The organism is Aeromonas sp. R1-2, assembly GCF_040908505.1.
Classification (GTDB): Bacteria; Pseudomonadota; Gammaproteobacteria; order Enterobacterales; family Aeromonadaceae; genus Aeromonas; species Aeromonas veronii.
Genome location: NZ_JBFODU010000027.1, coordinates 109905 through 153131, shown reverse-complemented (window position 1 = coordinate 153131; position 43227 = coordinate 109905). Strand labels below are relative to the sequence as shown.

General features: G+C 56.6%; 38 protein-coding genes, 1 rRNA gene and 1 pseudogene (1 of these 40 cut by a window edge). 25 read left to right on the top strand and 15 right to left on the bottom strand.

What is annotated here, in order from left to right; all coding sequences use genetic code 11:
- Positions 1 to 113 precede the first annotated feature (113 nt).
- Together rrf and tcdA are read left to right on the top strand one after the other, a co-directional pair.
- Positions 114 to 228: ribosomal RNA gene (gene rrf, locus AB5Y76_RS11105) — 5S ribosomal RNA — on the top strand.
- Between the two features lie 194 nt (positions 229 to 422).
- Positions 423 to 1259 carry a tRNA cyclic N6-threonylcarbamoyladenosine(37) synthase TcdA gene (tcdA, locus tag AB5Y76_RS11100; RefSeq protein ID WP_263717952.1) on the top strand — a complete coding sequence of 279 codons (837 nt, stop codon included), beginning with the start codon at positions 423 to 425 and terminating at the stop codon, positions 1257 to 1259.
- Positions 1260 to 1280: 21 nt separating this feature from the next.
- On the opposite strand, the gene AB5Y76_RS11095 is transcribed toward tcdA, so the two are convergent.
- Positions 1281 to 1715, bottom strand: a complete 435-nt coding sequence (locus tag AB5Y76_RS11095; protein ID WP_263717953.1) for a SufE family protein — start codon at positions 1713 to 1715, stop codon at positions 1281 to 1283.
- Positions 1716 to 1728: 13 nt separating this feature from the next.
- Positions 1729 to 2949: an aminotransferase class V-fold PLP-dependent enzyme gene (locus tag AB5Y76_RS11090; RefSeq protein ID WP_263717954.1), complete on the bottom strand. Its 1221-nt coding sequence runs from the start codon at positions 2947 to 2949 to the stop codon at positions 1729 to 1731.
- A 181-nt stretch (positions 2950 to 3130) separates the two neighbouring features.
- On the opposite strand from AB5Y76_RS11090, the gene rep reads away from it, so the two are divergent.
- Positions 3131 to 5143 carry a DNA helicase Rep gene (rep, locus tag AB5Y76_RS11085; protein WP_069529784.1) on the top strand — a complete coding sequence of 671 codons (2013 nt, stop codon included), beginning with the start codon at positions 3131 to 3133 and terminating at the stop codon, positions 5141 to 5143.
- A 2-nt stretch (positions 5144 to 5145) separates the two neighbouring features.
- Here rep and AB5Y76_RS11080 read toward each other — a convergent pair whose 3' ends face one another.
- From AB5Y76_RS11080 to AB5Y76_RS11060, 5 genes are all read right to left on the bottom strand, one after another.
- The gene (locus tag AB5Y76_RS11080; protein WP_263717956.1) at positions 5146 to 7422 is read right to left on the bottom strand and encodes a bifunctional diguanylate cyclase/phosphodiesterase; all 2277 of its coding nucleotides are present in this window, start codon (positions 7420 to 7422) and stop codon (positions 5146 to 5148) included.
- Positions 7423 to 7506: 84 nt separating this feature from the next.
- Complete coding sequence (locus AB5Y76_RS11075; protein ID WP_041234042.1) at positions 7507 to 7962, bottom strand: cytochrome c5 family protein; 456 nt, start codon at positions 7960 to 7962, stop codon at positions 7507 to 7509.
- A gap of 197 nt (positions 7963 to 8159) precedes the next feature.
- Positions 8160 to 9188 (bottom strand): L-threonine 3-dehydrogenase, encoded by a 1029-nt coding sequence (gene tdh / locus AB5Y76_RS11070; protein WP_005340852.1) that lies wholly within the window; start codon positions 9186 to 9188, stop codon positions 8160 to 8162.
- Positions 9189 to 9243: 55 nt separating this feature from the next.
- Positions 9244 to 10434 carry a glycine C-acetyltransferase gene (locus AB5Y76_RS11065; protein ID WP_005342487.1) on the bottom strand — a complete coding sequence of 397 codons (1191 nt, stop codon included), beginning with the start codon at positions 10432 to 10434 and terminating at the stop codon, positions 9244 to 9246.
- A gap of 115 nt (positions 10435 to 10549) precedes the next feature.
- Positions 10550 to 11194, bottom strand: coding sequence for a TetR/AcrR family transcriptional regulator (locus AB5Y76_RS11060; protein ID WP_005340848.1), 645 nt, complete (start codon positions 11192 to 11194; stop codon positions 10550 to 10552).
- Between the two features lie 158 nt (positions 11195 to 11352).
- On the opposite strand from AB5Y76_RS11060, the gene rfaD reads away from it, so the two are divergent.
- The 6 genes from rfaD (at position 11353) to AB5Y76_RS11030 (ending at position 18668) form a co-directional block, all read left to right on the top strand.
- The gene (gene rfaD / locus AB5Y76_RS11055; protein WP_005340846.1) at positions 11353 to 12309 is read left to right on the top strand and encodes an ADP-glyceromanno-heptose 6-epimerase; all 957 of its coding nucleotides are present in this window, start codon (positions 11353 to 11355) and stop codon (positions 12307 to 12309) included.
- 118 nt (positions 12310 to 12427) lie between these two features.
- Entirely contained in the window at positions 12428 to 14188 is a 1761-nt protein-coding gene (locus AB5Y76_RS11050) for a polysaccharide deacetylase family protein (RefSeq protein ID WP_263717958.1), read from the top strand.
- Between the two features lie 11 nt (positions 14189 to 14199).
- The gene (locus AB5Y76_RS11045) at positions 14200 to 15429 is read left to right on the top strand and encodes an O-antigen ligase (protein WP_236325018.1); all 1230 of its coding nucleotides are present in this window, start codon (positions 14200 to 14202) and stop codon (positions 15427 to 15429) included.
- Complete coding sequence (locus tag AB5Y76_RS11040) at positions 15426 to 16244, top strand: glycosyltransferase (RefSeq protein ID WP_263717959.1); 819 nt, start codon at positions 15426 to 15428, stop codon at positions 16242 to 16244. Before AB5Y76_RS11045 ends, AB5Y76_RS11040 begins: the two co-directional genes overlap by 4 nt.
- Position 16245: 1 nt before the next feature.
- Positions 16246 to 17370, top strand: a complete 1125-nt coding sequence (locus AB5Y76_RS11035; protein WP_113740202.1) for a glycosyltransferase family 9 protein — start codon at positions 16246 to 16248, stop codon at positions 17368 to 17370.
- Positions 17371 to 17468: 98 nt separating this feature from the next.
- Complete coding sequence (locus AB5Y76_RS11030; protein WP_318528159.1) at positions 17469 to 18668, top strand: 3-deoxy-D-manno-octulosonic acid transferase; 1200 nt, start codon at positions 17469 to 17471, stop codon at positions 18666 to 18668.
- A gap of 43 nt (positions 18669 to 18711) precedes the next feature.
- On the opposite strand, the gene AB5Y76_RS11025 is transcribed toward AB5Y76_RS11030, so the two are convergent.
- Entirely contained in the window at positions 18712 to 19251 is a 540-nt protein-coding gene (locus tag AB5Y76_RS11025) for a hypothetical protein (protein WP_019444996.1), read from the bottom strand.
- A gap of 317 nt (positions 19252 to 19568) precedes the next feature.
- Between AB5Y76_RS11025 and AB5Y76_RS11020 the strand changes: the two genes are divergently transcribed.
- From AB5Y76_RS11020 to AB5Y76_RS10995, 6 genes are all read left to right on the top strand, one after another.
- Entirely contained in the window at positions 19569 to 20267 is a 699-nt protein-coding gene (locus AB5Y76_RS11020; RefSeq protein WP_263717961.1) for an ABC transporter substrate-binding protein, read from the top strand.
- A 60-nt stretch (positions 20268 to 20327) separates the two neighbouring features.
- The gene (locus tag AB5Y76_RS11015) at positions 20328 to 21149 is read left to right on the top strand and encodes an AraC family transcriptional regulator (protein WP_005357044.1); all 822 of its coding nucleotides are present in this window, start codon (positions 20328 to 20330) and stop codon (positions 21147 to 21149) included.
- Positions 21150 to 21189: 40 nt separating this feature from the next.
- Entirely contained in the window at positions 21190 to 21825 is a 636-nt protein-coding gene (locus AB5Y76_RS11010) for a LysE family translocator (RefSeq protein ID WP_100652235.1), read from the top strand.
- A gap of 57 nt (positions 21826 to 21882) precedes the next feature.
- Positions 21883 to 23013 (top strand): PotD/PotF family extracellular solute-binding protein, encoded by a 1131-nt coding sequence (locus AB5Y76_RS11005; protein ID WP_263717962.1) that lies wholly within the window; start codon positions 21883 to 21885, stop codon positions 23011 to 23013.
- Between the two features lie 390 nt (positions 23014 to 23403).
- A complete protein-coding gene (locus AB5Y76_RS11000) occupies positions 23404 to 24060 on the top strand; it encodes a DUF3313 domain-containing protein (protein WP_263717963.1) in 657 nt (218 codons plus the stop codon).
- A gap of 264 nt (positions 24061 to 24324) precedes the next feature.
- Positions 24325 to 24837, top strand: a complete 513-nt coding sequence (locus AB5Y76_RS10995) for a cupin domain-containing protein (RefSeq protein WP_263717964.1) — start codon at positions 24325 to 24327, stop codon at positions 24835 to 24837.
- A 101-nt stretch (positions 24838 to 24938) separates the two neighbouring features.
- Here AB5Y76_RS10995 and AB5Y76_RS10990 read toward each other — a convergent pair whose 3' ends face one another.
- Complete coding sequence (locus tag AB5Y76_RS10990; protein WP_263717965.1) at positions 24939 to 25439, bottom strand: DUF1993 domain-containing protein; 501 nt, start codon at positions 25437 to 25439, stop codon at positions 24939 to 24941.
- A gap of 311 nt (positions 25440 to 25750) precedes the next feature.
- Here AB5Y76_RS10990 and ydfZ point away from each other — a divergent pair, with 311 nt between their 5' ends.
- The 6 genes and pseudogenes from ydfZ (at position 25751) to AB5Y76_RS10960 (ending at position 30847) form a co-directional block, all read left to right on the top strand.
- Positions 25751 to 25948, top strand: a complete 198-nt coding sequence (gene ydfZ, locus AB5Y76_RS10985) for a putative selenium delivery protein YdfZ (RefSeq protein ID WP_005342516.1) — start codon at positions 25751 to 25753, stop codon at positions 25946 to 25948.
- A 205-nt stretch (positions 25949 to 26153) separates the two neighbouring features.
- Positions 26154 to 26591 carry a DUF2846 domain-containing protein gene (locus AB5Y76_RS10980; RefSeq protein WP_139442354.1) on the top strand — a complete coding sequence of 146 codons (438 nt, stop codon included), beginning with the start codon at positions 26154 to 26156 and terminating at the stop codon, positions 26589 to 26591.
- A 209-nt stretch (positions 26592 to 26800) separates the two neighbouring features.
- On the top strand, positions 26801 to 27328 hold the full coding sequence (locus AB5Y76_RS10975; RefSeq protein ID WP_263717966.1) for a transposase: 528 nt from the start codon (positions 26801 to 26803) through the stop codon (positions 27326 to 27328).
- 183 nt (positions 27329 to 27511) lie between these two features.
- Positions 27512 to 28445, top strand: a pseudogene (locus AB5Y76_RS10970) (IS5 family transposase).
- Between the two features lie 237 nt (positions 28446 to 28682).
- On the top strand, positions 28683 to 29477 hold the full coding sequence (locus tag AB5Y76_RS10965; protein ID WP_263717968.1) for an AAC(3) family N-acetyltransferase: 795 nt from the start codon (positions 28683 to 28685) through the stop codon (positions 29475 to 29477).
- Between the two features lie 2 nt (positions 29478 to 29479).
- On the top strand, positions 29480 to 30847 hold the full coding sequence (locus tag AB5Y76_RS10960) for a DUF4910 domain-containing protein (RefSeq protein ID WP_081990725.1): 1368 nt from the start codon (positions 29480 to 29482) through the stop codon (positions 30845 to 30847).
- A 341-nt stretch (positions 30848 to 31188) separates the two neighbouring features.
- Here AB5Y76_RS10960 and uvrD read toward each other — a convergent pair whose 3' ends face one another.
- The gene (gene uvrD, locus AB5Y76_RS10955; RefSeq protein ID WP_263717969.1) at positions 31189 to 33360 is read right to left on the bottom strand and encodes a DNA helicase II; all 2172 of its coding nucleotides are present in this window, start codon (positions 33358 to 33360) and stop codon (positions 31189 to 31191) included.
- Positions 33361 to 33866: 506 nt separating this feature from the next.
- Here uvrD and AB5Y76_RS10950 point away from each other — a divergent pair.
- The 4 genes from AB5Y76_RS10950 to AB5Y76_RS10935 all read left to right on the top strand — a co-directional run bounded on the left by AB5Y76_RS10950 (position 33867) and on the right by AB5Y76_RS10935 (position 38620).
- On the top strand, positions 33867 to 34865 hold the full coding sequence (locus AB5Y76_RS10950; RefSeq protein ID WP_005340803.1) for a BMP family protein: 999 nt from the start codon (positions 33867 to 33869) through the stop codon (positions 34863 to 34865).
- 85 nt (positions 34866 to 34950) lie between these two features.
- The gene (locus AB5Y76_RS10945; RefSeq protein ID WP_139746971.1) at positions 34951 to 36534 is read left to right on the top strand and encodes an ABC transporter ATP-binding protein; all 1584 of its coding nucleotides are present in this window, start codon (positions 34951 to 34953) and stop codon (positions 36532 to 36534) included.
- Positions 36534 to 37652 carry an ABC transporter permease gene (locus AB5Y76_RS10940; protein WP_263717970.1) on the top strand — a complete coding sequence of 373 codons (1119 nt, stop codon included), beginning with the start codon at positions 36534 to 36536 and terminating at the stop codon, positions 37650 to 37652. The genes AB5Y76_RS10945 and AB5Y76_RS10940 overlap by 1 nt, the downstream gene beginning before the upstream one ends.
- 2 nt (positions 37653 to 37654) lie before the next feature.
- Positions 37655 to 38620, top strand: coding sequence for an ABC transporter permease (locus tag AB5Y76_RS10935; protein ID WP_021230728.1), 966 nt, complete (start codon positions 37655 to 37657; stop codon positions 38618 to 38620).
- Positions 38621 to 38704: 84 nt separating this feature from the next.
- On the opposite strand, the gene mgtE is transcribed toward AB5Y76_RS10935, so the two are convergent.
- The 5 genes from mgtE to nirB form a co-directional block, all read right to left on the bottom strand.
- The gene (mgtE, locus tag AB5Y76_RS10930; RefSeq protein ID WP_263717972.1) at positions 38705 to 40129 is read right to left on the bottom strand and encodes a magnesium transporter; all 1425 of its coding nucleotides are present in this window, start codon (positions 40127 to 40129) and stop codon (positions 38705 to 38707) included.
- 146 nt (positions 40130 to 40275) lie between these two features.
- Complete coding sequence (gene cysG, locus AB5Y76_RS10925) at positions 40276 to 41676, bottom strand: siroheme synthase CysG (RefSeq protein ID WP_263717973.1); 1401 nt, start codon at positions 41674 to 41676, stop codon at positions 40276 to 40278.
- Between the two features lie 12 nt (positions 41677 to 41688).
- On the bottom strand, positions 41689 to 42501 hold the full coding sequence (gene nirC, locus AB5Y76_RS10920) for a nitrite transporter NirC (protein WP_263717974.1): 813 nt from the start codon (positions 42499 to 42501) through the stop codon (positions 41689 to 41691).
- Positions 42502 to 42558: 57 nt separating this feature from the next.
- Complete coding sequence (nirD, locus tag AB5Y76_RS10915) at positions 42559 to 42876, bottom strand: nitrite reductase small subunit NirD (protein WP_258721979.1); 318 nt, start codon at positions 42874 to 42876, stop codon at positions 42559 to 42561.
- Positions 42876 to 43227 carry the 3' end of a nitrite reductase large subunit NirB gene (gene nirB, locus AB5Y76_RS10910; protein ID WP_263717975.1) on the bottom strand. It continues 2195 nt past the right edge of the window, so 352 of the gene's 2547 nt are visible here — the last part of the coding sequence; the start codon falls outside the window, past its right edge; its stop codon occupies positions 42876 to 42878. The genes nirD and nirB overlap by 1 nt, the downstream gene beginning before the upstream one ends.

Genomic DNA, 43227 nt, shown 5'->3' with positions numbered 1-43227 from the left:
AAGTGTTCTAAGGCTTGTAACAGATACCAAGCGAACTACTCAAATTCAGTGATAGCGACAAGCCAATAGGCAACCTCGTTACTCACGTCAGCTTTCTCAGATTGAAGAATTTGCCTGGCGGCAATAGCGCCGTGGAACCACCTGATCCCATGCCGAACTCAGAAGTGAAACGCGGTAGCGCCGATGGTAGTGTGGCATTCGCCATGCGAGAGTAGGACACTGCCAGGCACCCAATACAAGAAACCCCGCTCATCGAGCGGGGTTTTTTATTGCCTACAATTCAGTAAATCGCCTTAATATTGACCTTTTATTCCCTCTTCCCTGCCGTTTTCCCTGTTTTTCCTCCCCTATTTTCTCCGGTTCTGTCATCGCCGCTGGCGTTGGTTGTCGTTATAATGGCCGCCCTCAAGCAAGGTGGTGGTATGAAAGCAGAATATCTACAGCGATTCGGGGGCATTGCCCGTCTTTATGGTCAGAGCGCACTGCGTTCCTTTAGCCAGGCCAAGGTCTGTGTGGTGGGGATCGGTGGCGTCGGTTCCTGGGCGGCAGAGGCGCTGGCCCGCGCCGGTATCAACCAGATCACCCTGATCGACATGGATGATATCTGCATCACCAACACCAATCGCCAGATCCACGCCATGCAGGGGACGGTTGGTCGCCTCAAGACCGAGGTGATGGCCGAGCGCATTCGCGCCATCAATCCGGATTGCGACGTGATCGAGGTGGACGATTTCGTCACCGCCGACAACCTGGCCGAGCATATCAAGCGAGAGTTTGACTATGTGGTGGACGCCATCGATTCGGTCAAGGCCAAGGTGGCGCTGATTGCCTTCTGCAAGCGTAACAAGATCCCGGTGATTGTAGCGGGTGGTGCCGGCGGGCAGATGGATCCGACCCAAATCACCGTGGCCGATTTGGCCAAGACCATTCAGGATCCGCTCGCTGCTAAGGTTCGCTCCGACCTGCGCCGGTTGCACAACTTCAGCAAGAATCCGGCGCGCAAATTCGGAGTGGAGTGTGTCTTCTCAACCGAGCAGTTGAGTTATCCGGATGGTAATGGTGGCACCTGTCAGGCCAAGGCGGCCAGCGATGGCACCATGAAGATGGATTGCGCCTCCGGTTTTGGCGCCGTGACGCCGGTGACGGCAACCTTCGGGCTGGTTGCCGCGTCCCGGGTATTGAAGAAGATTGCCGAGCGGGGCACCCGAGCCGAGAAAGAGGCAGGGAATGAAGATGCTGGGTCGATTAGCGAAGCCTAATCGACCACTGAACAAGGCGGGTTAGACCGCTTGTTCCCGGATCGCCAGTACGATCGCTCTGAGCCCGTTACCTCGTGACGGGCTCAAGTGTTTTTCAAGTCCCAGTTCGCTGAAATAGTCTTCCATATCAAAAGCCTGGATCGCCGCAGACGATTGGTGGTTGAGTGCTGCCAGCACGACGACGATTAGGCCCCGCACGATGCGAGCATCGGAATCACAGGCAAAGTGCCAGCAGCCATCCTCGCTTTGTTCTCCCTTCAGCCAAGCCTGGCTTTCACACCCCTTGAGGCGGAACTCCTCCTGCTGCCATTCGGCGGGTAGCGCTGGCAGCTGCTTGCCGAGCTGGATGATGAGCCGGTACTGGTTCTCCCAGCCGTGGGCGGCGGCAAACAGTTGGCGGATTTTGTCGGCGTTGGGCTCAAGGCCAATCTGGGTATAGATTGCGAGGTCACTCATTCGGTTGTCTGCCTTAGAAGAAGTCACTGAGTTTGTGCAGGGCGGCCAGCAGGGCGTCGACATCATCCCGATTGTTGTAGCAAGCCAGCGAGGCACGCATGGTGCCGCCGATCCCGAGCGATTCCATCAGCGGCATAGCGCAGTGATGGCCGACTCGCAGGGCGATCCCCTGCATATCGAGCAGGGTGGCAGCATCTTGCGGGTGGATGTCGTCGAGCAAGAAAGAGACCGCACCGGCGCGTTGGCCAGGTTCGCCGACCAGACGCAGCCCCGGCACCTGTTGCAGGCCAGCGACCAGATAGTCGGTCAGTGCCTGCTCATGTTGGGCGAGCCATTCCCTATCTTGCGCCATCACAAAGTCGATGGCGGCGGCGAGGCCAATAGCGCCAGCGATATGGGGGGTGCCCGCCTCGAATTTGAAGGGCAGGGTATTGAAGGTGGTGCCGCTGAAACTGACCCGATCGATCATCTCGCCACCGGCTTGCCAGGGCGGCATCCGCTCCAACAGCTCGGTGCGGCCCCACAACACACCGATGCCGGTCGGGCCATAGAGTTTGTGGCCGGAGAAGGCGTAGAAGTCGCAACCGATGGCTTGCACATCCACCTCGAGATGAGCCACCGCCTGGGCGCCGTCGATCAGGGTCAGAGCGCCGACTGCCTTGGCCGCTGCCACCATCTCTTTGACTGGATTGACGGTGCCAAGGGCATTGGATACGTGGGCCACGCTCACCAGCCGGGTGCGTGGCCCTAGCATGGCGTGATAGGCGGCCAGATCGAGATCGCCCCGCTCATCGAGGGGGATAACCCGGATGACTGCGCCTGTGCGCTGGGCGACCAGTTGCCACGGGACGATATTGGCGTGGTGCTCCAGCGTACTGAGGATGATTTCATCCCCCGCCTTGAGCTCGCTCATCCCCCAGCTCTGGGCTACCAGATTGATCGCTTCCGTGGTGCCGCGGGTCCAGATCACTTCGTGGCTGCGGGGCGCATTGATAAAGCAGGCGACCGTCTCGCGGGCAGTTTCGAAGGCGCGGGTCGCGCGGCCACTCAGGGCGTGGGCGGCACGGTGCACGTTGGCGTTGTCGACCCGATAGTAGTGAGCGATGGCATCCAGTACCGCTTGTGGTTTCTGGGTGGTGGCGGCGTTGTCCAGATAGACCAGAGGGTGGCCGTTTACCTCCTGCGCCAAGGCCGGAAACTGGCTGCGCAGCTGGTCGTGCTGTTGCTGATTCATGCTCCCCTCATCATCTGGAAAAAGTCATCATCTCGAAAGGTCGGTCATGATCCTGAAAATAGCGCCCGAACACAAGGTGCGATAAGTCGGAATGGCGGTTGCTTGCCGTGCAGTAGGTACGGCTCATCGGGTGATTTCTGGTACAATGCCGCCCCTCATCATAAGCCAAGAGATCCGGCCCATGAAGCTCAACCCCAATCAGAACGAAGCGGTCAAGTATGTCTCCGGCCCTTGCCTGGTGCTGGCGGGTGCCGGATCGGGCAAGACCCGCGTCATCACCAACAAGATTGCCTATCTGGTGCAGCAGTGCGGCTACAGTGCGCGCAACATCGCTGCGGTCACCTTTACCAACAAGGCGGCGCGGGAGATGAAGGAGCGGGTCGGCCAGACCCTGGGACGTAAGGAGGCGCGGGGTCTGATGGTCTCCACCTTCCATACCCTGGGTCTCGATATCATTCGTCGTGAGCACAAGAGCCTGAATCTCAAGGCCAACTTCTCCCTGTTCGATGACACCGACCAGCTGGCGCTGCTGAAAGAGTTGACTGAAGACGAGCTCGACAACGACAAGGACAAGCTCTCGGCCCTTATCAGCCAAATCTCCAACTGGAAGAACGACCTTATCTTGCCCGCCCGTGCCATGCGCATCGCCCGCGGGCCGGAAGAGGTGCTGATGGCCCAGCTCTACGAACGTTATCACCGCCAGATGGTGGCCTATAACGCGCTGGATTTTGACGACCTCATCGTGATGCCCACCCTGCTGCTCAAGAGCAATCAGGAGGTGCGCGAGCGCTGGCAGAACAAGATCCGCTATCTGCTGGTCGATGAGTATCAGGACACCAACACCAGCCAGTACGAGCTGGTGAAGCAGATCGTCGGCGAGCGGGCCCGTTTTACCGTGGTAGGGGATGATGACCAGTCCATCTACTCCTGGCGCGGTGCCAAGCCGCAGAATCTGGTGCTGCTGAGCGAGGATTTCCCCAGCCTCAAGCTGATCAAGCTGGAGCAGAACTACCGCTCCAAGCGGCGGATCCTCAAATGCGCCAACATCCTGATCGCCAACAACCCCCACGTCTATGACAAGGCGCTCTTCTCCGAGTTGGATGAAGGGGTGAAGCTCAAGGTGCTGTTCGCCAAGAACGAGGAGCACGAAGCGGAGCGGATCGCTGCCGAGATGATGGGACACAAGTTTATGAACCGCACCCGGTTCAAGGATTACGCCATCCTCTATCGGGGCAACCATCAGTCGCGCATCTTCGAGAAGGCACTGATGACCAACCGGATTCCTTACCGTATCTCCGGCGGCACCTCGTTTTTCTCCCGCACCGAGATCAAGGACATCATGGCCTACCTCAAGCTGCTGGTGAATCCGGATGAGGACACCGCCTTCCTGAGGGTGGTCAACCTGCCGCGTCGCGAGATCGGCCCCACCACCCTTGAAAAGCTTGGCCAATACGCCAACCAGCGCGGCAAGAGCCTGTTTGCTGCCAGCTTCGAACTGGGGCTGGAACAGCATCTCTCCGGGCGGGGCCTGACTGCTTTGCAGGCCTTCACCAACTGGTTGGTTCGCCTTGGCGATCAGGCGTTGCGCGGCAATCCGGTGGAGGCGGTGCGGGACATGATCAAGGAGATCCATTACGAAGAGTGGCTCTACGAGACCTCGCCCAGCCCGAAAGCGGCCGAGATGCGGATGCAGAACGTCTCCACCCTCTATCGCTGGATCACCGAGATGCTGGAAGGGGATGAGCTGGAGGAGTCGATGACGCTGGCTCAGGTGGTCACTCGCCTCACCCTACGCGACATGATGGAACGCAACGAGGGGGAGGATGACGCGGATCAGGTGCAACTGATGACGCTGCACGCCTCCAAGGGGTTGGAGTTCCCCTATGTCTATATGGTGGGGATGGAGGAGGGCTTGCTGCCCCACCAGACCAGCATAGATGAAGACAACGTCGAGGAGGAGCGGCGTCTCGCCTACGTGGGGATCACCCGGGCTCAGACCGAACTGACCTTCACCCTCTGCAAGGAGCGGCGCCAGTTTGGCGAGTCGGTACGTCCGGAGCCAAGCCGCTTCCTGCTGGAGCTGCCGCAGGATGATCTTGAATGGGAAAACCAGAAGAAGGTGACTGCCGAGGAGCGCCAGCAGAAGGGGCAGGTCGGTGTTGCCAACCTGCGGGCGTTGTTCAAGAAGGATTAACCCTAAGGATTGGCCGGGGTCAGTAGCGGTACTATGTCTGCTCCCGGCATGGGCGGTGAGATATAGCGCCCTTGCCCCATCCGGCAGCCGATATCAATCAGCTTCTGCAATTGCTGCTGGTTCTCGATCCCCTCGACCACCAGGGTGTAATCGAGATCCTGACAGATATCCCGCATGGCGCGGATTAGTGCGAGGTCTTTGGGGGACTGCAACATGCGCTGAGTAAAGCTGTCATCCACCTTGATGTAGTCCACCGGGAAGTGGAACAGGGCGTTGAGGGAGGAGAAGCCGGTACCGAAATCATCGAGGCTGATCTGGATACCCTTGGCGCGCAGCTCGTGCAGCGACGCCAGTGCATCGGAATCTTGTCGCGACAGCTCCCGCTCGTTGAATTCAAAAATCAGATAGCCGGGGGCGACCCCTTCCTCTTCGATAATTCCCATCAGCCGCATGATGTGGTCATGGTTGACCAGATGCTTGCCCGACAGATTGATGGCGATCTTGAACTTGCCCTGCCCGGAGATTGGCTGCCAGTTCTTCAGCTGTTGGCAGGTGTGGCGCAGGATCTGGTAATCCAGCTCCAGAATCAGGCCGCACTGCTCCGCCAGCGGAATAAAGTCGAACGCATCCTTTAGAATACCCTCCTCGGTCAGCCAGCGCGCCATCACCTCCAGTCCGGTCAGGCGGCTATCCTGCAGCCGGATCACCGGCTGGAAGTAGGGGACGATACGCCCCTCCCGCAGGGCTCTGGCCAGCATCTCTTCCGGCGAATTCCAGTTCTGGTTGATGCAATCATCCGAGTAGCTGACGATGCGACTGCGACCATTGCGTTTGGCCTGATACATGGCCAGATCGGCCTGATGGAGCAGCTGGCTGATATCTGAGGTTTGCTCGGAGACGCTCGATACCCCAAGGCTGACCGTAATGCTCAACTCGTTGCCGAGTAGCCGGAACGGGTAGGAGAGACGGCTGATAATGCGGTTGAGCACCGGGCTGATGTCATCGTCGCTCTTGCTGCTGTCCAGATAGATGACAAATTCGTCGCCCCCCAGTCTGGCCACCAGATCGTTTTGCCGGATGCAGGTCTGCAGGCGGCGGCTCACCTCCTTGAGCAGCTGATCGCCAGCGCTGTGGCCCAGGGTGTCATTGATCTGCTTGAAGTGATCCACATCGATAAAAATCACCGCGAATCCCGGCGATTTGTAGCGGTTGTAGTGGGTCATGGCGTGGTTGAGGTGGTTCATCAACAGCGCGCGGTTGGGCAGCTGGGTCAGTGGGTCGTGAAGCGCATCGAATTGCAGCCGCCGTTCCAGCTCCTGATGCTGCTTGAGCTGCTTTTGCAGCCTGAGGTTGGTCTGACGCAGCTGTTGCAGCCGCTGGTTGATGGAGTCTTCGGTATTGATGTCGTTGAGCTGCTGGCGGATCCGTCTCAGCTCCAGCAGCAGGGTAAGCTGGCCACGCAGGAAGTCGAGAAACAGCTTGTCGTCGGTCTCCAGCGGTTGAGCCGTGCTGATGATGAAGTGGGCGAAGTACTGTTGTTGCAGCCGCAGCGGCATGCTGTGCCAGTAGCGTGACTCCCTGCTCACCTCGATATTGCTGGTGCTGTGGCACAAGCCGCTGATGAACTCGTCCCCTTGATGGGGATGGGCAGGGTAGATCTTTTCCAGCTTCTGACTGGTTAACCTGACCAGCAGCATGTCCTCGATGGTGAGCATCTGGCGCAGTACCGCTTCCAGTTGGGAGAAGAGCGCCTGAGCCGGCAGGGTATTGGCGAGCCGCATGATGCGGCTGATGCTCTCGATTTTCTTTTTCCAGTTCGGGTCTTTGCGGATCAGCGGAGAAGGCAGCTCGGTGAGATGGGATCCCGCCTGGGTTTCGGTCAGCCGTTTGGCCAGACACTCCAGCAGCAGACGCAGGGTCGGCAGGTCGGCTGGGGTGCCACGCGCCAGCAACCACTGTATCTGGCCATGCTCGATGGGGAAGACGCACCATCCTTCGGCCTCATCCAGCTGGGTGAGCTGATCGGTGATGCGGGACTGCTCCCGGCCCAGCTGTTGCTTGAAGATATCGCTGACCTTGTAGGCGTAAAGCCAGTTTAGACCGGTATCGGAGAGGCCCAGCATGCCGAAATGTTGCAGCGGGCAGAGTTGGTCAATCTGCTGGATCAGGGCATCGTAATCGTCAGACGTGGCGGTTTGTGGCGCCGGGAAGTCCATAATGGCAGAGACCAACGCCAACAGAGGAGTTGAGTAGTGGGGTTCGATGGATTGGGCCGACATGTGCAACTCCCGATATGTCTACCTTACAAGAGTAGTCGGAAGCCGATAGATTGAAAGGGCCGCAATTGCGGCCCTTTCAAATACTTACAGCTTGTCGATCATGTAGTGGATGGCGTTTTCAATCTCTTCATCACTACAGTTCGCACAGGTGCCGCGCGGAGGCATCATGCCGGACTTGCCGGTAAAGCCTTCAATGGCATGTTTCTTGAGAGTATCAATGCCCTGGGCGATGCGAGGATCCCAGGCGGCCTTGTCACCCCGTTTGGGGGCACCAGCGGCGCCGGTGTCGTGACAGGCAAAGCAGGCGCCCTTGTATACCGTTTCGCCATCGCGGGGACCGGAAGAGGCGGCCGCCGTCGGTGCAGCACTCGCGCCGGCAATACCTTCCAGATCCTTGGCGGTATAGACCTGACCGATTGGTTTGATCCGCTCGGCAATGGCTTCCGGTGACATTTCATCGGCAGCAAGCACTGCCCCAGACAAGCTGGCGGCCGTCATCCCGACAGCCAGCAAATAGCTCAGTTTTTTCAACACGCTCATATACTCCCAGCAGTCTTTTATTATCCATGTAAACGACGGGATTATAACCGAATAGTTACAGCCATTTAAACGCTTGTGTGTGAAGTGTTAAACACTCTGCGTGCAAAGTTTTGGGCGATATCACGGCAATTCGGGTGGTGGAGATAAAAAGAAACCCGGCATTCGCCGGGTTTCGAGTAACCAAGGGGTGAAAAGGGTTATTTATCCCAGCTCAGGATCACCTTGCCGGAGTGGCCGGAACGCATCGCATCGAACCCCTGCTGGAATTCGTCGATGTGGAATCTGTGGGTGATGATGGGGGAGAGATCCAGCCCGGACTGGATCAGGCTGGCCATTTTGTACCAGGTCTCGAACATCTCGCGGCCATAGATCCCTTTGATAAACAGCCCCTTGAAGATCACCTTGTTCCAGTCGATGGCCATGGTGGAGGGGGGGATGCCGAGCATGGCGATCTTGCCGCCGTGGTTCATCTTGTCGAGCATCTCCTGGAAGGCGCTCGGGACGCCGGACATCTCCAGCCCCACGTCAAACCCTTCGGTCATGCCCAGCTCGCTCATTACGTCGGCCAGCTTCTCCTTGGCCACGTTGACCGCGCGGGTGGCGCCCATCTTGCGGGCCAGCTCCAGCCGGTATTCGTTGACGTCGGTGATCACCACGTGGCGCGCACCCACATGGCGGCAGACGGCGGCGGCCATGATGCCGATGGGGCCTGCCCCGGTGATGAGCACATCTTCACCCACCAGATCGAAGGAGAGGGCGGTGTGCACCGCATTGCCGAACGGGTCGAAGATGGCGGCCAGCTCGTCCGGGATGTTGTCCGGCAGCTTGAAGGCGTTGAATGCGGGGATCACCAGATACTCGGCAAAGGCGCCCGGGCGGTTGACGCCAACACCAATGGTGTTGCGGCAGAGGTGAGTGCGGCCAGCGCGGCAGTTACGGCAGTGACCGCAGGTGATATGCCCTTCACCGGAGACCCGATCGCCGATGGCGAAGCCGCGCACCTCCTGACCGATGGCGACCACTTCGCCGACATATTCATGGCCGACCACCATGGGTACCGGAATGGTCTTCTGGGACCACTCGTCCCAGTTGTAGATGTGGATATCGGTGCCGCAGATGGCGGTTTTGCGGATCTTGATCAGCAGGTCGTTGTGGCCGAGCTCGGGGGCCGGTACATCCGTCATCCAGATGCCGACCTCTTTGTGCAGTTTGGAGAGTGCTTTCATGGCTGTTCCTTCAATATGAATGCAGAAAAAAGGGGCTGCAGCCCCTTGATTCAAATCAGATAACGCCGAGTTCACGGCCGATGCGGATAAAGGCGTCGATCGCCTTGTCCAGCTGCTCGCGGGTATGGGCGGCAGACATCTGGGTGCGAATGCGGGCCTGACCCTTGGGCACGACCGGGAAGGAGAAGCCCACCACATAGATGCCAGCTGCCAGCATGCGGCTCGCCATTTCGGAGGCCAGTTTGGCATCCCCCAGCATCACCGGAATGATGGCGTGGTCGGCGCCTGCCAGAGTGAAGCCGGCGGCGCTCATCCGCTCGCGGAAGTAACGGCTGTTCTCTTTTAGACGTGCGCGCAGGTCGTGACCTTCCGCCAGCATGTCGATCACCTTGATGGTGGCGGCAACGATGGAGGGGGCCAGCGAGTTGGAGAAGAGGTACGGGCGGGAGCGCTGACGCAGCCAGTCGATCACCTCTTTCTTGCCGGAGGTATAGCCGCCGGATGCGCCGCCAAGCGCCTTGCCCAGAGTGCCGGTGATGATGTCGACCCGATCCATCACGCCGCAATATTCGTGGGTGCCGCGACCGTTTTCGCCGATAAAGCCGACGGCGTGGGAGTCATCCACCATCACCAGCGCATCGTATTTGTCCGCCAGATCGCAGATGGATTTGAGGTCGGCGATGACCCCATCCATGGAGAAGACACCGTCGGTGGCGATCAGCTTGAAGCGGGCGCCATCGGCGTCAGCCTGTTTGAGCTGGGCTTCCAGTTCGGCCATGTCGTTGTTGGCGTAACGATAACGCTTGGCCTTGCACAGCCGCACGCCGTCGATGATGGAGGCGTGGTTGAGGGCATCGGAGATGATGGCATCTTCAGCGCCGAACAGGGTCTCAAAAAGACCGCCGTTGGCATCGAAACAGGAGGAGTAGAGGATGGTATCTTCGGTGCCGAGGAAGGCAGACATCTTCTGCTCCAGCGCTTTGTGCTGATCCTGGGTGCCACAGATGAAGCGCACAGAAGCCATGCCGAAGCCGTGGCTGTCGAGCCCCTGATGGGCGGCGGCGATCAGATCTGGGTGGTTGGCCAGCCCCAGATAGTTGTTGGCACAGAAGTTCAGTACCTGCTCACCGCCGACGGCGATGCTGGCCTGCTGGGCGGAGGTGATGATGCGCTCCTGCTTGTACAACCCTTCAGCTTGCACCTGGTTCAGTTGCTCGGTCAGGTGACGATAGAATCCGTTAGACATCCTCGATCCTTATTGGCTATTTCAGCTGCGTATCAACAGAGGGCGACATTTTACTGCAATCTGTTGCGGTAAATTCAAATGATTGTGCTGATATTCAACAAGTGTGAAACAGATCTCACCCAGCTGGTTGGGCCAGCTGACGGTAGTGTTGTTCCAGCTGCTGGATCTGTCCGGCCACCTGGGGTTGCACATAGGGGCGCAGCAGGAACAGCACCTTCAACACGCCCTGATAGAGCAGCGGTTTGGTGATGCGGGTGTTGGGGGCTTGGGCAATCTGGAACGGGATCCAGCAGGTCACCACCATCTTGATGGTCTGGCCCAGATCCGGCAGGTCTTCATCGCTGACATCTATGATGCCCCCTTCGCGCAGGCTTCTGAGCAGGGCGACCACGGAAGAACGCATCTGCTCCTGGGCCTTGAGGTACTTCTGTTGCAGCGGCTCGTCACGGCTCAGGATGTCCGGCAGATTGGCGTAGAAGAAGCGGAACTGCCACATCAGATAGAAGATGGCATCGAGATAGCCCATCAGATCCTGCAGGGTGATTTCACGGTTGCGGGTCGGGACGAAGCTCTCGCTCAGGTGACGGGCATACTGGTCGAAGATGGAGTGGATGATGTCTTCTTTATTGCGGAAGTGGTAGTAGAGGTTGCCCGGGCTGATACCCATGTGCGCCGCAATATGGTTGGTGGTGATGTTGCGTTCACCCTGATCGTTGAACAGCTCGGTCGCGCTGTGAATGATCCTGTCTCTGGTTTTCATCACTCATTCCTCCAACAGGTTCCGCTCGGGGCAGTTTTGAACAAGGTCGAATCCCCGGACGGCCCGTGATAAACTTTTCGGCAATTTCAAATTGGCTCACTATACACAGCTTTAACAAGCAGTCACATGTAGCCATCAACGTACGAGAGGCAAACTCCATGATCGTAGTAACTGGCGGTGCTGGCTTTATCGGCAGCAATCTGGTCAAGCAGCTGAACGCTCAAGGACGGACCGATATCGTGGTCATTGATGACCTGACCGACGGCACCAAGTTCGTCAACCTGGTCGATCTGACCATCGCTGACTACATGGACAAGGACGAGTTTCAGGCTCGCATCGTCTCCGGCGACGAGTTTGAAGAGTGGGACAACGGTATCGAGGTGATCTTCCACGAAGGCGCCTGCTCTGCGACTACCGAATGGAACGGCAAGTTCATCATGGAGGTCAACTACGAGTACTCCAAGGATCTGTTCCACTACTGCATCGAGCGTGAAATCCCGTTTATTTACGCCTCTTCTGCCGCGACCTACGGTGGCCGCAACGACAACTTCATCGAAGATCCCAAGTTCGAACAGCCGCTCAACGTCTACGGCTACTCCAAGCAGTTGTTTGACCAGTACGTGCGCCGCTGGATGCCGGAGATCAACTCTCAGGTTGTCGGTCTGAAGTACTTCAACGTCTACGGCCCGCGCGAGCAGCACAAAGGCTCCATGGCTTCCGTCGCCTTCCACCTCAATACCCAGGTGAAGAAGGGCGAGAATCCCAAGCTGTTCGAAGGTTGCGATGGCTTCCCGAACGGTGGTCAGATGCGTGACTTCATCTATATCGACGACGTCTGCAAGGTAAACCTCTGGTTCTGGCAGAACCCGCAGCACTCCGGCATCTTCAACTGCGGTACCGGTCGTGCCGAGCCGTTCCAGAACGTGGCCGAAGCGGTGATCAAGCATCATCAGAAGGGAGCCATTGAGTACATTCCCTTCCCGGATCACCTCAAGGGTCGCTACCAGAGCTTCACCCAGGCTGACATGACCAAGCTGCGCAGCGTGGGTTATGACGCCGAGTTTAAAACCGTTGCCGAAGGGGTAGCGGATTACATGGCTTGGCTCAACCGCTAACAGGTGAGCACAACGCGGCCGTTTGAGCGCAAAACCGGAAGTGGGCACTCGCCTGCTTCCGGTTTCTGGTCTCTGTGGCTGCTTGTCGTTCCTCTCTTCTCTACCGGGTAACCGCGCGATGAATATATTGATGGCACTCTCCCAGCTCGAGGTAACGGGAGCTGAGGTCTATGCCACCACGGTCGGTAACGAACTGACCCGGCGTGGTCACCACGTCTTTTATGTGTCAGATACCCTGACCAAGCCGACGCTTGGCCCCGTCTTCAAGCTGAGATTCAACAAGCGCAGCATTCTGCGCCGCTTCTGGCACGTCTTTTACCTCATTTATCTCATCAAGAAGCATCATATTCAGTTGGTGCATGCTCACTCCCGCGCCTCCGGCTGGAGCAGCTATGTGGCTTGCAAGCTGACTGGCACCCCGATGATCACCACGGTGCATGGTCGCCAGCCGGTGCACGCTTCGCGCAAGGCCTTCCATGCACTCGGCTATCGGGCGGTTGCCGTTTGTGAAGATATTGCCCATCAGATAGTCGACAATCTGGGGGTCGATCCCGCGATCGTGCAGGTGCTGCGCAACGGTATCGAAACCGACAAATTCCAGCCTGTGCCAGCGCCAGACAACCCAAAGCCGGTGATTGCCATCATTGGCCGTTTGAGCGGCCCCAAAGGAGAGCTTTGCTACCGTCTGCTCGACGAAGTGCTCGATCTGGATGCCTGTCGGGTGCGGATTGTCAGCGGTACCAAGGTTCCGGAGCGCTTTGCCCGTTTCGAAGGACGCGCCGAGTTTGTTGGTTATGTCGATGATGTTCCCGCTCTGCTGGCGAGTTGCGATCTGGTGATCGGCGCGGGTCGGGTTGCGATGGAAGCACTGCTCTGTGGTCGACCCGCTTTTGCCATTGGTGAAGCCAGAGCCATTGGTCTGGTGACCGAACAGAATCTGGACGAGGCGCTGGCCAGCAATTTTGGCGATATCGGCCCCAAGGATCTGGCCATCGATTTTGCCGCGCTGAAGGGCGAAATCGAATCGGCCCTCACAAGCAAGGTGGTGCCGGAAGCCATTCGCCAACGCATTCAGGATGAGTATGGCTTGCAGGGGGTGGTATCCGGCCTCGAAGCCATCTATCAGGATGCTGTAGTCGAAACCCTGCGCCGCGAGATGCCGGTTATCATGTACCACCGTTTTATCGAGCAGGATAGCGAGAAAGGAGTGCACGGTACTTGGATGCCGATCGCCATGTTCGAGAAGCATCTGCGCCTGATGAAGTGGCTCGGCTACGAGACCCTGACTTTCCGCGATTTGGCGGACAAAGGCTTTATCCACCGTCTGCAATACGGCAAGAAGTACCTGATGATCACCGCCGATGACGGCTATCAGGACAACCTGACCCGCATGCTGCCACTGCTGGAAAAATATGGTTATAAAGCTGTGGTGTACGTGGTTACCGGTGAAGGCTATAACCGTTGGGATGTAGAGCATCCGACTAATCCGGACACCAAGGTCTCATTGATGAGTGGTGAGCAGGTCAAGGCGCTGGCCGCCAGCGGTCATGTGGAAATTGGTGGTCATACCCTGACCCATCCCCGCTTGAGCAAGCTCACATCCGAACAACAAGCCCATGAAATTCAGGAGAATAAACGCCAACTGGAGGCCCTGCTTGGCCATCCGTTGCTCTCGTTTGCCTACCCTTACGGAGATATGAACGAGAGTGCCAAGGAACAGGCTATCACCGCCGGGTATCGTTTTGCTGTCGCTACCAATAGCGGCCCCAAAGCGATGCACCTGGACCCTTTCCAGATCCGCCGGATCGCCATCTTTCCCCGCACTGATGTATTCGGGCTGTGGCGCAAGATCCGCGGGAATTATGTTTTTAGAAAATGAAAGAGAAGAAAATGAATTACAAAAAAATAGAAAGATATTTACTTTGTTTGTTTGCTGCTTCCATATTTACTAGTAAGCCAGCTATTTATATTTCATCGGCACTAATGATAGTGTTTTTTATTGGACGATGTGTTTTTGACAGAGAATATTATAATGTGGTGAAACGCGATGTTGTTTTATGGGGGCCAATCGCGGTGTTCCTATTCGGGGTCTTCGCAAAAATAATATCTCCTGCTTCCTTTGTGGATATAGGTCATTTTTTTTATAAGGGGATGTTTTTATTGGTTTTCCCGGTCTTAGTTATTTCTTTGCGAGAGAATAAAAATAGACGATTAGCATTCTCGATATCGATGTTGGGTTTTCTTCTATCGGTATTATGGTCTTTTGTCCAAGCATTTGTTCTGCTTCCACATACTTGGAGTGGTGAGCGATTTGGTGGGTTCTGGGATATAGGTCGGTGGGCTGAGATCACAACATTTGTCTTTGCATTTATGTTGCCAAAATTGTCTGATGATATGACGGCATCAAAGAAAATTGTCATTGGATTATTTTTGTTTGTGACTTTCTTGAGTCTTATAATATCTGGCGGTCGTGCTGGTTGGATTGCTGCATCATTTTCCTTTGTGGTGTATATGATCTTTATGAATCGGAAAATGTTGTATGTTTTTACTCCGGTTGCATGTGTGTTGATTTTTTCTCTTTATCTAGCAATGCCCTCACAATTTAATGCTGTAGCGGGAAGGGCTACATCTGTAACTGAGACTACAAGCAAGGATTATTCTAACTTTAGCCGTATTCTCATGTGGGGGAATGGCGTTTCTCTTCTGCATGAAAATTTATCACATTATCCTCGAAAGTTTCTATTTGGTATAGGGTTCAATAAGTTTCAGACAGAATACTCGGCCTATTTGAACAAAATTTCGAATACTGAGGATCTGATAAAATTAACGCAAGGTAATTACTCCTTAAATGACTTGCATAATTCTTATCTTGATTCAGCAAATAAAATGGGTTTTTTGTATACGTTGTTTTTCTATGGCTCATTAATTTTCATTGTGTATCTTTTTTATAAGAAAGAATCTCTCATTAAGGGTTGCATATTAATTGCTCCATTTTTAATTTTGGGTGTTTTCTATACAAATTATCTTGAGTTTCAAACCTACATATTTTTCTTTGTTGTTGCATTGGCCTACTCGGAGGTTGAGCAATATAATGTTGATAACCATAAGGTGAGAGCATGAAAGCTAGTGTCATTATAGCTTTTTATAATAATTTAAAAGCATTGAAAATTATTCTGTCAGCTCTTAACAATCAGTTTGAAGATAACTTTGAGGTTATTATTGCTGATGATGGCTCCAGGGAAGATGTTGTTTCAGAAATAAAGTCTATTCAGACAGGATTTAGTTATCATATAAAGCATGTATGGCATGAAGATAAAGGTTTTAGAAAAAACAAGATACTTAATCAGGCTGTGTTACTTGCATCCAATGAGTACATAATATTTATTGATGGCGATTGCATTCCACAAGCTAACTTTGTTCGTGATCATTTGGAAAATGCAGAGGTTGGTTGTTTTTTAAATGGAAGAAGGGCGGACTTGTCACCATCATTTAGTCAGAAAATAACACTTGTCAGGCCAGAGTCATTTTTTAAAGAGAACTTATTTTTTATGCTTGCAGAATATATTTTTCTTGGGAAAGGGAAAAATATAGAGAAAGGGATAAGAATTACTAATCGATTTTTGAGTAGATGGTTGAATAGGAAAAACAAAGGGGTTGTTGGATGTAATTTTTCTCTTTACAAGAAAGATTTGACTTATATTAATGGATTCGATGAGCGGTATGAGGCTGCGGGGGTCGGAGAAGATACTGATGTTGAATTCAGATTGAAGTTGGCTGGTTTTAGATGCAAAAATATTTTTTATTTGGCTAATCAGGTTCACATGTATCATAAAGAGCTTCCTAGAGATCGAGTTAATGATGAGATATATGCATCTGTTGTTAAATCAGGGGAGTACTTCACCCCGTGGGGAATAGAAAAAAAGGCAGTTGATTAAAATGAAATTTCGGCTATTTAAGACTATTAAAGATCAATTTTTCATAGGGCGAGATTTATTTAGAAGGCGTCTGGCAAGAATACTGTTCGATAAAGAGAGAAATTGTAACAAACACAATCTTTCAATATCTAGAGGTAATGGGAAAAAATTTCTGGTTATTCGTTGGGATGCCAAACTAGGGGATTCTATAGTTTGCTCTTGGTTATATAGGGAGATTAAAAAAGAGAATAAAAACAATCAACTTATAGTAATTTGCAATTCTAACATACAGAAATTGTATGAGAATATTTGGGGAGGTGATGTTTTTGTTATAAAAAAACGGCCTTCTTATAGAGAGTTGCGTCTGTTGGCAGAGAAAATAGGTTTTGTCGATTATGCTCTTCATTTTGGTGAGAAGCTAAAAATGAGAGACATTTATTTTCTAAGTAAGCTCTCTACAACATGCATTGCGGGGATGGATGATGACCTTGATTTAATAAATATTAAACTTGGTCAAGTAACATCAGAAATGCATTTTAGTGAGAAGTTTGTTTATTTTTTAAATGGAATTGGATTTTTTAATGTTGATGCGAAATATATCATTCCTGACTTCCCATTAGTTGAAAATAAAATAAGTTCATATCGGTGGCCACAAAAGAGCAATACTATTTGTTTTAATCCTTATGGGAGTGGGTCATCTCGAAGAATGAACTCTGAGTTGATAATTTCCCTGTGCGATTTCATGCTAAGAGAAACGGGTTTTTCTATCGTATTGTTAGGTATGCGTGATCAAGTTAAGGTAATTGAACATATGATAGCTAAAACCATAGATCCTGGACGAGTTTTTTGTTTACCGCCAGAAGACGTGTCAATTGAGTCACTATTCTCTCAGCTACGAATGTCAATTGGGTTGGTATCCGTAGATACTGCTACGATACACATCGCTTCCGGTCTGAATTTACCAACATTGGCAATTTATAATTCTAAAAGTGGTGAGCCAGATCAAAATTTTTTAAACTGGCATCCAAATAATGAGAAGGCTGATGTTGTTTTTACTAAGGATTTGAGTGGTCGTGGTGTAAACTCGCTTTCTGTTGATGATTTTGAAAGTAGATTCAAACAGTGGGTGAAGCGATTTCTATCATAAAAAAAAATAAATTATTTTATTTCGGTGTGATGTTTATTGGTCTCTTGATCAGCATATTATATTCGAATTTACAGAAGCTCACCGGCGACCAGACCCAGATGCTCTACAAGGGTTACCTTGGGGCTTATGAGGGGGTCTGGCTCAGCTATGGCAATGCGGCGAGTGCGGTGGGCAATGTGCCGGGGAGCTTGTCGGCCTGGCTGATCGGTGGGCCGCTGCTGCTGTGGGACTCTCCCTATGCCCCCATGGTGTTGCTGCTGGCGATGCGGCTGGTCGGGTTCCTGTTGTTTGATGCGGTGATCCGTCAGGTGTTTGATGACAGGGTGCGTCTGCTGTTTCTGGTGCTCTGCTGGCTTAACCCCTGGTTCCAGTACGAGAGTCTGCTCTACAACCCCTCTTATCTGTTCCTCTTCTCGGCCATGCACTGCTGGTCGGCCTGGCATATGCGCGAGCGGGCCTCCTTCTGGCACATGATCGTTCACCTGCTGGCCATCGGTATGGCGATGCAGTTGCACTACTCCTGGCCGCTACTGGCGGTAATGTCCACCTATCTGTTCTGGCGCCGCATTCTCAAGGTGAGCTGGAGCGGGGTGGTGGTGGCTACCCTGCTGATCGGTGCCTCCCTGATCCCCTACGCGATGGAAGTGATGAGCAACAGCCATATTACCCAGAACGTCGATCCCGAGGCGCGCCAGCGCTATATCGGCTGGGGGCTGGTGCATGTCTATCCGGTGTTGAAATCAGTGCTCTACTGGCTGCGTTACGGCTCCTGGCTGTTTGCCAGCAAGCTGGTCAACGATACCCAGTTCATCTGGTTGGCGGGGCACGAATACCTGCAGATGGCGGCAGTCTGGCTGTGGCGGGTGGTGATCTACGGGGTAGGCTCGGCGACTGTGCTGCTGGCGGCCAAGGCCAACTGGCAGCTGTGGTGCGAACTCAAGCCGCGTCTGCTGCGCAGCGACCGCGCGCCTGTGGATGGCGAGAGCTGGCTCGGTCTCTATGCGCTGGCGGCGGTGCTGGCGGTGCTGGTGAGTGCGGCGCTCTCGCCCATCATCTTCAACTACTGGCACCTGATGCTGATCTTCCCCTACGCCCTGTTCCCGATCCTGCTGTTGTTGGTGCGTTGGAGTCGTCGTTATCCGCAGTGGCTTGGCAAGGGGCTGCTGGCAGCCACCCTGTTCTGCACCGCGGTGAACCTGATTGCGGCGTGCGACAGCACCAAGTTCTACTATCAGGCGGACTACAAAACCCAGGTGCTGGAGTATCTGCAAGAGATGAAGCTGCAACCCAAGCAGTGAGTCATCCACGGCCAGCTCCCCGAGCTTGGGGGGCTGGCTGTCACTATTCGAAACGGTCCATATGGGCAAAGTTTTTGGCTTCGGCAACCCAACCCTCACGCCCCTGCTTGTCCCGAATTTTTACCCACCACTGGTTCTGCGGTGACCGGCCGTATCTGATCTCTTTGCGCGCATAGTCATAATCGAGAATGTAGGTTTTGCCCTTGTACCAGAACAGGCTATTGCCTTCGCCCAGTCCGCCGAGGATATAAAGCGTTTCCCCTGCCTTCATATTCAACAGTGGCCCTTTTCCCTCCTTGCTATAGCCCAGCTTGACCGATCTGAGTATTTCGACGATCCCCGGTTGTTCGGTAATGACAACCCCGGTTAGTCCTTCCACCTGCTGGCCGCGGGGTAGCCGGAACAGCGCTTTGGCCGTCAGGGATGGCTCGGCTCTGACAATCACCTCTTGCTTGGTGGTCCACGCCTGATAGGTACAACCCTCAAACGGGCAGCGACCCCAGTCGTAATAGGGCAGGCGCGGTTTTTCATCAGAACTTACAGTCGTAGCAAACAGCGACAACAACAGCAAAAACAGTCTCATGAATCTACCTGTCCGGCGGGGCGCTCACCCGCCGGTTTGATGAATGGGGCCGCACTATATCTCAAGAGACCAAAATCCATCAAAGCAGCGGGATTATTGATTTTCACCGCAATAAAATGGGTGGTCGATGGCCATGAAAGCAGGGGGCGAAAGAGGCCGAAGCGCGTCGGGAGCGGATAGCCCGCCCCTTTGCCTTGTGCCATGCTGATGGCTATCAGGGCATCGGGTCGGCACCTATGGGCATCTCTCGTTCGGGTATGCGTTTGGTATTACTGCTATCGGCACTTCTTCTCCCTCTTATACCCATCAGCCAGGCCGTGGCGATCAACGCGCCACTGCGGGGATGTGTCTTTCAGCTGGCGCCGCTGGTCACCATCGATCAGCAGGGCAAGGTCTCCGGGCCGGTGATCGACTACTTTCGCCGTCATATCGAACCCGCGATCGGGCGTGCCATCGAGTGGCAGGGGCTCAATGTGGCGCGGCTGCTCAGCAACCTCGAGAGCGGCGAGTGCGATCTGACCCCGCTGCTGAGTTACAGTCCCGAGCGTGCTCGTCATTTCCGCTATATCGACCCCCACCTGTTGCTGCTGCGGCCGGTGCTGGTGGTACTGGTACCATCGCGACTTCATGCGGTTGAGCGGCAGGAGGATCTCTACGGCACCACCATCGGCTGGTCGAGCCAGGCGATCGTGCCGCCGCTGTTGCAGCATCCGCAGATCCACATTGACACCCTCTCCCAGCTCAGCTGGGAGCATGGCAACATGCAGAAGTTGCTGCGCGGGCGCATCGATGCCGCGCTTTTTTCCAACGATATTTCCGCCAACCATTTTCGCGCCAAACTTCCTGCTGCGACCCGCCTCATCTACCTGCCGGTCACCCCGCTGCAGGTACATATCGTGCTGAACAAGTCGTTGGGGGATGGCAATCCCGATCTGGTGCAACATATGCGTCAGATGGTGGAGCGGGTGCCGCTCGCCTCGCTGGTGGAACCAACCCCGCGGCTGTGGGGGCGTTGAGAGGGGGTTGCGTGCAATAATCTACAAGTCCAAGGCCCGCTTCTGGTGTATCTATAACCCATGAATACCACCGATTCCCTCATCCGCTACTGGCAATCCCCGCACCTGCCGGGGGTCGAGCTGTCACACTCCCACCACAGGGCGTTCAGCTATGGCCGCCATGTCCATCTCGACTACCATATCGGGCTGGTGCAGCGGGGTGGCCAGAAGTTTATCCACAAGGGAAACAGCCACCATCTGGTACGCGGGGTGCTCTCTACCGTCAACCCGGATGAGGTGCACGACGGCCTCAGCCTGCTGCCGGAAGGGTACGAGGTGCGGGTCTTTGCCATCGATCCGCAGCAGCTGGCGCTCTGGCTGCCGGAGCAGCCGGAACCCTTCTTCGACAAGGGATTGCAGAGCCGCCCCGACCTCTATCAGGGTTTTGCCCAGCTGCACGGCTATCTCGACAACCCCAAGGCCGATGGCCTGCTGATCGAGAGCCAGCTGCTTGCCCTGCTGGGGGAGCTGCTGCATCTGGCCCCCGAGGTACACCAACTGGCCGATCCCCAGTTGCGATTCCTGCGCGACTACTTGATGGCCGCCCTCGACGAGCCCCACTCGCTGGAAGAGCTGGCGGGGCTGCTTGGGCTCGACCGCTTCGCCTTCCTGCGCCAGTTCAAGAAGCGCAGCGGCATGACCCCCTACGCCTGGCTGAAACGGCTGCGGCTGGAGCAGGGCAAGCGGCTGCTGGCGAGCGGCATGGCGGTGAGCGAGGTGGCGCTGGCGGTCGGCTTCTTCGATCAGAGTCACTTCCACCACGGTTTTCGCCAGGCATTCGGTCTGACACCCGCCGAATTTCGTGCCCAGATGCAATCTTTTACAAGCCGCGCCCCCCGCTGATCCGCCATGCTGGCTCTCCGTCGTTAAAGCGAGAGTTGTTATGCTGACCAGTCTGTTCGTTACCCTCGGCCTGATGCACCTGATTGCACTGGCCAGCCCCGGCCCCGATTTCGCCCTGATCCTGCGTACCAGCCTGCACCGGCCGACCGCCCTTGGCGCGGCGCTGGGCATCTCGCTGGCGATCATGGTGCACGCTACCCTGAGCCTGACCGGGATCAGCATGCTGATCGCCAGCCACCCGCTGCTGTTTATGGTGATCAAGTGCTGCGGCGCCCTCTATCTGGGCTGGTTGGGGTGGGGCGCCCTGATGGCGGCTCGCCAGCAGAGCAGTACCCTGATGGCCAGCGCCGCCAACGAGCTGCGCGGCTGGGGTAGGGGCGTACGCACTGGCCTTGCGACCAACCTGCTCAACCCCAAGGCGCTGGTGTTCTTTATCGGTCTGCTGGCCGCCATGGTGACGCCAGAGGTGGATGGAATGACCCGCAGCCTGCTGGTGGGCGAGCTCTTCATCATCTCCCTCTGCTGGTTCGGGCTGCTGGCGTGGAGCCTCTCCACCGATCGTGCCCAGCGCCTGCTGCTGCGGGTGCAGCGGCCGCTCAATCTGGTGACCGGCGTGCTGTTTGCGGTGGTCAGCCTCTCCATTCTGGCGAGCATGGGAGCCGAGCTGGTGGCCTGACGAGTGGGCGCATGGGCCTATACTCCAACAAGGTTTACCTGTCAGGAGTACCCGGCCATGCGACTACTGCCTCTTTGCTGGTTGCTGGGGATGACCCCGGCGCTGGCGGCCCCGGTTCAGCTCAAATTGCTGGAGTGGGGCTATCTGCCAGCGGGTTATGAACAACAGTTTGCCGACTACGCCAAAGCCCATGGGGTGGAGGCGACGGTCAGCCGGATCGAGCCGCTGCTGACCGATTTCGACAGCGTCTACCGCGCCCTGCGCACCCGCAGCGCCGATGTGGTGCTGCCGACCAGCTACTTCTACAAGGCCCATCACCAGCCGCTGTTCAAGCTGCTGCTCCCCATCGATTTCAGCCGCCTGCAGCACTACCCCGAGGTGAAGCCCGCACTCAAGAACACCGAGTATGACAAGCAGGGGGAGCGCAACTACTCGGTGCCCTTCTCCTACGCCATGTTCAGCCTCGCCTATGACAGCAAGCAGGTGCCGCAAGCGCCCACCAGTTGGCAGGTGCTTGCCAACAGCTCGCTGTCGGGTCAGTTTGCCGAGTTTTGCGACCAGTTCGAGCCGCTGCTCTTTTCGGTGCTGCTCTCGCTGGGCAAGTCGCCCGCCCTGTTTGCCAGCGGCGAGATGCTGGCCGACAAGACCTTGCAGCAAGAGGTGGAGCAGCTGCTCTCGCAGCGGCTGCGAGCCAGCCGCGGCTTCTGGTTCAATCAGGCCAACCGCTGTGAGGATCTGCGCCAGCAGACCTTTGCCACCACCTGGGGGCTGGAGTTGGTGGAGTGCAACAAGCAGAACGAGCAGCAGTGGCGGATCTCCATGGTGCAGGAGGGGGCCATCTATGCCCTCGATGCGATCTCCATCGCCCGCCATGCCGGGGATGATCCCGCTCGGCTCAAGGCCGCCTACCTGCTGGTGGATTTTCTGCTGAGCGCGCCGCTGCAACGCCAGATGCTGGTGGGCACACCCACCATTTCGGCCAGCAATATTGCCTCCCGGCCGCCCCTCAGCCCGCAGGAGCAGGCGGTGCTGCCGGATCGCCCGCTGCCGGAGTTTGACGAGCGGCTGCTGGTGCCCGCGTTGCCCGCCCATATCAAGAATCGCTACAAACGGATGGTGCAGCAGGCGATCGTTGCCAGCGGCAAAGAGGGGCTGGTCAAGCAGTGCCCCTGGGATCTCGATAACTGATGGGTGTGCCTGCCGCTTCTCCGGCGGCAGGCAAGTTTGCGCAAGATGGCTGATGATCGGTCATCGCCCGTTCCAGGGCATTCCCCCGTTCAACTCACGCCGCTCGCGAGCCCCCATCGTTTGAAAAAACTGAGCGCTTTCCGCAGCCCCATTTAGCCGGATTAAACAACCTAACCCTCGCCAGATTGCCGTTCGTACCCTGGCTGACCCTGTACAAAAGTGCCGCAATTGTGACAACTTGGATGTGAGCTGAACAATCCTGATCTGTTGCTTGTGGGAAGGTGATGAATAGGTTATTTCTCTGTGACATTGGCGGCATCCGGCACGGGTTCTCCAGCCATGTGGTGCGAAATCCACAGCAAAAACAAACAGTAAAATGCAGGAGCAAATATGAAAAAGGTCGTGATGGTTGCCGTGGCTGCGGCGCTGCTGGGTGGCTGCGCCGTCAAGAATCAGGTATCCCACAGCTTGCAGGCGATCCCGCTGACTGCCTTCCAGCAGAGCGAGAGCAACCCCAATCAGCGCGTCTACAAGGAGCCGGGCGTTGACCTGCGCCAATACAATGAGGTGTTGCTCGATCCGCTGCAGTTTATCCGGCAGGAGAACGGCCAGTGGTATCTGCTGACCGCCAACGAACAGAACCAGATTGGCCGCTACTACCACGACAAGTTCCAGAGAGAGCTGATCAAGCAGGGCGTCAAGATCGCCACCGCCCCCGGCCCGAAAGTCATGCGGATCCAGGCAGCCGTCACCAACTTCGACCTGACCCGCCCCGACCCCAAGCTGCGTGACCTGCTGCCGGCCAAGATTGCCATCAACGTCACCCGCGAAGTGATCGGCAAGGAGCCTTACCTGCTCAAGGTGGGCAGCATGGCCCAGTTGCTCGACTCCCAGAGCGGCAAGCTGCTGGTGCGGGTGATGGATGCCCGTGAGAGCACGGATACCACCCACAAGGATGAGCCCATCACCGCCGAGGAGATGGAGAGGATGATCGACCAGTGGGCGGCCAGCCGCGCCAAACAGCTGGCGGACAATCTTGGGAAATAAGAGCGGAAAATCAGCCTCAGAAAACGGGTGCAGACAGATCGAGAGAGGGAGCCAGTGGCTCCCTCTTTTGTCTCCATTTTTGTCCGCACCGCTGCCGCTGGCATGGCCGCGCAGCCCTTGCAGGATGGGAATCGACCCGCAGCCGAGTCCGTCTTTTCACCATCTGCTGCGAAGGGGGCTGACCGATTTCTGCTTTTCTCGCCCGCATTCTGGCAGTTAGGATGACCCTTCCCGTGACTGCATCCTCATGGAAAAGGAACCGCTATGAATCGCCACCCCTGCATCAAACACTGGCGCGAGCTGCAAGAGCCGACGCCGCGCTACTACTCCGGCAGTCAGGAGCCTCTTTCTCGCGGCTGCGCCCTCGGCAAGCACTTCGGCTTTAGCCGCATCGGCATTCACCACGAGATTGTCGAGCCCGGCCATCGCACCAGCTGGCCCCATGCCGAAAAGACCGAGGATGAGTTTGTTCACGTGCTGGAAGGAACCCCCGATGTCTGGCTCGATGGTATCCTCTATCGCCTGCAACCGGGTGACTCGGTGGGCTTCAAGGCCGGTGACGGGCTGGCCCACGCCTTTATCAACAACACCGAAGAGACTGTCCGGCTGCTCTGCATTGGCGATACCGATCGGGAGGACAACCGCATCCACTACGCCGTGCACCCCGAGCGCAATATCACCCTCGGCAAGTTGCACTGGGATGACGTACCCGCGCGCGAGCTGGGGGATCACGACGGCCTGCCCGACAAGCTGCGCGAGCGCAACTGCCCCTTCTAGGGCGCAGCTCTTCTGCGCACTAGCCCTGCACCACCCGATATAAAAAAGCCTGCCGCGTGGCAGGCTTTTGCTATCTGTTTGCCGCCTGTGGCGAGCGGCGCTTATTGCAGGTTGAGCCCGCCCAGATAGTCGCGCTTGCCGAGTTCGATCCCGGCGCGGCGCAGCAGGGCATAGGCCATGGTGAGGTGGAAGTAGAAGTTGGGAATGCCGTACTCATGGACGCAGGTGTGGCCATCCATCCCCTTGCCGCCCGCCCAGTGGGGCACGTAACGGCCGCTGGCGTACTGGCTGTAGTCCGCGTCCAGCTTGCCTTGCAGATAGGTGATGGTCTTGCCGATATGGGCGCGCAGATCGGCGATGGTTTTGGGGTCATCTCCCAGCACCGGCAGCTCGCTGTGGCTGGCGGTGGCGACCACGGCGCGGGCCGAATCGCAGCAGATCAGCACCTGCTTGGACAGCGGCAGCATATCGACGATCAGTCGCTCGCCGAAGAAGTTCTCCACGTTGAACTGTTTCGCCGCGGCGTGGGCCTCGGCCTTGGCCAGACAGTGGTCGAGGTTGGTCAGCATCTTGATGAACTGGGCGGTAATGTCGCGATTCATGAGCACTCTCCATCTTGTTGAAACAGCGGCGCGCTTGCGCGGCCACAGTGAATGAGACTGGCTAATCGGCCACCAATATACCCCAACCGCTGCCGGGTTCGAGCCCGCCCCGACGAAAAGGGCAGGGCAGCGCTACTTCGCGCGACAACCGTTGGCCAAGCGGCCATGCTCGCTTTTTGAGCCTGTGAGTCCCTTATCGCCCCTTTTTTGATCTGTGACATAAATCACCTTTTTTCTGAGGCGTAGGCTGAATGCCGTTGTCCTGGACAGACGCCTGCGCATTCGCCAGGACACAAGAAAAGGAGAATGAAATGAAGATCTATGACCGTAACCGCAATGTGCTGAACCTGGGTCAGCGCGTGATGATTGCCGCCACTGGCGCAGTCGATTTTCTGAAAGAGGCCCACACCGACAATATGACCCCCTATCAGGCGGAGCATGAGAAGTGCGTGCTGCTGGCAAACTCCGGTGAGCGCTACGCCCCCATCGAGTTGATTAGACTAGGCTGATCCCTTTCCCTGTCACCCTACTCTTTACAATTCACCCGACCGCCGCGCCCCATCTGGCGGCCGGGTTTCTGAGTTCTCCCACCTTCATCCCACCAAATGCCGAAAAATTGAACCGGGTCACACCCCGACCGATTTGAGCGATTGTCAGCTAGCACAGGCTCATGCGAACCTTTAAATCCCGTTAACTCACTAAAAAATAACGACTATGTTCAGGCAAATAATGATGAGTGCCGCCCTGCTGTCGGCGGCGCTGCTTTCCGGTTGTGCTTCCGTACCCATGGCCGATGCCACCGCAGACGCCCAGGCCAAGCAGTTTGTAGCCCCCAAGGATGCGGCCAACCTCTATATCTATCGCAACGAGACCTTCGGTGCGGCGGTGAAAATGCCGCTGCTGGTGGATGGCGTGGCGGTCGGCGATACTGTGGCCCACAGCTATATCCTCAAGCAGGTGACACCGGGCAGCCACACCATCACCTCCAAGTCGGAGAACGATGCCACCCTGACCCTCAGCACCGAGGCGGGTAAAAACTACTACGTCTGGCAGGAGGTCAAGATGGGCCTGCTGATGGCCCGCTCCAAGCTGAGCCAGGTCAGTGAGGAGGAAGGCAAACAAGGGGTGATGGAGAGCAAGTTGGTCAAGTGACCAGAGGCTTTCACCAAAAACAAGGCGTAGCTTCACCAGTTACGCCTTTGCCCGAAAGTGGGTGTTCCAGATTTCCTGTCCATGTAGGTTCGATTAGCGAAGCGTAATCGGACGATCGCGTAATGGAATATCCGCACCATCACGCCCGCAAGCAGATCGAAGTGAGGCAAGGCTATGCTTGGCTTTTCGGCCTCAACGAGGAGGACAGGATGGCCAATTGGCGGCGGGCATGGTGGCCCGGAGGAACCTGGTTCTTTACCGTCAACCTGCTGGAGCGGCGCAACAACCGGTTGCTGGTGGAGCAGATCGACCTGCTGCGCCACAGCGTTGCCAAGGTGCAGCAGGCTCACCCCTTCGCCATTCACGCATGGGTGGTGTTGCCCGACCATCTCCACTGCATCCTCTCTTTACCGGAGGGGGACACCGATTTCCCCCTGCGTTGGCGGCTGATCAAAAGCCACTTTTCCCGCGCCTTGCCGGTAAACGAGCGCCGCAGCCAGACCCGGTTACGCCACGGGGAGCGGGGCATCTGGCAACGCCATTATTGGGAACATCTGATCCGGGATGAGCAGGATTACCGCCGCCATATGGATTACGTCCATATCAATCCGCTCAAGCATGGTCATGTCACGAGGGTGGTCGATTGGCCGTATTCCACCTTCCATCGTTACGTGGCGAGCGGCGTCTATCCACCGGATTGGTGCGGGTCGGTGGATGGGGTGGGGGGATTGGAGTAAACCCCCAAAAGGGTTGTTCCGTTGTAAGCGTTCGATTACGCGAACGTCCGATTACGCTTCGCTAATCGAACCTACGGTCCTGATTTTCCATAAGGGGCGTTGTTGCCCAAATCGATACAGCTTGAATGGAACTAACTGAGGGCTCGGTGATCTGATCACCATCATCCTCTTCAAATCTGCATCATGGGCTCGTCGCTTCACCCCATCACTAACTGGCCTCAATACAACAAGTCTTTGATTAACCGTGGTTCCCTCACCTTCTGGGTTGATGCAGACGCCATGGATAACTGGTTCCACCACGACCATCATGGGTGCCGGGGCCGCAGCCAACTCTACACTGACCAGACCATCTGCACCTTCCTAATGCTCAAGGGGATTTTCAACCTCACTCTGCGGGCCACTCAGGGACTACTCGACTCCCTGTTCGAGTTGATGAACGTACCGCTTTGTGCCCCCGATTACAGCTGTGTAAGCAAGCGGGCCCGCACGGTGACGGTGGCTTATCGACAGCCCCCAAAAGGACGTATTACCGATTTGGTTATCGACTCAACTGGGCTGAAGGTATTTGGTGAAGGCGAGTGGAAAGTCAGAAAACACGGCGCCGAGAAACGGCGAGTGTGGCGCAAGTTGCATCTGGCAGTAGACCCAGCCACTCACGATATCGTGGCGGCAGAAATCTCGCTGGAAAATGTCCATGATGTAGAGGTGTTGCCGACTCTGCTCAATCCACTGCGGCGCAAACTGGGGCGTGTTTATGCGGATGGCGCCTACGACAGCAAAGCCAGCCATCAGCTTATCTTGCGCAAAGGGGCAACAGCCTGTATCCCGCCTCGCAAAAGCGCGGGGTTATGGGACAAGGGACATCCGAGAAATGAGGCGGTGCTGGTGATGCGCAAGGAGGGGGTAACGCACTGGAAGAAGATATCGGGGTATCACTGTCGCTCACTGGCAGAGACAGCAATGTATCGGTTCAAGCAGTTGCTGGCGGGGAAAATCAGCCTGCGTAACTACAACGGCCAAGTGGGAGAAGTCATGGGTGGGAGAAGTCATGGCGTATGTTAGCGCCATAAACAAGCGGAATACCCTTGGTCTGCCTGTCAGAAAGTCCCGAGTGTAGCGGTCACCCAGGGCTGGGGGAGTCATGACTTGCTGGCTGATTTGGGCAACAACGCCTCCATAAGGTATAAGTCACCTTAATATATTTCAGCATTAGAAATATCAGTTAATAGTGATTAACGAAAAATAATTGATACTCGCGTTGGCTTCCAACGAGGCTCCTGTTGTGTATAATTAGAAAAAATAAATCTCTGATAAGTTGTTGAGATTATTACTAGTCGGAATAAAGGAAATGTTGATGAGCAATAATATGTTTCATATCAGTTCTCTTAGACAGAGATGGCTTCAATCTGGAATCGCACCAGGAGATGCCATTCTTATTCATAGCAATATTAAAAGAACTCTTCTTGAATATAAAAAAAATGGTTCCTCAATTTCTCCTGGCGATATTTTTGATAGTCTATTGGATGTGTTGGGACAGGAAGGGACATTGCTGCTGCCATTATTTAACTTTGATTTTACAAAAGGCATGCCATTTGATATTAGGACTACCCCATCGCAAATGGGAGCATTGACTGAGGTTGCTCGAAAGCATAAAGATGCCATAAGAACAGGACACCCAATTTATTCATTTGCAGTTATTGGTAAGTATCAAAAATTGTTTTATAACGTTGATAATGAAAGTGGTTATGCTGAAGACTCTCCATTTGGAATTTTAAAGCATATGGGTGGTAAAATAGCATCTTTAGATTTGGAAGATCAGTACAGTATGACGTTTTATCATCATATTGAAGAAGTGAAAATGGTTAGTTATCGATATTTCAAAGAGTTTTCTGGAGACTACACGAACATTCAAGGTGAAACAACAATAAAAAAATATAAATTATATGTGCGAGATATCGAGCGTGGGGTTGTAACAAATGTGAATCCAGCTGGGGAGTTGCTATGGTCTGCAGGGCTTTATAAGGGATTCAGGCCCAGGCATGGTAGTGGCTTAAGAACAATAAATGCTGCGGATATGTTTAACTATATAAGTAAGCTCATAGACGATGGTAAAGCTCGTGACCACTTATTTTCTATAGAGGAGCGGTAGTAATGATAGGTAATTGTATTCATGCTCTTGCCAAGTCGCTGTGGCATTTTAATAGGAGTATTACTGGTGATGGTGTGAGGAACACCCTTAAAGAATTAACCAATATAATTCCTGATCTCAGGACGCATGAGGTGGCGTCGGGGGAGCAAGTTTTCGATTGGACGATCCCCGAAGAATGGCGTGTTCGCGAGGCATATATCATTACACCAAGCGGTAAGAAGATATGTGACTTTCGTGAAAATAATCTCCATTTAGTGGGGTATAGTATTCCGGTTAATAAACGAATGGATTTATCGGAGTTAAATAAATTCCTATATTCTCTCCCTGATCAGCCTAATGCAATACCATATATCACATCATATTACAAAAAGAGGTGGGGTTTCTGTATTTCACAAAATGACAGAATGCAGTTAGAGGAAGGAGAGTACCATGTTGTTATAGACTCTGAGCTATTTAATGGTTGGTTGACTTATGGTGAGCTATTAATTAGAGGGCAGTCAGATAAAGAGGTTTTTATTTCAACCTACATTTGTCACCCATCTATGGCAAATAATGAACTGTCAGGGATTTCTGTCACGGCATATCTGGCCAAGTGGTTGAGTGAAAGGAAAAACAACAAGTATACATATAGATTTGTTTTTATACCAGAAACCATTGGGTCAATAACATATTTAAGCAAAAATATCATAACTTTAAAATCTAACGTTTTTGCTGGATTTAACATCTCCTGTGTCGGAGATAATAGATGCTATTCTTATCTTCCCTCAAGAAATGGAAAAACAATTAGTGATATTATTGCATTACATGTCTTAAAGAATATAGATGAAAATTTCAAGCGTTATAATTGGGCCGATAGAGGTAGTGATGAACGTCAATATTGTGCGCCAGGTGTTGATTTACCGATAGCATCAATTATGAGAACAAAATATGGTGAGTATGCTGAATACCACACCTCTCTTGATGATCTTGAACATGTGGTTACACCCGAAGGATTGGCTGGTGGCTATAATGCGTTAATGAAAGCTATTGAAGCTATTGAAAATTTCACCTACCCAAAGGTTAACGTTTATTGTGAACCACAGTTAGGAAGGCGAGGACTTTATCCAACGTTATCAACCAAATCAAGTGGTCAGGAAGTAAAGGTAATGATGGATTTGCTTACTTGGTCGGATGGGATGCGATCATTAATTGATATAGCAGACCTTTGTGGTGTTCCGGTATGGGAGTTATATCCGATAGTCACTAACTTAGTAGAACATAATCTACTTACATTATTAGACTCACCTATATATATTGGCATCGATGGCTTAATAAATAGCTCACGATATTCACCTAAGATAAATAGTATGGAGGAAGTAAGTGAAATATAATTTTAATGTGGCAATCGAACCAAATGGTGAATTAGTGTAGGCCATTTATGATATATATTAAATTGATGTTTAAGTTTATCATTGATATTCTGTGGAAGGGGTATGGTTATTGCTTTGATCTCCTTTTGGTCTGCCTCTTTGTATTGTACTGCCTTATTCAGTTCAGCACCGTTGTGAACGTATCTTAGGATGGGGTCCCAGTCATTATCTTACTCTGATGTGGGCATTGGGTTGGGTAAATCGCGAAGCGTATTCGAATGAGCGAGTTATGAAGCCATCTCAATAAATGATTCAACCAACCCGGCCTAAGCCGGGTTGGTTGAATCAAAAGGCGGGAAAAATCAGAGTGCTTCCAATCTGGCATACGCCGTCACCAGCCACTTGGCGCCGACGTCGTCGAACTGGATCTGCACCCGACTCTGCTGGCCGACCCCTTCGAAGTTGAGTACCACCCCTTCGCCGAATTTCGGATGGAGCACCCGCTGGCCGAGCTTGATGCCGCTGGTGTCAAAGCTCTGCTGCACCTCGTTCTGGCTAAAGCGGCCGTACTGGGTGGGGCGGCTCACCTGAGTGCGCAGCCGGATCTCTTCCAGACACTCGGCGGGCATCTCGCGGATAAAGCGGCTCGGCTTGTGGAACATCTCGCGGCCGTAGATGCGGCGGCTCTCGGCATAACAGATGTAGAGCTTCTCCATGGCGCGGGTCATGCCGACGTAACAGAGGCGGCGCTCCTCTTCCAGCCGGCCCGACTCCTCGGTGGATTGCTGGCTGGGGAACATGCCTTCTTCGACGCCGACCAGCAGCACCAGCGGGAACTCCAAGCCCTTGGCACTGTGCAATGTCATCAGCTGCACCGCGTCGGCATATTCGTCCGCCTGATTCTCGCCGGACTCCAGCGCCGCGTGGGCGAGGAAGGCGGAGAGATCGCTCATATCTTCCAGCTCGTCCGGGCGCTGGTACTGGCGGCAGGCGGTGACCAGTTCGTCCAGGTTCTCTACCCGCGCCTGGGATTTCTCGCCCTTTTCCGCCAGATACATCGCCTTGAGGCCGGAGTTCTGGATGGCGATATCCGCCTGCTGGTGCAGCGGCAGCATGGCGACCTGCTCCTCCAGCGCGTCGATCAGCTCGACAAAGCCGCGCACCGCGTTTCCGGCGCGACCGGTCAGCACCTTGTCGTTGAGCAGCGCCTTGGCTGATTGCCACAGGTTGAGCCCCTGATCGCGGGCGTTGCCGCGCAGGATCTCGAGGGTGCGATCGCCGATGCCGCGGGTCGGGGTGTTGACCACCCGCTCGAAGCTGGCGTCGTCGCCGCGATTGTTGATAAGCCGCAGGTAGGCCATGGCGTCTTTGATTTCCTGGCGCTCGAAGAAGCGCAGGCCGCCGTAGATGCGATACGGCATGGCGTCCTGCATCAGCGCCTCTTCCAGCACCCGCGACTGGGCGTTGGAGCGATAGAGGATGGCGCAGTCGGCCAGGAGGCCGCCCTTTTCCTTCCAATCCTTGAGACGGCCGACCACGAAGCGCGCTTCGTCCACCTCGTTGAAGGCGGCGTAGAGCGAAATCGGCTCGCCCTCGGCCCCTTCGGTCCACAGCTCCTTGCCAAGGCGCTCGGCGTTGTTGGCGATGACGCTGTTGGCGGCTTTGAGGATATTGGCGGTGGAGCGGTAGTTCTGTTCGAGGCGGATGGTCTCGGCGCCCTGATAGTCGGTCAGGAAGCGCTGGATGTTCTCGATCTTGGCGCCGCGCCAGCCGTAGATGGACTGGTCATCGTCGCCGACGATCATCACCTTGCCGCTGTTGCCCGCCAGCATTCGCAGCCAGGCGTACTGGATGCCGTTGGTATCCTGAAACTCGTCCACCAGGATGTTCTGGAAGCGGTCGCGGTAGTGCTCGAGGATGTGCGGCTTGTTGAGCCACAGCTCGTGGGCACGCAGCAAGAGTTCTGCAAAGTCCACCAGACCGGAGCGATCGCAGGTCTCCTGATAGGTCTTGTAGATCTGCTGATAGGTGCGGGTGACGGGGTCGCCGTAGAGGTCGATGTCGCCGGGGCGCAAGCCTTCATCTTTCTTGCCGTTGATGTAGCCCATCACGGCGCGCGGGGCCCAGTGCTTCTCGTCGAGGTTGAGCGCCTTGAGCACCCGGCGGATCAGCCGGTACTGGTCATCGGAGTCGAGGATCTGGAAATCCTGCGGCAGCCCCGCATCCAGATGGTGGGCCCGCAGCAAACGGTGGGCGATGCCGTGGAAGGTGCCGATCCACATGCCGCGCACGCCGTCGCCGATCACCTTCTCGACCCGGCCGCGCATCTCGGCCGCCGCCTTGTTGGTAAAGGTGACCGCGATGATGGAGAAGGGTGAACAGCGTTCCACCTGCATCAGCCAGGCGATACGGTGCACCAGCACCCGGGTCTTGCCCGAACCGGCACCGGCCAGCACCAGCAGGTTGCTGCGGGGCGCCGCAACGGCATCTCTTTGCTTGTCGTTGAGCCCGTCGAGCAGGGTTGAAACGTCCATCACCACTCCTGTTTATTTATACAGGCGGGGATTATACGGCCATCCCCCTGCCAGACCAAATCCAAACTCGGGGGTAGGGGTGAGATGGGGGCTTGCAGGGGAGTCGGTGCGGCCATTTTTGGCTGGCGCAGAGAGAGGAGGGCGGGGAGGTTTCCAGCTGTAGCCAATCCTTGCTCGCGCAGTTTGTGGGGATTTTGCGAGCCGGATCACGGGCTTGTCGGGGGGCTGGATGAATAACAGGGGAAAACGGTTTACAGTAACTTGCTGAACAATAAGAGAAATGTCGTTTGGGTCTTTTGGTTGTTAGCATAAAAAACTGAAAATTAGCTAAAAAACAACTGCTTATAAGGTTATTTGCTTAGAATTCAAACCGTTAACGCAAACGTTTTTCCCTTATCATTTGCTTGACCCGCATCGGGGCTGACTTAGAGTAAGCCTGCGTGCTAGATAGCCTGCTCTGACAGGCAAGCAAGTTCCCTCACTTAATAACAATCAAGGATACGATCGTGACTAAAGTGCTCAAGCTGGCCACTGTGGCCTCCCTCACTCTCGCTGCTCTCTCTGCTCAAGCTGCTTCCGAGCCAGCCGTCATTTATGACACCGCGGGCAAGTATGACAAATCATTCAACGAAGCCGTGTTCCGTAACGGCGTCGAGCTCTACAACAAGGACAAGGGCGTCAAGGTCAAAGAGTTTGAACCCCAGAACGAAGCCCAGCGCGAGCAGGGTCTGCGTCGTCTGGCCAGCCGTGGCAACGGCCCGATCGTGGCGGTCGGTTTCAACATGGGCTCTGCGGTAGAGAAGGTTGCGACCGAATTCCCGAAAACCCAGTTCACCATCATCGACATGGTGGTCGACAAGCCGAACGTCCAGTCCGTCATCTTCAAGGAGCATGAAGGTTCCTTCCTGGTGGGCGCGCTGGCTGCCATCGCTTCCAAGAGCGGCAAGGTCGGCTTCGTGGGCGGCATGGATATCCCGCTGATCCGCAAATTCCAGTGCGGTTACGAGCAGGGTGCCAAGTTCGTCAATCCGAAGATCGAAGTGTTCCAGAACATGGCGGGCTCTACCCCGGCCGCGTTTGCTGACCCGGCCAAAGGTGCCGAGCTGGCCAAGTCCCAGTTCGCCAAGGGCGCTGACGTGGTTTACGCCGCAGCTGGCGGTACCGGTATCGGTGTCTATCAGGCAGCCAAGGACAGCGGCAAGTTCGCCATCGGTGTGGACTCCAACCAGAACCACCTGCAACCGGGCACCATGCTGACCTCCATGGTCAAGTCTGTGGGTCTGGCTGCTTACCAGACCTGGGATGACGCTGCCAAAGGCGAGTGGAAGCCGGGTATCAAGAACCTGGGTCTGGCCGAAGGCGGTGTGGATTGGGCTCTCGACAAGGACAACGAGAAGCTGATCACCCCGGAAATGAAAGCCAAGGTAGATGCCATCAAGGCTGAAATCATCGCTGGCAAGGTCAAGGTTCATGACTACATGAGCGATAACACCTGCAAATACTAATTAGATAGTTGCTACGACTCTCAACGCACCACCGGCCCGCACGGGCCGGTTTTTAGTCTTATTTCATGAAACGCAGGGCTGCATCATGGACCAGACAGATCGCTATGCCATCGAATTAAGAGGTATCGATAAGCGGTTCGGCGAAGTGTACGCCAACAAGCTGATCGACCTTAAGGTTCGCAAAGGCAGTATCCACGGCATTGTCGGCGAAAATGGCGCCGGTAAGTCCACCCTGATGAGCATCATTTATGGTTTCTACCATGCCGACAAAGGCGAGATGCTGATCGACGGGAATCCTTTCAAACCCCACGGCTCACAAGATGCGATTGCCGCAGGGGTGGGCATGGTTCACCAGCACTTCATGCTGGTCAATAACTTCACCGTATTGGAAAACGTCATCCTCGGCGCTGAGAACGGCTGGCACCTTCAGCAGAGCGTGGCGTCAGCCGAAAAGTTGCTTGGCGAACTGGCGCGGGATTATGGCCTCGACGTGCCGTTGCACGAGAAGGTCGAAGATCTGCCGGTTGGCTTGCAACAGCGGGTCGAAATTCTCAAGGCGCTCTATCGCGGCGCCCGCATCCTGATCCTCGACGAGCCGACCGGGGTACTGACCCCGCAAGAGGCGGATCACCTGTTCGAGGTGCTGAAAAAGCTGCGGGATCAGGGGGCAACCATCATCCTTATCACCCACAAGCTGCGGGAGATCCTGGCGATTACCGATCAGGTCTCCATCATGCGCCGTGGCGAGATGGTGGCACATGTCGCCACCAAGGATACCGACAAGGAGCAGCTGGCCGAACTGATGGTGGGCCGCAAGGTGCGCCTCAAGGTCGACAAGGGGCCAACCCAGCCCGGTGAAGCCAAGCTGAAGATCGAAGGACTCAGCTATTTCGACGCCAGCAAGGTGGAGCGGGTCAAATCGGTCAGCTTCGAGGTGCGGGCCGGTGAAGTGGTCGGCATTGCCGGGGTCTCCGGCAACGGTCAGTCCGAACTGCTCAGCCTGCTTGGCGGCATTCTCAAGCCGAGCAAGGGCGGCTTCACCATCAGCAGCCGCAGCGGCGTGCACAAGGTGAGCGCGGAGCACCCGGCCGATCCCGAGCTGGTGCGCAACTACGGCCTCGGTCATGTGCCGGAAGATCGCCACAAGATGGGGCTGATCAACCGCTTCGAGGCGAAAGAGGCCTTTATTCTCGGTTATCACCGTCGCCCGCAATACAACAAGGGGTGGCTGCAGAACAAGGAGGCGATCCAGCAGGATTGTCAGGCCAAGATGGAGAAGTGGGACGTGCGCCCGCCCCATCCTGATCACAAGACCGCCAACTTCTCCGGTGGCAACCAGCAGAAGCTGGTGATCGCCCGTGAAGTGGAGCAGGACCCGGATGTGCTGTTGATCGGCCAGCCGACCCGCGGGGTCGACATCGGCGCCATCGAGTATATCCACCAGCAGATCATCGCCATGCGTGACAAGGGCAAGGCGGTGCTGCTGGTCTCGGTGGAGCTGGACGAGATCATGAGCCTCGCAGATCGCATTCTGGTCATTGCCGATGGTCGCATCGTCGGCGAGCTGGATGGTGCCAAGGCGGATGAGCGCACCATTGGTCTGATGATGGCGAACATAGTGCCGGACGAAGTTGCTGGCGTGTCTGGCGTAGCCAAGGAGGCCCACTGATGAGCCAAGTACGTATTCCTGCCTGGGTCTCCGTAGGCGTCTTGTCTGCGGTCAACATCCTGCTGGCCTTCCTGGTGTCGGCCATTCTGTTCTACTACCTCGACATCAACCCGGTCGATGCCGCCAAGATCATGTGGTACGGCGCGTTCGGCACAGGTGAAGGGGTCGGTTTCACCCTCTACTACGCAACCGGCTTTATCTTTACCGGTCTGTCGGTGGCGGTTGCCTTCCACGCCGGTCTGTTCAATATCGGCGGTGAAGGTCAGGCCTATATCGGCGGTCTCGGTGTCGGTCTGGTCTGTCTGATGATCGGCGATGTGCTGCCGTTTGCCCTGCTGTTGCCGCTCTCCATCATTGCCGGTGGTCTGTTCGGTGCGGCCTGGGCCTTTATTCCGGCCTGGCTGCAAGCCAAGCGCGGCAGCCATATCGTGATCACCACCATCATGTTCAACTTCATCGCCGCCTCCCTGATGGCCTATCTGCTGGTGGAGGTGTTCAAGCCGCCCGGCTCGATGGCGACCGAGAGCCGGGTGTTTGCCGAAGCAAGTTGGCTGCCCAAGATGAGCGGGCTGGCGAACCTGTTCGGGATGGAGATCCCCAACAGCCCCCTTAACATCAGCTTCTTCTGGGCGCTGATCTGTGCGGCGCTGGTGTGGGTCTTTATCTGGCACACCCGCTGGGGTTACGAGATCCGCTCGGTCGGCGCCAGCCAGAGCGCCTCCGCCTACGCCGGTATCTCCTATCCCAAGGTGGTGATCCTGGCGATGGTCATCTCCGGCATGCTGTCGGGCTTCTTTGCCCTCAACGTGCTGCAGGGTGAGCTGCACCAAATCAAGCTCAACTTTGTGGAAGGGTTCGGCTTCACCGGTATCGCGGTGGCGCTGATGGGGCGCAACCATCCGGTCGGCGTCATCATCGCCAGCCTGCTGTTTGGCTTCCTCTATCAGGGGGGCGCCGAGCTCAGCTTCGAATTCGGTGTCGACCGCAACATCGTGGTGGTGTTGCAGGGTCTGGTGATCCTGTTCTGTGGCGCCCTTGAGCACATGATGCGTCCGCGTATCGAGCAGCTCTATCTGGCGTTTGCCAACCGCTCAGCCGCGCAAGCTAAAGGAGTCTGATCATGTTTGAAATTCTGATCCTGATGCTGGATGCGACCATTCGTACTGCGCCGCCCCTCATTCTCGCCGCCATGGCGGGCATGTTTTGCGAGCGCTCCGGGGTGGTCAACATCGCGCTGGAAGGCAAACTGCTGGCGGCGGCGTTCGCCAGTGGTGCGGCGGCGGCGGTCTCCGGTTCTGCCTGGATAGGTCTGGGTGCCGGGGTGGGTGTCTCCATCCTGTTTGCCCTGATGCACGGTTTTGCCACCATCACCCACCGCGGTGATCAGGTGGTGAGCGGCATGGCCATCAACATTCTTGCGGCCGGTCTGACCGTCACCCTGGGCCGTTACTGGTTCGATCAGGGGGGCCAGACTCCGGCGCTCTCCGGTGATGCCCGTTTCGCCCCCATCGATCTGCCCTATGCCAAGGAGCTGTGGGATGTGCCGGTGATCGGCCAGCTCTACAGCGAGCTGTTGAGCGGCCACTCCCTGCTGGAGTACGTGGCGTTTGCCTGCGTACCGCTGGCCTGGTGGGTGATGTTCCGTACCCGCTTCGGTCTGCGTCTGCGGGCGGTGGGTGAGGCACCCGCAGCGGTCGATACCGCCGGTATCTCTGTGGTGCGCATGCGCTACACCGCGCTCCTCATCGGCGGCCTGCTGGCCGGTATTGGTGGCACCTATCTGGCGGTGGCCCAGACGGCCCAGTTCATCCCCAACATGAGTGCGGGCAAGGGCTTTATGGCGCTGGCGGCGCTGGTGTTCGGCAAGTGGCGCCCCTGGAATGCCATGGCCGCCTGCCTGCTGTTCGGCTTCCTCGATGCGGTCGCCATCCGCCTGCAAGGGGTCAGCATAGGTGGCTTCGCCATTCCGGTGCAGGCCATCGAGGCACTGCCCTACATCCTGACCGTGTTCCTGCTGGCCGGTTTTATCGGCCGTGCGGTGGCACCCAAGGCGCTCGGCACCCCCTATGTGAAGGAGCGGGAGTAGCGCCCTCTATCGCGATACTCCCACCCACCCTGATAACAGCAGGCCCACTTCGGTGGGCCTGTTTTTTATGGTTTGAGTGGCTGGTTACAGCAGGAACAGGGTCGCTAGCCCGAGGAAGATAAAGAAGCCGCCGGTATCGGTGATGGCGGTGATCATCACGCTGGCACCGACTGCCGGGTCGCGGCCGAGGCGGGTCATGGTCATGGGGATAATCACCCCCATCAACGCCGCCACCAGCAGGTTGAGCATCATGGCCAGGGTCATCACCGCGCCGAGCGCCGCATCCTGATAGAGCAGATAGGTGGCGATGCCCATGGTGCCGCCCCACACCAGCCCGTTGATAAAGGCGACGCCAAGTTCCCGTAGCAGCAGGAAGGAGAGGTTGCCTGCCTGAATGTGCTGCAGCGCCAGCGCCCGCACTATCATGGTGATGGTCTGGTTGCCGGTGTTGCCGCCGATCCCGGCGACGATGGGCATTAGCGCCGCCAGTGCTACCAGCTGCGAGATGGTGTGCTCGAACAGGCCGATCACCCGCGAGGCGACAAAGGCGGTGCAGAGGTTGATGGCAAGCCAGGCCCAGCGGGTCTTGACCGCCTTGGAGACCGGGGCGAACACGTCTTCATCCTCGCTGATACCCCCCATCCGGCGCAGGTCGGTGTCACTCTCCTCATAGACCAGATCCACCACCTCTTCGACGGTGAGGCGGCCCATCAGCTTGCCCTTGCCATCCACCACGGCGGCGGAGAGCAGGTCATCCCGCTCGAAGGTGCGGGCCGCCGCTTCGTCGTTATCCTCCGGATCGAAGGTGACCGGATCCCGCTCCATCACGTCGCTCACCAGGGTGGCGGGTTTGTGCAGCAGCACTGTGGTGAGGGCCAGCTCCCCCAGCAGGTGGTTGCGCCGATCGATGACGAACAGCTTGTCGGTGTTGGCGGGGATCTTGCCGCGCAGCCGCAGATAGCGCTGCACCGTGGCCAGACTCACCTCGGGGCGGGTGGTGATGATCTCGAAGTCCATCATGGCGCCGACGGTGTGCTTGCCGTAGCGGATCACCTCCCGCACCCGATCCCGCTCGGCGGGGGCCATATAGGTGAGCAGCCGCCCCATCAGGTTGCGTGGCAGGTACTGGCCCAGATAGATCTGGTCGTCGATATCCAGGGTGCGCAGGGCGTGCAGCAGCTCCTTGTCGCTCATCCCGCTGATGAGGCTGTCCCACACCGTCTCCGACGCTTCGACCAGGATCTGGCCGCGCTTTTCCTCCTCCACCAGTGCCCACAGGGCATGACGTTCATCGGGCGGCAGCGACTCCAGCGCATCGGCGACGTCGGCGGCGGGCAACCCGTTGACCAGCGCAGTGAGTTCGCTGGTCTGATCGCGCTGCTCTGCATCCTGCACCGCTTGCGGGTCGAGCAGGCTGTCGGTGAGGGCATCATCGCGCAGCAGCAGGGTGAGAATGCGGGATCTGTCATCCGCGCGCTGCCGGGCGCTGTTCTTGATGGGAAGAGACATGGGATGAATTCCTGAGATGGTAGCCAAGGGCTCAATGCCCATAGGATACCAGACTTAAAACAACAGGTTATGACCGTGATGGGAGAAGAGGGAGGTAAAAGTGAGGCCACCTGCTGGTGGCCTCATGGTGAGTTGCCGAGAATCCCTCAGGCGAGGGCTCGCTGAGCCTGTGGTGCCTCGCCAAACCAGGCGAGCCGGTCGGCCAGGGTCACCACCGAGCCCACCATGATGAGGGCAGGACTCTCGACCCCCACCGCCAGCGTGGGCAGCTCATCGAGGGTGCCGCGAATGACCCGCTGGCAGGGCTGGGTGCCGCGCTCGATCAGCGCCACCGGGGTGTTGCCCGCCTTGCCGTGGGCCAGCAGCTGCTCGCGGATGGTGGCGCAGGATGAGAGCCCCATGTAGAACACCAGAGTCTGTTTGTCCTTGGCGAGCAGCGGCCAGTCGAGATCCCGGGCGCCCCCCTTGCCGTGAGCAGTGACGAAGCGCACGCTCTGGGCGTGATCGCGGTGGGTCAGCGGAATGCCGGCGTAGGCGGCGCAGCCGCTGGCCGCGGTGATCCCCGGCACCACCTGAAAGCCAATGCCAGTGCCGACCAGCGTCTCCAGCTCCTCGCCGCCACGGCCGAAGATAAAGGGGTCGCCCCCCTTGAGCCGCACCACCCGTTGCCCCTTCTTCGCCTCCTCCAGCAAGAGCTGGTTGATCCCCTCCTGAGGCACGCAGTGGTTGCCCGCCTGCTTGCCGACGAAGATGCGCTTGGCATCCCGGCGCACCAGTGCCATCACCTCGTCGGAGACCAGTCGGTCATAGACCACCACGTCCGCCTGCTGCATCTGGCGCAGGGCGTGCAGGGTGAGCAGACCCGGATCGCCGGGGCCAGCCCCCACCAGCACCACTTCGCCTCCGGTCTGGCTCTCGTCGGCAAACAGGTTGTCGGCCAGCTGGTTGGCAGAGGCGCTATCCCCCCGCGCCAGCGCCTGACCGAGCCGGTCCGCCCCGAGTAGCCGCTCCCAGAAGCGGCGCCGCTCTCCCATGCTGGCGAATCGCGCCTTGACCCGCTCCCGCAGGCTGCCAGCGAAGGCCGCCACGGCCCCCAGATGCTGCGGCAGCAGGGCTTCCAGTTTTTCCCGCAGCAGCCGGGCCAGAACAGGTGCCTTGCCGCCGGAGGAGATGGCCACCATCAGCGGCGAGCGATCGATGATCGACGGCATGATGAAGCTGGAGCGCTTCGGGTCATCCACCACGTTAGCAAAGATCTGCGCCTGATTGGCGCTTTGGTAAACCAGCGCATTCACCTCGCGCCGATCGGTGGCGGCCACCACCAACCACTTGCCCGCCAGTTGTTCCGGCACAAATTCACCGGCCAGCCACTCGATGCTGCCGTTGGCAGCCAGCTCCGCCAGCTCGGGGTCAAGCTCGGGCGCCACGACTGTGAGGTGGGCACCGGCATCCAGCAGCAGACGCGCCTTGCGCTCTGCCACCTCGCCGCCGCCGACCAGCAGCACGGGTTTGTTGTCGAGTCGGCAAAAGATGGGCAAGTAGTCCATGGGGCCTCCGGATCAGGCGGTTCGGGTCTGGTTGGCGGTGCTGGTGGTCTCGCTCACCGAGACCGGGCGCTCCGCCTTGGGGGTGGCATACCAGTAGCCGAGGCCCATAAAGAGGACGCCGGAGACGGTGTTACCCAGGGTCACCCACAGCAGGTTGTGGCCGATGCCGCCCAGGGTGTAGGCATCCGAGTGGGCACCAAACCAGGAGAGGGCAAACAGGGTCATGTTGGCGATGGAGTGCTCGTAGCCGGAGGCGATAAAGGCCAGCAGGCACCACCAGATGGCGATGAAGCGGGCGGCCCCTTCGGTGCGCAGCGCCATCCAGATGGCGAGGCAGACCAGCCAGTTGCAGAGGAGCCCCTTCATAAACAGGGTCAGCGCCGGGGCCTGGGTCTTGGCCAGCGCCACCTTGTGGGCCAGACTGCCCGCATCCGGCAGCAGGCTGCCGCCGTAGGAGTAGATGAGCGCCACCACGATGGAGCCAATCAGGTTGCCCGCCCAGGTCTGCGGCAGGATGCGCAGCAGGTCGGCCATGGTGATCTTGCCCGTCTTCACCCCGAAGGTGAGGAACATGGTGTGGCCGGTAAACAGCTCGGAGCCGGCGATGATGACCAGCGTCAGGGCGATGCCGAAGGTGGCTCCCATCACCAGCGGCCGGATGCTCGGATCCACCAGATTGCCGAGGGTGAAGATGAGGATGATGCCGAGGCCCACATAGGCCCCCGCCATGGCGGAGCTGAGCCAGAAGCCGAGCCTGTCGCTGCGCTCGAAGCGGTTGATGCGGGCCGCGTTGGCGGCGCACTTGTTGATGGTTTCCGTATACATCTTGTGAGTCCTTGAAAGGGCTGCCCACAGGCAGCCCGAAAGAGAGTGAATTTGGCTTTAGACAGCGACCCAGACCTGCTGGTCACGCACTTCAACGGGGTAGCTCTGCACCGACAGGGCCGGGTTGTCGAAGCAGTGGCCATCGCTCAGGCGAAAGCGCTGCTTCTTGAGCGGGCTGGCGACCCATAGCTCGCCGTCGTGTTCGCAGATCAGGCCCCGCGACAGCACGTTGGCGGCGAAGAAGGGATCCCGGTTGTCGATGGCGAACACCTCGGCCGCCGCGCTCGGGCGGAACAGGGCGATCTGGCGACCTTCAATGAGTGCGCAGACACCGGTTCCCGGCAGGATGTCGTTGAGTTGGCAGGCTAATTTCATCATTTGGTTTCCACCTCGATCTGGTAGACGGGGATGCGCTCGGCCGGAGTGGCGGGTCTGTGCTGGTCGCGCTCGGCAACGAACTGAACGTCCGGGTCGCGCTTGTCGCTGTTGATGAAGTGGCTGAAGCGCTTGAGCGCTTCCTCTTCGTTGAGGGTGCGCGACCATTCGCACTCGTAGCTGTCGATAAGGGTCTGGATATCGCGCTCCAGGGTCTCGGCCAGCCCCAGCTTGTCGTCGACGATCACCTCGCGCAGGTAGTCGACGCCCCCTTCCAGATTGCCGAGCCAGACCGAGGTGCGCTGCAGTTTGTCGGCGCTGGTGACGTAGAACATCATAAAGCGGTCGATC

Coding starts and splice junctions, on each gene's coding strand:
- rfaD (WP_005340846.1), top strand. CDS start 11,353: ATGATCGTAGTAACTGGCGGTGCTGGCTTTATCGGCAGCAATCTGGTC.
- tdh (WP_005340852.1), bottom strand. CDS start 9,188: ATGAAAGCACTCTCCAAACTGCACAAAGAGGTCGGCATCTGGATGACG.
- AB5Y76_RS11030 (WP_318528159.1), top strand. CDS start 17,469: ATGCTCTACAAGGGTTACCTTGGGGCTTATGAGGGGGTCTGGCTCAGC.
- AB5Y76_RS10975 (WP_263717966.1), top strand. CDS start 26,801: ATGGCCAATTGGCGGCGGGCATGGTGGCCCGGAGGAACCTGGTTCTTT.
- AB5Y76_RS11000 (WP_263717963.1), top strand. CDS start 23,404: ATGAAAAAGGTCGTGATGGTTGCCGTGGCTGCGGCGCTGCTGGGTGGC.
- uvrD (WP_263717969.1), bottom strand. CDS start 33,360: ATGGACGTTTCAACCCTGCTCGACGGGCTCAACGACAAGCAAAGAGAT.
- AB5Y76_RS11065 (WP_005342487.1), bottom strand. CDS start 10,434: ATGTCTAACGGATTCTATCGTCACCTGACCGAGCAACTGAACCAGGTG.
- AB5Y76_RS10980 (WP_139442354.1), top strand. CDS start 26,154: ATGTTCAGGCAAATAATGATGAGTGCCGCCCTGCTGTCGGCGGCGCTG.
- AB5Y76_RS11040 (WP_263717959.1), top strand. CDS start 15,426: ATGAAAGCTAGTGTCATTATAGCTTTTTATAATAATTTAAAAGCATTG.
- AB5Y76_RS11025 (WP_019444996.1), bottom strand. CDS start 19,251: ATGAGACTGTTTTTGCTGTTGTTGTCGCTGTTTGCTACGACTGTAAGT.
- AB5Y76_RS11090 (WP_263717954.1), bottom strand. CDS start 2,949: ATGAATCAGCAACAGCACGACCAGCTGCGCAGCCAGTTTCCGGCCTTG.
- AB5Y76_RS11010 (WP_100652235.1), top strand. CDS start 21,190: ATGCTGACCAGTCTGTTCGTTACCCTCGGCCTGATGCACCTGATTGCA.
- cysG (WP_263717973.1), bottom strand. CDS start 41,676: ATGGACTACTTGCCCATCTTTTGCCGACTCGACAACAAACCCGTGCTG.
- AB5Y76_RS11035 (WP_113740202.1), top strand. CDS start 16,246: ATGAAATTTCGGCTATTTAAGACTATTAAAGATCAATTTTTCATAGGG.
- AB5Y76_RS11075 (WP_041234042.1), bottom strand. CDS start 7,962: ATGAGCGTGTTGAAAAAACTGAGCTATTTGCTGGCTGTCGGGATGACG.
- AB5Y76_RS10945 (WP_139746971.1), top strand. CDS start 34,951: ATGGACCAGACAGATCGCTATGCCATCGAATTAAGAGGTATCGATAAG.
- tcdA (WP_263717952.1), top strand. CDS start 423: ATGAAAGCAGAATATCTACAGCGATTCGGGGGCATTGCCCGTCTTTAT.
- AB5Y76_RS11050 (WP_263717958.1), top strand. CDS start 12,428: ATGAATATATTGATGGCACTCTCCCAGCTCGAGGTAACGGGAGCTGAG.
- AB5Y76_RS11095 (WP_263717953.1), bottom strand. CDS start 1,715: ATGAGTGACCTCGCAATCTATACCCAGATTGGCCTTGAGCCCAACGCC.
- mgtE (WP_263717972.1), bottom strand. CDS start 40,129: ATGTCTCTTCCCATCAAGAACAGCGCCCGGCAGCGCGCGGATGACAGA.
- nirD (WP_258721979.1), bottom strand. CDS start 42,876: ATGAAATTAGCCTGCCAACTCAACGACATCCTGCCGGGAACCGGTGTC.
- AB5Y76_RS11015 (WP_005357044.1), top strand. CDS start 20,328: ATGAATACCACCGATTCCCTCATCCGCTACTGGCAATCCCCGCACCTG.
- AB5Y76_RS11080 (WP_263717956.1), bottom strand. CDS start 7,422: ATGTCGGCCCAATCCATCGAACCCCACTACTCAACTCCTCTGTTGGCG.
- AB5Y76_RS10965 (WP_263717968.1), top strand. CDS start 28,683: ATGAGCAATAATATGTTTCATATCAGTTCTCTTAGACAGAGATGGCTT.
- AB5Y76_RS11060 (WP_005340848.1), bottom strand. CDS start 11,194: ATGAAAACCAGAGACAGGATCATTCACAGCGCGACCGAGCTGTTCAAC.
- nirC (WP_263717974.1), bottom strand. CDS start 42,501: ATGTATACGGAAACCATCAACAAGTGCGCCGCCAACGCGGCCCGCATC.
- AB5Y76_RS11005 (WP_263717962.1), top strand. CDS start 21,883: ATGCGACTACTGCCTCTTTGCTGGTTGCTGGGGATGACCCCGGCGCTG.
- rep (WP_069529784.1), top strand. CDS start 3,131: ATGAAGCTCAACCCCAATCAGAACGAAGCGGTCAAGTATGTCTCCGGC.
- AB5Y76_RS10995 (WP_263717964.1), top strand. CDS start 24,325: ATGAATCGCCACCCCTGCATCAAACACTGGCGCGAGCTGCAAGAGCCG.
- ydfZ (WP_005342516.1), top strand. CDS start 25,751: ATGAAGATCTATGACCGTAACCGCAATGTGCTGAACCTGGGTCAGCGC.
- AB5Y76_RS10990 (WP_263717965.1), bottom strand. CDS start 25,439: ATGAATCGCGACATTACCGCCCAGTTCATCAAGATGCTGACCAACCTC.
- AB5Y76_RS10940 (WP_263717970.1), top strand. CDS start 36,534: ATGAGCCAAGTACGTATTCCTGCCTGGGTCTCCGTAGGCGTCTTGTCT.
- AB5Y76_RS10960 (WP_081990725.1), top strand. CDS start 29,480: ATGATAGGTAATTGTATTCATGCTCTTGCCAAGTCGCTGTGGCATTTT.
- AB5Y76_RS10935 (WP_021230728.1), top strand. CDS start 37,655: ATGTTTGAAATTCTGATCCTGATGCTGGATGCGACCATTCGTACTGCG.
- AB5Y76_RS11045 (WP_236325018.1), top strand. CDS start 14,200: ATGAATTACAAAAAAATAGAAAGATATTTACTTTGTTTGTTTGCTGCT.